Source organism: Pseudomonas sp. GL-B-26 (assembly GCF_019947405.1).
Lineage (GTDB): Bacteria > Pseudomonadota > Gammaproteobacteria > Pseudomonadales > Pseudomonadaceae > Aquipseudomonas.
Genome location: NZ_JAGYGJ010000037.1, coordinates 1 through 56,544 on the forward strand (window position 1 = coordinate 1; position 56,544 = coordinate 56,544).

At 61.2% G+C, this 56,544-nt stretch carries 54 protein-coding genes, 1 tRNA gene and 3 pseudogenes (1 of these 58 only partly in view); 16 read left to right on the forward strand and 42 right to left on the reverse strand.

The annotated features are described in order from the left end of the window. The 3 genes from KGB23_RS21575 to KGB23_RS21585 all read right to left on the reverse strand — a co-directional run. Positions 1-2,502, reverse strand: a 2,502-nt coding sequence (locus KGB23_RS21575; RefSeq protein WP_223432511.1) for an excinuclease ABC subunit UvrA, incomplete at its 3' end; no start/stop codon positions are given. A gap of 180 nt (positions 2,503-2,682) precedes the next feature. After that, positions 2,683-4,794: a PAS domain-containing sensor histidine kinase gene (locus KGB23_RS21580; RefSeq protein ID WP_223432512.1), complete on the reverse strand. Its 2,112-nt coding sequence runs from the start codon at positions 4,792-4,794 to the stop codon at positions 2,683-2,685. A gap of 333 nt (positions 4,795-5,127) precedes the next feature. Then, the gene (locus tag KGB23_RS21585) at positions 5,128-5,817 is read right to left on the reverse strand and encodes a GntR family transcriptional regulator (RefSeq protein ID WP_223432513.1); all 690 of its coding nucleotides are present in this window, start codon (positions 5,815-5,817) and stop codon (positions 5,128-5,130) included. A 140-nt stretch (positions 5,818-5,957) separates the two neighbouring features. Here KGB23_RS21585 and KGB23_RS21590 point away from each other — a divergent pair, with 140 nt between their 5' ends. The 7 genes from KGB23_RS21590 to KGB23_RS21620 all read left to right on the forward strand — a co-directional run bounded on the left by KGB23_RS21590 (position 5,958) and on the right by KGB23_RS21620 (position 13,325). Beyond that, positions 5,958-7,043 carry an ABC transporter ATP-binding protein gene (locus tag KGB23_RS21590; protein WP_223432514.1) on the forward strand — a complete coding sequence of 362 codons (1,086 nt, stop codon included), beginning with the start codon at positions 5,958-5,960 and terminating at the stop codon, positions 7,041-7,043. Position 7,044: 1 nt separating this feature from the next. Further along, positions 7,045-7,962, forward strand: coding sequence for an ABC transporter permease (locus KGB23_RS21595; protein WP_223432515.1), 918 nt, complete (start codon positions 7,045-7,047; stop codon positions 7,960-7,962). Then, positions 7,959-8,747 (forward strand): ABC transporter permease, encoded by a 789-nt coding sequence (locus KGB23_RS21600; protein ID WP_046048507.1) that lies wholly within the window; start codon positions 7,959-7,961, stop codon positions 8,745-8,747. The genes KGB23_RS21595 and KGB23_RS21600 overlap by 4 nt, the downstream gene beginning before the upstream one ends. Positions 8,748-8,784: 37 nt before the next feature. Beyond that, entirely contained in the window at positions 8,785-9,837 is a 1,053-nt protein-coding gene (locus KGB23_RS21605; protein ID WP_223432516.1) for an extracellular solute-binding protein, read from the forward strand. 132 nt (positions 9,838-9,969) lie between these two features. Further along, entirely contained in the window at positions 9,970-11,166 is a 1,197-nt protein-coding gene (locus KGB23_RS21610) for an amidohydrolase family protein (protein WP_223432517.1), read from the forward strand. Beyond that, positions 11,163-12,650 (forward strand): amidohydrolase family protein, encoded by a 1,488-nt coding sequence (locus KGB23_RS21615; RefSeq protein WP_223432518.1) that lies wholly within the window; start codon positions 11,163-11,165, stop codon positions 12,648-12,650. Before KGB23_RS21610 ends, KGB23_RS21615 begins: the two co-directional genes overlap by 4 nt. A 12-nt stretch (positions 12,651-12,662) precedes the next feature. Continuing rightward, the gene (locus tag KGB23_RS21620; protein ID WP_223432519.1) at positions 12,663-13,325 is read left to right on the forward strand and encodes a flavin reductase family protein; all 663 of its coding nucleotides are present in this window, start codon (positions 12,663-12,665) and stop codon (positions 13,323-13,325) included. A 217-nt stretch (positions 13,326-13,542) separates the two neighbouring features. Here the strand turns inward: KGB23_RS21620 and KGB23_RS21625 are convergent, their stop codons facing one another. The 14 genes from KGB23_RS21625 to KGB23_RS21690 all read right to left on the reverse strand — a co-directional run bounded on the left by KGB23_RS21625 (position 13,543) and on the right by KGB23_RS21690 (position 28,980). Then, positions 13,543-16,641, reverse strand: coding sequence for an error-prone DNA polymerase (locus tag KGB23_RS21625; RefSeq protein WP_223432520.1), 3,099 nt, complete (start codon positions 16,639-16,641; stop codon positions 13,543-13,545). Next, positions 16,617-18,032 (reverse strand): Y-family DNA polymerase, encoded by a 1,416-nt coding sequence (locus KGB23_RS21630; protein ID WP_223432521.1) that lies wholly within the window; start codon positions 18,030-18,032, stop codon positions 16,617-16,619. Before KGB23_RS21630 ends, KGB23_RS21625 begins: the two co-directional genes overlap by 25 nt. Positions 18,033-18,039: 7 nt before the next feature. Next, the gene (gene imuA, locus KGB23_RS21635) at positions 18,040-18,657 is read right to left on the reverse strand and encodes a translesion DNA synthesis-associated protein ImuA (RefSeq protein ID WP_033061610.1); all 618 of its coding nucleotides are present in this window, start codon (positions 18,655-18,657) and stop codon (positions 18,040-18,042) included. Beyond that, positions 18,657-19,274 (reverse strand): transcriptional repressor LexA, encoded by a 618-nt coding sequence (gene lexA / locus KGB23_RS21640; RefSeq protein ID WP_223432522.1) that lies wholly within the window; start codon positions 19,272-19,274, stop codon positions 18,657-18,659. The genes imuA and lexA overlap by 1 nt, the downstream gene beginning before the upstream one ends. A 188-nt stretch (positions 19,275-19,462) precedes the next feature. Further along, positions 19,463-19,756: a DUF971 domain-containing protein gene (locus KGB23_RS21645; RefSeq protein ID WP_223432523.1), complete on the reverse strand. Its 294-nt coding sequence runs from the start codon at positions 19,754-19,756 to the stop codon at positions 19,463-19,465. Then, the gene (locus KGB23_RS21650; RefSeq protein ID WP_223432524.1) at positions 19,753-20,715 is read right to left on the reverse strand and encodes a HEAT repeat domain-containing protein; all 963 of its coding nucleotides are present in this window, start codon (positions 20,713-20,715) and stop codon (positions 19,753-19,755) included. The genes KGB23_RS21645 and KGB23_RS21650 overlap by 4 nt, the downstream gene beginning before the upstream one ends. Then, the gene (locus tag KGB23_RS21655; RefSeq protein WP_223432525.1) at positions 20,712-21,560 is read right to left on the reverse strand and encodes an ABC transporter ATP-binding protein; all 849 of its coding nucleotides are present in this window, start codon (positions 21,558-21,560) and stop codon (positions 20,712-20,714) included. Before KGB23_RS21655 ends, KGB23_RS21650 begins: the two co-directional genes overlap by 4 nt. Next, positions 21,560-22,342 (reverse strand): ABC transporter permease, encoded by a 783-nt coding sequence (locus tag KGB23_RS21660; RefSeq protein WP_223432526.1) that lies wholly within the window; start codon positions 22,340-22,342, stop codon positions 21,560-21,562. The genes KGB23_RS21655 and KGB23_RS21660 overlap by 1 nt, the downstream gene beginning before the upstream one ends. Before the next feature lie 245 nt (positions 22,343-22,587). Continuing rightward, the gene (locus KGB23_RS21665; RefSeq protein WP_223432527.1) at positions 22,588-23,991 is read right to left on the reverse strand and encodes an ABC transporter substrate-binding protein; all 1,404 of its coding nucleotides are present in this window, start codon (positions 23,989-23,991) and stop codon (positions 22,588-22,590) included. 264 nt (positions 23,992-24,255) lie between these two features. Then, on the reverse strand, positions 24,256-24,501 hold the full coding sequence (locus tag KGB23_RS21670) for a ferredoxin family protein (RefSeq protein WP_007946457.1): 246 nt from the start codon (positions 24,499-24,501) through the stop codon (positions 24,256-24,258). A gap of 26 nt (positions 24,502-24,527) precedes the next feature. Further along, positions 24,528-26,258, reverse strand: coding sequence for a fumarate reductase/succinate dehydrogenase flavoprotein subunit (locus KGB23_RS21675; RefSeq protein ID WP_223432528.1), 1,731 nt, complete (start codon positions 26,256-26,258; stop codon positions 24,528-24,530). Between the two features lie 11 nt (positions 26,259-26,269). After that, on the reverse strand, positions 26,270-27,022 hold the full coding sequence (locus KGB23_RS21680; RefSeq protein WP_123368107.1) for a GntR family transcriptional regulator: 753 nt from the start codon (positions 27,020-27,022) through the stop codon (positions 26,270-26,272). Between the two features lie 82 nt (positions 27,023-27,104). Further along, on the reverse strand, positions 27,105-28,076 hold the full coding sequence (locus KGB23_RS21685; protein WP_223432529.1) for a Gfo/Idh/MocA family protein: 972 nt from the start codon (positions 28,074-28,076) through the stop codon (positions 27,105-27,107). 16 nt (positions 28,077-28,092) lie between these two features. Further along, positions 28,093-28,980: a Dyp-type peroxidase gene (locus KGB23_RS21690; protein WP_223432530.1), complete on the reverse strand. Its 888-nt coding sequence runs from the start codon at positions 28,978-28,980 to the stop codon at positions 28,093-28,095. A 334-nt stretch (positions 28,981-29,314) separates the two neighbouring features. On the opposite strand from KGB23_RS21690, the gene KGB23_RS21695 reads away from it, so the two are divergent. Both KGB23_RS21695 and KGB23_RS21700 read left to right on the forward strand, forming a co-directional pair. Then, on the forward strand, positions 29,315-30,940 hold the full coding sequence (locus KGB23_RS21695; RefSeq protein WP_223432531.1) for an NADP-dependent glyceraldehyde-3-phosphate dehydrogenase: 1,626 nt from the start codon (positions 29,315-29,317) through the stop codon (positions 30,938-30,940). A gap of 47 nt (positions 30,941-30,987) precedes the next feature. Continuing rightward, positions 30,988-32,028 (forward strand): FUSC family protein, encoded by a 1,041-nt coding sequence (locus KGB23_RS21700; RefSeq protein WP_223432532.1) that lies wholly within the window; start codon positions 30,988-30,990, stop codon positions 32,026-32,028. 14 nt (positions 32,029-32,042) lie between these two features. On the opposite strand, the gene KGB23_RS21705 is transcribed toward KGB23_RS21700, so the two are convergent. Next, positions 32,043-32,939 (reverse strand): DMT family transporter, encoded by an 897-nt coding sequence (locus KGB23_RS21705; protein WP_223432533.1) that lies wholly within the window; start codon positions 32,937-32,939, stop codon positions 32,043-32,045. A gap of 135 nt (positions 32,940-33,074) precedes the next feature. Here KGB23_RS21705 and KGB23_RS21710 point away from each other — a divergent pair, with 135 nt between their 5' ends. Then, a complete protein-coding gene (locus tag KGB23_RS21710; RefSeq protein WP_008155029.1) occupies positions 33,075-33,512 on the forward strand; it encodes an Lrp/AsnC family transcriptional regulator in 438 nt (145 codons plus the stop codon). A 64-nt stretch (positions 33,513-33,576) separates the two neighbouring features. Here the strand turns inward: KGB23_RS21710 and KGB23_RS21715 are convergent, their stop codons facing one another. Then, positions 33,577-34,248 carry a Bax inhibitor-1/YccA family protein gene (locus tag KGB23_RS21715; RefSeq protein WP_223432534.1) on the reverse strand — a complete coding sequence of 224 codons (672 nt, stop codon included), beginning with the start codon at positions 34,246-34,248 and terminating at the stop codon, positions 33,577-33,579. Between the two features lie 122 nt (positions 34,249-34,370). On the opposite strand from KGB23_RS21715, the gene KGB23_RS21720 reads away from it, so the two are divergent. The 6 genes from KGB23_RS21720 to KGB23_RS21745 all read left to right on the forward strand — a co-directional run bounded on the left by KGB23_RS21720 (position 34,371) and on the right by KGB23_RS21745 (position 37,558). Further along, positions 34,371-34,458, forward strand: a tRNA-Ser gene (locus KGB23_RS21720). A 205-nt stretch (positions 34,459-34,663) separates the two neighbouring features. Beyond that, positions 34,664-34,873: a hypothetical protein gene (locus KGB23_RS21725; protein ID WP_223432535.1), complete on the forward strand. Its 210-nt coding sequence runs from the start codon at positions 34,664-34,666 to the stop codon at positions 34,871-34,873. 345 nt (positions 34,874-35,218) lie between these two features. Continuing rightward, positions 35,219-35,890: a hypothetical protein gene (locus KGB23_RS21730; RefSeq protein WP_046048532.1), complete on the forward strand. Its 672-nt coding sequence runs from the start codon at positions 35,219-35,221 to the stop codon at positions 35,888-35,890. Positions 35,891-35,911: 21 nt separating this feature from the next. Further along, positions 35,912-36,409 carry a PAAR domain-containing protein gene (locus KGB23_RS21735; protein WP_223432536.1) on the forward strand — a complete coding sequence of 166 codons (498 nt, stop codon included), beginning with the start codon at positions 35,912-35,914 and terminating at the stop codon, positions 36,407-36,409. Positions 36,410-36,542: 133 nt separating this feature from the next. Then, entirely contained in the window at positions 36,543-37,148 is a 606-nt protein-coding gene (locus KGB23_RS21740; protein ID WP_218580710.1) for a hypothetical protein, read from the forward strand. Next, positions 37,145-37,558: a PepSY domain-containing protein gene (locus KGB23_RS21745; protein WP_223432537.1), complete on the forward strand. Its 414-nt coding sequence runs from the start codon at positions 37,145-37,147 to the stop codon at positions 37,556-37,558. The genes KGB23_RS21740 and KGB23_RS21745 overlap by 4 nt, the downstream gene beginning before the upstream one ends. Before the next feature lie 71 nt (positions 37,559-37,629). Here KGB23_RS21745 and KGB23_RS21750 read toward each other — a convergent pair. The 23 genes and pseudogenes from KGB23_RS21750 to KGB23_RS21860 all read right to left on the reverse strand — a co-directional run. After that, positions 37,630-38,091, reverse strand: a pseudogene (locus tag KGB23_RS21750) (lysis system i-spanin subunit Rz); the annotation flags it as partial. Between the two features lie 26 nt (positions 38,092-38,117). Then, positions 38,118-38,543, reverse strand: coding sequence for a cell wall hydrolase (locus tag KGB23_RS21755; RefSeq protein ID WP_223432538.1), 426 nt, complete (start codon positions 38,541-38,543; stop codon positions 38,118-38,120). A gap of 56 nt (positions 38,544-38,599) precedes the next feature. Then, positions 38,600-39,649 carry a phage late control D family protein gene (locus KGB23_RS21760; RefSeq protein WP_223432539.1) on the reverse strand — a complete coding sequence of 350 codons (1,050 nt, stop codon included), beginning with the start codon at positions 39,647-39,649 and terminating at the stop codon, positions 38,600-38,602. A 99-nt stretch (positions 39,650-39,748) separates the two neighbouring features. Beyond that, complete coding sequence (locus KGB23_RS21765) at positions 39,749-39,955, reverse strand: tail protein X (RefSeq protein ID WP_223432540.1); 207 nt, start codon at positions 39,953-39,955, stop codon at positions 39,749-39,751. Next, the gene (locus KGB23_RS21770) at positions 39,930-40,790 is read right to left on the reverse strand and encodes a phage tail protein (RefSeq protein ID WP_223432541.1); all 861 of its coding nucleotides are present in this window, start codon (positions 40,788-40,790) and stop codon (positions 39,930-39,932) included. The genes KGB23_RS21765 and KGB23_RS21770 overlap by 26 nt, the downstream gene beginning before the upstream one ends. Positions 40,791-40,802: 12 nt before the next feature. Further along, the gene (locus tag KGB23_RS21775; RefSeq protein WP_223432542.1) at positions 40,803-43,454 is read right to left on the reverse strand and encodes a phage tail tape measure protein; all 2,652 of its coding nucleotides are present in this window, start codon (positions 43,452-43,454) and stop codon (positions 40,803-40,805) included. A gap of 148 nt (positions 43,455-43,602) precedes the next feature. Next, on the reverse strand, positions 43,603-43,923 hold the full coding sequence (locus KGB23_RS21780) for a phage tail assembly protein (protein ID WP_223432543.1): 321 nt from the start codon (positions 43,921-43,923) through the stop codon (positions 43,603-43,605). Positions 43,924-43,936: 13 nt separating this feature from the next. Continuing rightward, positions 43,937-44,440, reverse strand: coding sequence for a phage major tail tube protein (locus tag KGB23_RS21785; protein WP_223432544.1), 504 nt, complete (start codon positions 44,438-44,440; stop codon positions 43,937-43,939). 12 nt (positions 44,441-44,452) lie between these two features. Further along, a complete protein-coding gene (locus KGB23_RS21790; protein WP_223432545.1) occupies positions 44,453-45,619 on the reverse strand; it encodes a phage tail sheath family protein in 1,167 nt (388 codons plus the stop codon). 103 nt (positions 45,620-45,722) lie between these two features. Beyond that, positions 45,723-46,280 carry a phage tail assembly chaperone gene (locus KGB23_RS21795; protein WP_223432546.1) on the reverse strand — a complete coding sequence of 186 codons (558 nt, stop codon included), beginning with the start codon at positions 46,278-46,280 and terminating at the stop codon, positions 45,723-45,725. 7 nt (positions 46,281-46,287) lie between these two features. Beyond that, entirely contained in the window at positions 46,288-48,087 is a 1,800-nt protein-coding gene (locus KGB23_RS21800; RefSeq protein ID WP_223432547.1) for a phage tail protein, read from the reverse strand. Beyond that, entirely contained in the window at positions 48,080-48,688 is a 609-nt protein-coding gene (locus tag KGB23_RS21805; RefSeq protein ID WP_223432548.1) for a phage tail protein I, read from the reverse strand. The genes KGB23_RS21800 and KGB23_RS21805 overlap by 8 nt, the downstream gene beginning before the upstream one ends. Continuing rightward, positions 48,685-49,368 (reverse strand): annotated as a pseudogene (locus KGB23_RS21810) (baseplate J/gp47 family protein); the annotation flags it as partial. The gene KGB23_RS21805 and the pseudogene KGB23_RS21810, both read right to left, overlap by 4 nt. A 2-nt stretch (positions 49,369-49,370) precedes the next feature. After that, positions 49,371-49,658, reverse strand: a pseudogene (locus KGB23_RS21815) (GPW/gp25 family protein); the annotation flags it as partial. A gap of 5 nt (positions 49,659-49,663) precedes the next feature. After that, entirely contained in the window at positions 49,664-49,888 is a 225-nt protein-coding gene (locus tag KGB23_RS21820) for a hypothetical protein (RefSeq protein ID WP_223432549.1), read from the reverse strand. Between the two features lie 55 nt (positions 49,889-49,943). Further along, on the reverse strand, positions 49,944-50,549 hold the full coding sequence (locus KGB23_RS21825; RefSeq protein ID WP_223432550.1) for a phage baseplate assembly protein V: 606 nt from the start codon (positions 50,547-50,549) through the stop codon (positions 49,944-49,946). After that, positions 50,546-51,049 carry a hypothetical protein gene (locus KGB23_RS21830; RefSeq protein WP_223432551.1) on the reverse strand — a complete coding sequence of 168 codons (504 nt, stop codon included), beginning with the start codon at positions 51,047-51,049 and terminating at the stop codon, positions 50,546-50,548. The genes KGB23_RS21825 and KGB23_RS21830 overlap by 4 nt, the downstream gene beginning before the upstream one ends. After that, positions 51,024-51,371 carry a hypothetical protein gene (locus KGB23_RS21835; protein WP_223432552.1) on the reverse strand — a complete coding sequence of 116 codons (348 nt, stop codon included), beginning with the start codon at positions 51,369-51,371 and terminating at the stop codon, positions 51,024-51,026. The genes KGB23_RS21830 and KGB23_RS21835 overlap by 26 nt, the downstream gene beginning before the upstream one ends. A 35-nt stretch (positions 51,372-51,406) precedes the next feature. Further along, positions 51,407-51,721: a hypothetical protein gene (locus KGB23_RS21840; RefSeq protein ID WP_223432553.1), complete on the reverse strand. Its 315-nt coding sequence runs from the start codon at positions 51,719-51,721 to the stop codon at positions 51,407-51,409. A 64-nt stretch (positions 51,722-51,785) separates the two neighbouring features. Beyond that, positions 51,786-53,840, reverse strand: a complete 2,055-nt coding sequence (locus KGB23_RS21845; protein ID WP_223432554.1) for a ClpP-like prohead protease/major capsid protein fusion protein — start codon at positions 53,838-53,840, stop codon at positions 51,786-51,788. Further along, positions 53,779-55,314 (reverse strand): phage portal protein, encoded by a 1,536-nt coding sequence (locus KGB23_RS21850; RefSeq protein ID WP_223432555.1) that lies wholly within the window; start codon positions 55,312-55,314, stop codon positions 53,779-53,781. Before KGB23_RS21850 ends, KGB23_RS21845 begins: the two co-directional genes overlap by 62 nt. Then, positions 55,311-55,520: a primosomal replication protein PriB/PriC domain protein gene (locus KGB23_RS21855; RefSeq protein WP_223432556.1), complete on the reverse strand. Its 210-nt coding sequence runs from the start codon at positions 55,518-55,520 to the stop codon at positions 55,311-55,313. The genes KGB23_RS21850 and KGB23_RS21855 overlap by 4 nt, the downstream gene beginning before the upstream one ends. After that, a protein-coding gene (locus KGB23_RS21860) for a phage terminase large subunit family protein (RefSeq protein ID WP_223432557.1) crosses the window boundary here: on the reverse strand, positions 55,508-56,544 show its 3' portion. 1,024 nt of this gene lie beyond the right edge of the window; the window shows 1,037 of its 2,061 coding nt (coding positions 1,025-2,061); its start codon lies beyond the right edge, outside the window — the gene reads right to left on this strand; it ends in the stop codon at positions 55,508-55,510. The genes KGB23_RS21855 and KGB23_RS21860 overlap by 13 nt, the downstream gene beginning before the upstream one ends.

Sequence of the window (56,544 nt, forward strand, 5' to 3'; positions counted from 1 at the left end):
GTCGATCACCCAGTCACTCTGCGCCACCACACGCATTTCATGTTCGACGACGATCACCGTATGCCCCGCCGTCACTAGCGTATTCAACTGTTCGAGCAAGCGATCGACATCCCTTGGGTGCAAACCGGTGGTGGGCTCGTCGAGCACATACAACGTTGCCCCACGCTGGCTGCGTTGCAGCTCGGTGGCCAGTTTGATCCGTTGGGCTTCACCGCCCGACAGCTCGGTCGCCGGCTGGCCGAGGCGCAGGTAACCCAGGCCGATATCGCGCAGCACCTCCAGCGAGCGGCGAATACCCGGTTGCTCGGCAAACACCGTGACCGCCTCGTCCACCGTCAGTTGCAACACCTGGGCGATGTTCAACCCTTGCCAGATGATTGCCAGCGTCTCGGGGTTGTAGCGCGCACCGTGACAGGTCGAGCACGGTGCATAGACGCTGGGCATGAACAGCAACTCGACGCTGACAAAGCCTTCGCCTTCGCAGGTCGAGCAACGGCCCTTGGCGACGTTGAAGGAAAACTGGCCCGCGTCGTAACCCTCGGCCTGCGCTTCAGGAGTGGCGGCGTACAGTTTGCGCACGTTGTCGAACAGCCCGGTGTAGGTCGCCAGGTTCGAGCGCGGTGTGCGGCCAATGGGTTTCTGATCGACTTGCACCAGGCGCTTGATCGATTCCAGTCCCGCCGAGACCTGACCGCCGCTGACTTGCGGTGCGTCGTCCTCAAGGCTCAACTCTTGCGGTTCGCTATCGCTTGCCGCGCGCCCGAGATGCGCGCCCACCAGTTCCAGCAGCGCCTGACTGACCAGGCTCGATTTACCGGAACCGGAGACGCCCGTCACCGCGGTAAAACAGCCCAGCGGAAACTCGACGCTGAGGTTGTTCAGGTTATTGCGAGTGATACCTTCCAGCCGTAGCCAATCGTTCGCCTTACGGCTGGCTTGGGGCTGAGCGACCTGCTCGGCGAACAGATAAGCGCGCGTCTGCGAGTTCGTCACCTGCGCCAACCCTGGCGGCGGTCCGCTGTACAGGACTTGGCCGCCATGCTCGCCGGCCGCCGGACCCACGTCGATCAGCCAGTCGGCGCGGCGCATGGTTTCCAGGTCATGTTCGACCACGAACAAGGTGTTGCCGGCAGCCTTCAGGCGTTGCAGCGCTTCGAACAATGCTTCGCCATCCGCCGGGTGCAATCCGGCCGACGGTTCATCCAGCACGTAGATAACGCCGAACAACTGCGAACCCAATTGCGTGGCCAGACGCAGACGCTGCAACTCACCGGACGACAGCGTCGGCGTGCTGCGTTCCAGTGCCAGGTAACCGAGCCCCAGATCGGTCAACGTGCTGACCCGTTCCAGCAAGTCCTGAGCGATCCGCTGTGCGGCCAGGCGTTTCTCCACCGACAGGTTCGGTGTGTGGCGCACATCCGGCGCGTTGGCGTGACCACTGGCACCGTGGGCCACTCGTTGCTCGCGGGCCTCGCGGGTCTGGTCGTGCGTCAATACCTCACCCGCCGCCTCGGTCTGTTCGAGGTAGCTGTGAGCGGCCACGGGTTTCAATACTTCGGCCACTTGCAGTAACGGCATCTGCGACAACTCGCCGATGTCGTAACCGGCAAAGGTCACCGACAACGCCTCGCGCTTGAGCCGTTTTCCATCGCACAACGGGCACTGGCTGCCGAGCATGAATTGCGAGACGCGCTTCTTCATCAGCGCGCTTTGGGAATGGCTGAAGGTGTGCAGGATGTAGCGCCGGGCGCCGGTGAACGTGCCCTGGTAGCTCGGTTCCATTTTTCGTTTGAGCGCGACTCTGGTTTCTTCGGGGGTGAGCCCGGCATACACCGGCACCGTGGGTGTTTCTTCGGTGAAGAGAATCCAGTCGCGCAGTTTTTTCGGCAGATCGCACCAGGGTTTGTCGACGTCGTAACCCATCGTCACCAGGATGTCGCGCAGGTTCTGTCCCTGCCAGGCGGTGGGCCAGGAGGCGACCGCGCGCTGGCGAATGGTCAGGCTCGGGTCCGGGACCATCAACGCTTCGGTGACTTCATACACCCGCCCCAACCCATGACATTCGGGGCACGCGCCTTGGGGCGTGTTGGGCGAAAAATCTTCGGCATACAGCATCGGCTGCCCCGGCGGATAACTGCCGGCCCGGGAGTACAGCATGCGGATCAGGCTCGACAACGTCGTCACGCTGCCCACCGAAGAGCGCGTGCTCGGCGTCCCTCGTTGTTGCTGGAGCGCCACCGCCGGCGGTAAGCCTTCGATGGAGTCGACGTCCGGCACCCCGACCTGATCGATCAGGCGCCGCGCATAAGGCGCCACGGATTCGAAATAGCGGCGTTGCGCTTCGGCGTAGAGGGTCGAGAACGCCAACGACGACTTCCCCGAACCGGACACGCCAGTGAACACCACCAGGGCATCCCGGGGGATGTCGACATCGACGTTTTTGAGATTGTGTTCCCGGGCGCCGCGCACCCTGACCATGCCGGAGGGAGGGTTGGAAGTCATGGACCAGCCTTGATTCGAGGGTTCTAAGGAATGATTGATAGCGTGGGTCCGTACTCGATCAAAATGTGGGAGCGGCGGTGCGGCGATCCGACTTGCTCGCGAAAGCGGTCTCTCAGTTGACATCTCTGTCGACTGACACGGCCCCTTCGCGAGCAAGCCCGCTCCCACATTTTAATTGCGTCAGCCGTTGAGGACGGTGCGGACCATCTGTGTGAGCGCCTCGGGACCATAGGGTTTGCTCAGCAAATAAGTATCCGGGCTGAGTTGGTGATTGCGCGAGATAATGTCACGGGTGTGGCCCGAGGTGAACAGCACGGCCACCGGCGGCGTCTGCACCTTGGCCCAAGCGGCCAGGTCCGAGCTTTTGATCAGGCCGGGCATGACCACATCGGTGAAAATCAGGTCGACCACGGCGCCATCCAGCAACATCTGCATCGCGACGTCACCGTTGGCCGCCGTCAGCACTTGATAACCCTCTTCGTTCAGCAACTCCACTGCTGAGCTGCGCACCGCCTCGTTGTCCTCGACCACCAGAATGGTTTCGTGTCCGCCTCGCTGTTGCGGATCATGACGTGTCGTTTCGTTGAGCATCGGGCGCAGGCTGCGAGGGAAGTACAGCTGCACCCGAGTGCCCTGCCCGACCACGCTGGAAATCTCGATATGCCCGCCACTTTGCTTGACGAAACCGAACACCATGCTCAGGCCCAGACCCGTGCCCTGGCCATCGGCCTTGGTGGTAAAAAACGGTTCGAATGCCTGTGCGAGTACCTGCGGCGACATGCCGATACCCTTGTCAGCCACCGCTACGCAGACATAGTCGCCGGCGACGATGCCCTTGCCAGCACAAAACTTGCCATCAAGGGCAATGTTCTCGGCGCTCAGGTCAATGGTCCCCTCGCCGTTGATGGCGTCACGGGCATTGATCGCCAGATTGAGAATCGCGTTTTCCAGTTGATTGCGGTCCACGTAGATGTGCCAAAGGGCTTCGGCCGCAGTGACATTGATCTGAATGGTTTCCCCCAGCGCCCGCTGCAACAACTCCCCGAGTCCATCGAAGACCTGGCGCAGGTCGCAGACCGCTGGCGACAAGGGCTGACGACGGGCGAACGCGAGCAGTTGCGACGACAGTTTGGCGCCGCGCTCGACCGCGGCAATCGAAGCGCTGACCCGGCGCTGCACGTTGGCGTTGTCCGGCTCATGCCGCGCCAGCAAGTGCAGGTTGCCGGCGATCACCTGCAACAGGTTGTTGAAGTCATGGGCCACGCCGCCGGTGAGGCCGCCGATGGCTTCAAGTTTCTGCGATTGACGCAATTGCTCTTCAGCGGCCAGCCGCGCTTCGACTTCGTCGGCAACGCGTTGCTCCAGATTACGGGTGAACTTGAGCAGGGATTCTTCGGCGGTCTTGCGTTCGTGGATATCGATCAACACCCCGGGAAAACGGAACGGCTCGCCCTGTTCATTGAACTCGCAGCCACCACTCGCCTGCACCCACAGATAACTGCCATCCGGGCGCAAGACCCGATACTCGGCGTTAAAGGGTTCACCGGTTTCCACTGATCGATTGACCTGCTCCTGCACCCAGCTGCGGTCATCGGGATGGATCCGTGCTTCGACGATGCCCATTGGCAGGTCGGCCAGGTTTTGCTCCGGCGGGTAGGAAAAGGTACGGGCGAAACGCTCATCACCGGAGAGCACATTGTCCTTGATGTCCCAGACAAACGAGCCGAGCAAAGCCCCGGCATTGAGTGCCAGGCGCACCCGTTCGTTGTCGGCGTGATAGGCGTCCTCGGCGGCCTGGCGGCGGCGCTCGGAAATCACATGTTCAGTGGTCTCGACCACCATCGCCATGACCCCGGCCGGTTTCCCGTCATCATCCGCCACCGGGCTGTAATAGAGGTCCAGCCAGACGTCTTCGGGAACCCCGTCGCGCAGCAGCTCCAGGACTTTGTTGCGATAGGACAAGGTGCCGCCGGCCAGGCAGGTATCGACCACATGCCGATTGAATTCGGCGACTTCCGGCCAGCCCAGCTCCACCGGGGAACCCAACAGGTAAGGATGGCGGCCACCGGCAAACTTCGAATACGCGTCGTTGTAGATCATGTAACCCGGTCGACCCCACAGCATCACCATCGGCAATGGGGACGCGAGCATCAACTGCACCGCGCTGCACAGGCTTCCGGGCCAGGTCTCCATGTTCCCAAGCTCAGTCAGGCTCCAGTCGAACGCGCGGATGCGCCCGGCCATTTCACCGTTCCAGCCTGCACACCCATGGCTATCGTCTAGAAACTGCATCGACTGACTCTGTATCCCTGTAGATGACTGGCTTAAGGGATCGCAACGGCATGAGGACGGTGCGTGCCCGTTTGTTTCGAGCATCGCCGTCGCCAATCGTTTCATAGAGGTTAGCTGATTCTTGATTTGCAGATTTTTATGGCAATGGAGTTTGCCATGGGGAGGAACCTTGTAGCAGCTGTCGAGCAGCGCGAGGCTGCGTTCGGCGGCGCAGCCGTCGTAAACCCTGCATCCGAGTTTGTCCTGACACACCGTGGTGTTTGATTTCACGACGGCTTCGCCGCCGAACGCAGCCTCGCGCTGCTCGGCAGCTGCTACACGGTTTCAGCGTGGCTATACCTCGATCAGGTGCTTGAGCGGGTGGTAGCCGGTTTTCAGCGTGGCGGCGACGTCGAGAATGGCCTTCTCGATGCCATTCAAATGCATGCAGGTCAGTTCGATCGCGGCGCTCTGGTTGCCGGCTTCGATGTACTCGATCAGCCGCAGGTGTTCGTCGTCGCGGCAAACCTCGTGGCTGTCGTCATCCAGCGCGGCGGCGTACAGCGAGGCGCGGGAAATCAGCTTGCGGAACCAGTCCAGCAACACCGGATTGTTCAGGCTTTGCGCGAGCTTGATATGGAACTCACCAAGCAGATGAATCAACCGTTCATGGTCGCCACTGCGGTGCGCTTCATCCTCCAGTAACAGGTGATCACGCAGGTCCTGGGTCACGGCAGTATCACGACGACGACAGAGCTCAGTGACGATGCCGATCTCGATCAGGCGCCTCGTCTCGAACAGCGAACGGATCTCTTCGTCACTGGGCAACGACACCGACGCCCCTTTGTTGGGCTCGGTGGTGACCAGGCCATCGGCCTCCAACTGTTTGAGCGCGGCACGAACCGACGTTCGGCTGACATTAAAAAGTTCGGCCAATGACGCTTCGCCGAGCTTCATCCCGGGACGCAATGAACGTTTGCTGATCGCCTCGTAAACCCCTTGGTAGACGCGGTCGACCGTGGTCTCGAGTTTTTTCTCGGTCATCTGAACACTCCTTTAGCGCTAAACAACCGGCCCCAGGCGATGAGCAGCCTTTGAAAAAGGGGGTTGCACGAGCAGATTAATCCGGTTATTTCTAGATTGCATCCAGATATTGCATACAATAATTAGAGGAATGCACCATTATGGGTCATCCAACAGCGATTGAAGTGCGTAACGTCTCCAAGCGGTATTCCGACGATCCGGGGCTGGCTCCAGCCCTCGACAACGTTTCAGTCGACATTGCCGACAATGAATTCTTCACCCTGCTCGGCCCTTCCGGCTGCGGCAAGACCACTTTGTTGCGGACCATCGCCGGCTTCGAACAGGTCAGCGAGGGCGAGATCCGTCTGGCGGGCGAACCGGTCAATGATTTGCCACCGTTCAAGCGCCGGGTCAACACAGTATTCCAGAGCTACGCGCTGTTTCCGCACATGAGTGTCGCGCAGAATATCGCCTTCGGCCTCGAGATGCAGGGTCTTGATCGCAAGCAAATTGCCCAGCGCGTCGATGAGATGCTGGCGCTGGTGCAAATGCAACACCTGGCCGAGCGCAAACCGGCCGAGTTGTCCGGCGGCCAGCAGCAGCGCGTGGCCCTGGCCCGGGCCCTGGCGCCGAAGCCCAAAGTGCTGTTGCTCGACGAACCGCTGTCGGCGCTGGACTTGAAGCTGCGCAAGGAAATGCAGGTCGAACTCAAGCGCGTACAGAAGGAAGCCGGGATCACCTTCATTTTCGTCACCCACGATCAGGAAGAAGCCCTGACCCTGTCCGACCGTATCGCCGTGATGTCCGCCGGCAAGATCCTGCAAATCGGCACACCGAACGATATCTACGAACGACCGCAACACCAATTCGTTGCGCAGTTTATCGGCGACATCAACTTCCTCCCCGGCCACCTCAAGCGCGGCCAGCAGAACGAAAAACTGTTCGTGCCGAGCGGCATGCCGGTGGAAATCCCTTGCCCGGCTCAAGGCTTCGATGGCGCCAGCGTGCAACTGGCGTTCCGCCCGGAACGCTCGCAATTGGTCGACCTGGCGCAACCGCATCACCTGCGCGGCGTGATTGAAGCGGTGTTGTATGTCGGCACCGCGACCCTTTACCAGTGCCGCTTGAACAACGACATCAAGGTCATGTTGCGCGAGAACAACGAAGGCCTGAACCACGGTCGGGTGGTCGGTGATCGCGTCGCGGTCAACCTGCCGCCCCACGCCTGCCTGTTGATGGAGGCCTGAGATGAGCGTCAGCAGTACTTCTCCCGCCCTCAACCGTGCGCTGTTGCTCAGCCCGGTGGTTCTGACTTTGCTGGCGCTGATCGCCATTCCGCTCGGCATCATGGGCTACATCAGCCTGTTGCCGCGCAACGTGTATGGCGGTGTCGACTGGCAGGCCGACTGGCAATTGCAAAGCTATGTGCAGCTGTTTTTCCAGGAAGGTTTCGACGGTGAACTGGAACTGAACTGGGTCTACGCCCAGGCGCTGTTGCGCTCGGTGTTCCAGGCCGGTGGCACCACGTTGCTGTGTTTTCTGTTCGGCTTCCCGGTGGCGTTGTGGATGTCGAGCCTGACACCGCAACGGCGCAACCTCATGGTGTTGCTGATCACCATTCCGTTCTGGACCAACCTGCTGATCCGCAACTACGCGTGGCTGATCATCCTGCGCGAGCATGGCTGGGTTGCTCAGAGCCTCAACGCGCTGTTCCCGCAGGCCGGTGGCATCACCCTGCTCTACAACGACTTCGCGGTCAGCGTCGGGCTGGTCTACAGCTTCCTGCCGTTCATGATTTTGCCGATCTACTCGACCCTCGAAAAACTCGACTGGCGTCTGGTGGAAGCGGCTTACGACCTCGGCGCCAATCGCTGGCATGCGTTGCGGCGGATCATCCTGCCGCTGTCGATGCCCGGCGTAATTGCCGGCGCGCTGTTGGTGTTCGTGCCGAGCCTCGGCGCCTTCATCACCCCGGCGATTCTCGGCGGCGGCAAGACGCTGATGATCGGCAACCTGATCCAGCAACAGTTCGGCACGGCGCGCAACTGGCCGCTGGGCAGTTCGCTGTCGTTCCTGTTGCTGGGGATTCTGCTGCTGTCCCTGGTGCTTTATACCCTCTACAGCCGCAGCGTCGCCAAAACTCTACGCCGTGGAGCCACCGCATGATCGCCCTGCACCTGAAAAAACTACCGCTGACCCGCGAAGTCAGCCTGCTCATCCTGGCGTATCTGTACGTGCCGATATTCGTGCTGATCGCCTACAGCTTCAACGCCAACCGTTCGGCCACGGTGTGGACCGAGTTCTCCTTTGCCTGGTACGGAAGGATTCTGGCCAACCCGTCGATCCAGACCGCCGCGCTGAACTCGATCATCGTCGCCGGCATCGCCACGGTCTGCGCCACGGCCATTGCCTTGCTCGCGGCGCTGGCGACGTACCGGCCGTTCTATGGACAGAAGATGGTCGAGGGCGGGATCAACCTGCCGCTGATCCTGCCGGAGATCGTCACCGCCGTGGCCACGCTGCTGCTGTTCATGGCGCTGGGGATCAAGCTCGGTTTGCTGACGGTGATCGTCGCGCACATCGGCTTCTGCATTCCTTTCGCCTATCTGCCGATCCGCGCGCGACTCAATGACCTGGACAAGAGCCTGCTGGAGGCGGCGAACGATTTGTACGCCAACCCGTGGCAGGTGTTTCGCCGGGTCACCTTGCCGCTGTTGTGGCCGGCGGTGTTGTCCGGTTCGGTGCTGGCGTTCGTGGTCAGCCTCGACGATTTCATCATGACCTTCTTCGTTGCCGGCCCAGGTTCGACGACGTTGCCGGTGTACATCTTCTCGGCGATCAAGTCCGGTGTCACGCCGGAGATCAACGCGATTTCGACCCTGATGCTGGTGATTTCCATCGTGCTGGTGGTGCTGGCCTTCTGGCTGGGACAGCGCGGCAAAAACCAATGAGCCTTTGTCCTTCGTGGTACTTCTGGAGCGTACATCTATGAGCATCAAAAGCATGCGTTTCGCTGTCGCCGGTCTGGCCCTGAGTTGCTTCACGGCGTTCACCGCGCAGGCCGCCGAACCCAAGGAATTGTTCTTCTACAACTGGACCGACTACTACCCGGTCGATCTGCTGGCCAAGTTCGAAAAGGAGACCGGGATCAAGGTCACCATGGACGGCTACGACAGCAACGAAACCCTGCTGGCCAAGTTGCAGGCCGGCGGCGCAGCGTATGACGTGATCGTGCCGTCGCAATCGATCATGCGCACGTTGATCAACCAGAACCTGCTACTGCAAATCGACGCGTCGGCCTTGCCCAACTTCCAGTACGTCAAACCGGCGTTCCGCAACCCGGGTTTCGACCCGGGCCGCAAGTTCTCCGCCCCGTACCTGTGGGGCACCACCGGGTTTTCCTATGACAGCGCGCGGGTGCCCGGCGGCAAACTGGATGACTCGTGGAAAGAGTTCTTCGAACCGCGCAAGGAACTTGAAGGCCAACTCGCCGCCCTCGACACCTCCAGCAGTGTGATCAACGCCGCCAGCCATTACCTGAACGTCGACGAATGCAGCGAAAACCCGCAGGACGCCAAGCGCATTCTGGAGCTGCTGAAAAAACAGAAACCGCACTTGAAGATGTACAGCTCGGACAACACCGTCGACCGCATGGCCTCCGGTGAAGTGATCATGATGCAGAACTGGAACGGCTCCACCGCCCGGGCCACGTTGCAAAAAAGCACCATCAAGTACGTGTACCCGCGCGAAGGCCTGGCGATGTTCCAGGACAACTTCGCCGTACCGAAAAGCGCCCCGCACCCTGGCAACGCGAAGATCTTCATCGACTGGATGATGAAGCCGGAAAACGCCGCCGCCGTGTCCAACGCCATCGCCTACGCCAACGGCATCCAGAGCGACAAACTGATCGACGCCAAATGGCGGGTGATGGACGCGATCAACATGCCCGACGAGTTCGCCTCGCGCCTGCGGCCGGAGAAAGAGTGCAGCAACAAGGCACGCGAGCTGCAGGACCGGATCTGGTCGAAGCTCAAGGGTTGATCCGAGACCGCGTCGCGGCCTTCGCGAGCAAGCCCGCTCCCACAGGGGATTTGTGATCACAACAAATCCAGTGTGGGAGCGGGCTTGCTCGCGAAGAGGCCCTCCCACACAACACAGAGTTTGAGGTATGCAATGAATCAACCCCGCTGGCTGCGCAACGTGCGGTCCTACGGTTCAACCGCCGAAGACCTATTGATCGAAAACGGCCTGTTCAAGCAACGCCGCCCAGCATCAAACGCTGCCCTGACCCCCACCGACATCGACGGCCAAAACCAGCTCCTAACCCCTGCCCTGGTTGAAAGCCACGTCCATCTCGACAAAACCCTCTGGGGTCAACCCTGGCGCCCGAACAGCGCCGGCCCGACGCTCAAGGACTACATCGCCAACGAGCGCCGCGTGCTGCGTGAAGTCCAGGCACCGATTGCCCAGCGCGCTGGCGCCCTGCTGGAAAACTGCATCGCCCGTGGCTCGCTGACGATGCGTTGTCACGTCGACATCGACCCGGAATTCGGCCTGCGCCATGTCGAGGCCATGCAACAGCTGCGCGAAGGCTACCGCGACCTGATCGACCTGCAACTGGTGGTGTTCCCGCAAACCGGCCTGATCAGCCGCCCCGGCACCGCCGAACTGATGCGCGAAGCGATGGCCCTGGGCGTGGAAAACGTCGGCGGCCTCGACCCGTGTGGCATCGACAACGACCCGATCGCGCAGCTCGACTTCGTGTTTAAGCTGGCCAGCGAATTCGAGCGTGGCGTCGACATTCATTTGCATGACAAGGGCGAACTGGGCCTGTGGCAGATCGCACTGATCGCCGACTACACCGAACGCTTCGGGCGTCAGGGTCGGGTGATGATCAGCCACGCGTACTGCCTGGGGATGTTGCCGTGGAGCCAGGTCAAACCGGTGGCCGAACGCCTGGCGGCGCTGGGCATTTCGCTGATGAGTTCGGCACCGGCCGATTGCGCGGTGCCGCCGTTCCTCGCCCTGCGCGAGGCCGGGGTGAATGTCTGCCTGGGTTCGGACGGCATTCGTGATGCCTGGTCGCCCATGGGCAACGGCGACATGCTGGAGCGGGCGATGCTGCTGGCCTTTCGTTTCGACTTGAACAAGGACGATGAACTGACGGCGGCGTTCGAAGCCGCGACGGTGAATGGCGCTCGGGCGTTGGGCTGTGAAGGTTATGGGCTGGAGATCGGCCTACCGGCGGACTTTTTGCTGATGCCGGTGCAGACGCTGAGTGAGGCGGTGGTGTCGCGTCCGGTGCGGCAGGTTTATCGCGGCGGTGAGTTGATCGCCTCCGGTGGCCGACTGCTGGAAAGCCGTTTGTGAAGCGCATTGGCCTCAAGAGCAGCTGCGTCGTTGGTTTCGACGGCGCCCGGCACGTGTTGTGGCGCGACGGCGAAGTGGTGTTCGAAGGTTCGCGTATCGTGTTTGTCGGGCGGGATTATCCGGGGCCGGTGGATCAGTGGATTGATTATGGCAACGCGTTGATCGGTCCGGGCTTCATCGATCTGGATGCACTCGGGGATCTTGATTCGACGGTGCTGACGCTGGACAACGGCGATGAACGCGACATGGGCCGGATGTGGTCCGAGGACTACCTGACGGCAGGTCCGCGAGAGAGTTACAGCCCGGATGAAGAAGTCTTCAAATACCGCTACGCCTTCACTCAGTTGATCCGCAATGGCATCACCACCGCCATGCCGATCACTTCGATGTATTACCGCGAGTGGGCCGAGACTTACGACGAGTTTTCTGCGGTGGCCGGCGTGGCGGCCGAGTTGGGGCTGCGGACTTACCTCGGCCCCTGCTACATGAGCAGTATGAGTTACTGGCGCGCCGATGGAAGCCTCGGGCATCACTGGGATGAAGCGCGAGGCATGGCCGGGCTCGACGCGGCTGTGCGGTTTTTCCATGATTTCGACGGCGCGCACGAGGGTTTGATTCGGGGCGCGCTGCTGCCGGACCGCATCCAGACCTGCACCCCGGCCCTGCTGCAACGCACTGCCGCGCTCAGCCTGGAACTGAACGCGCCGATGCGTTTGCATTGCTGCCAGGGGCTCGGTGAGGTGGCGATGGTCGAACATCTGCGCGGTACTTCGCCGCTGGGCTGGTTGCAGCAATTGAATCTGCTGACCCCGCGCAGTCTGCTGCCCCACGGCATCTACACCTCAGGCGATGACGATCTGCAACGCGTGGTGGATGGCGGCGCGAGTCTGGTGCATTGCCCGGTGGTGTTTGCCCGTGACGGCGAGGCGCTGAACTCCTTCGGTCGCTATCGGGCCAAGGGCATCAACTTCGCCTTGGGCACCGACACCTGGCCGGCGGATTTGCTGGAAAACATGCGCCAGGGTCTGAACATCGCGCGATTGATGGAAGGCAGTGGTTCTTTGACCCGCACGCTGGATTTTTACAACGCGGCCACTCTCGGCGGCGCCAAAGCCTTGGGCCGCGATGATCTGGGCCGCTTGGCACCGGGCGCCAAGGCCGACATCACGGTGTTCAGCCTTCGCGGCCTGCATTTGGGGCCGCTGTTCGACCCACTGAAAAACCTGGTTTTGGCCGGGCGCGGTGACGACTGCATCGCCAGCTACATCAACGGCCGCTGCGTGATGCAGGACGGTCAGGTGCAGTGCATCGACTACCCCGCACTGCAACGCCAGGCCCAACAACAATTCGAAAAACTGATGCGCAGCCACAGCGACCGGGCCTTCGGCCAACCGGACTGGAAAGGCCTGTTCAAACCGGCCATCCCGTTCGCTGACGACTACAGCGCACACGCGCCGCTGAGCGCGATTGATCCCCTTCTTTAGAGAGTCCTGCCCATGCAAAGCTTCGACTTCAGCCAACTGAGCCCACGAGACAAGTACAAGATTCTGATCGGCAGCGTGGTGCCACGGCCAATTGCCCTGGTCACCACCATCGACGGCGAAGGCCGGATCAACGCCGCGCCCTTCAGCTTCTTCAACGCCCTCTCGGCCGACCCGCCGATCCTCGCGTTGGGCGTGGAAAACTACGGCGACCAAAGCCCCAAGGACACCACGCGCAATATCCAGCTCAACCAGGAATTCACCGTAAACATTGTCAGCGATGCCCTGGTGGAAGCCATGAACGTCTGCGCCGTGCCGTTCGCCCCCGGTTTCGATGAACTCACGGCCGCCGGCCTCACCGCCATTCCCGGCTCCACGGTCAAATGCCCACGGATTGGGGAAGCACCGGTGGCACTGGAGTGTCGGCGGATGATGGCGCTGTCCATCGGACAGTCACGGGAGATTATCTTTGGCGAAGTGTTGATGGCGCATGTGCGTGATGAATTGATCGATCCGAAAACCCTGTATATCGATCAGCTCGGGCTCGATGCGATTGGCCGGATGGGTGGGCATGGGTATGCGCGCACGCGGGATTATTTCGATTTGCCGACACGCTCGTTGCAGGCGTGGACGGATGCGCCGGGGGGTGGGGAGCGGTTTTGGCCGTTGGGTAAATGAGGGCGTGGGTGTGTCAGGTAGATCCCCCCTCACCCTAACCCTCTCCCGGAGGGAGAGGGGACTAACCGAGGTGTGTGGCAATATACGTCGACCTGCTAAATCGAGTCGATTATGGATTCAATGCAAAACATTCATATCACAGTCAGTCATGAGATACCCACGGTCAGTCCCCTCTCCCTCCGGGAGAGGGTTAGGGTGAGGGAGCGATTTTGAATGCTCACCTAAAATCCCGGCTGCGCACGTTGATGCCATCCAGCAACGAACTCAAATCGCTCAACCGTCCGGCAATCAAATGCCGCACCTCGCCTTCCTTCTCCCAACGCCCATCGACCTTGAGCAATTGCGAGCCCACCAACACCTGGCGCTGCCGGTCGGCCAGGTCGCGCCAGACAATCACGTTGACGTTGCCGAACTCATCTTCAAGGGTGACAAAGGTCACACCACTGGCGGTGCCCGGGCGTTGTCGACCGGTCACCAGCCCGGCGACACTGACCGGTCGCCCATGCTCGACCTCCAGCAGTTCCTTCGAACTGCGGCAGCGCCGGGCTTTCAATTCTCCCCGCAACAACGCCAGCGGATGCGGGCCGAGCGTGGTGCCGACACTGTTGTAATCGGCTAGCAGGTCCTCGCCGACGGTGGGTCTGGGCAACGACACCGCGCCCTCCTCCTGACTCGGCAGACCGGCAAACAAGCCAAGCTGTTTCTGCACTCCCGCCACTTCCCAGCGCGCCCGATGACGGTCACCGGCCAGGCCACGCAGCGCACCGGCATCGGCCAGTTGCTCCTGGGCGCGGGCATCGAGCCGCGCCCGCTCGCCGAGGTCGGCAACGTCGATAAACGCCCCCTTCGACCGTGCGGCTTCGATGCGCCGGGCATCGTCCTCGCGAAAGCCCTTGATCATCCGCAACCCCATGCGAATCGCCGGCTGGGCTCCGGTGATCGGTTCGAGGCTGCAATCCCAGTCACTGGCGCGCACGTCCACCGGGCGAATCTGCAATTGATGCCGGCGCGCGTCCTGCAGAATCTGGTCCGGGCTGTAGAAACCCATGGGCCAGCTGTTGATCAGCGCACAGGCGAAGGCCGCCGGCTCGTGGCATTTCAACCAGCAACTGGCGTAGGTCAGCAAGGCGAAACTGGCGGCGTGGGACTCGGGAAAACCATAACTGCCAAAGCCTTTGATCTGCTCGAAGATCTGCGCGGCAAACTCCGCCGTGTAACCGTTTTTCTTCATCCCGGCGGCCAGGCGATCCTTGTGCGGCTCCAGCCCGCCGTGGCGTTTCCAGGCGGCCATGGAGCGGCGCAACTGATCGGCCTCGCCGGGGCTGTAGTCGGCGGCGACAATCGCAATCTGCATCACTTGTTCCTGGAACAGCGGCACGCCCAACGTGCGCTTGAGCACGGTTTCCAGTGCCGGGGACGGATAGACCTCCGGTTCTTCCTTGTTTCGGCGTCGCAGGTATGGATGCACCATCCCACCCTGAATCGGCCCCGGACGGACGATCGCCACTTCAATCACCAGATCGTAGAAATTCACCGGTTTGAGCCTCGGCAGCATCGACATCTGCGCCCGGGACTCGATCTGGAACACACCGATGGTGTCGGCACGGCCAATCATTTCGTAGGTGGGCGCGTCTTCGGACGGGATCGTCGCCAGGCTCAGGTCCCGATGGCGATGACGGCGCAACAGATCGAAACAGCGACGGATCGCACTGAGCATACCCAATGCCAGGATATCCACCTTGAGCAGCCCGACGGCATCGAGGTCGTCCTTGTCCCACTGGATGATGGTGCGCTCGGCCATGGCGGCGTTTTCCACCGGAACCAGGCTGTCCAGAGGCTGTTCGGAAATCACGAAGCCGCCGGGGTGCTGGGACAGGTGTCGAGGAAAACCGATCAACTGCCCCGTCAGGCTCAACACCCGGCGCAGCACCGGGCTCTCGGGATCGAACCCGCCTTCAAGCAGGCGTTCCACGGGCGGTGTTTCATCACTCCAGTGGCCACAGCAATCGGCCAGGGCGTTGATCTGATCCGGCGGCAAACCCAGGGCCTTGGCCACATCACGCACCGCGCCGGCCGCGTGATACGTGCTGACCACCGCCGTCAACGCCGCGCGGGTCCGGCCATAACGCTGGAACACGTACTGCAGGACTTCTTCGCGACGTTCGTGTTCGAAATCGACGTCGATGTCCGGCGGTTCGTTGCGCTCTTTGGAGAGAAAGCGCTCGAACAACAGCGTGGTGCGATCCGGATCGATTTCCGTGATGCCCAAGGCAAAGCACACTGCGGAGTTGGCCGCCGAACCACGGCCCTGACACAGGATTTTTTGCTCACGGGCGAATCGCACAATGTCGTGAACCGTCAGGAAATAGCTTTCGTAACCCAGTTCGGCGATCAGCTCCAGTTCCTTGTCGATCTGCGTCAGCACCTCGGCCTGCGGGCCTTTTGGCCAGCGCCACGCGATGCCCTCTTCGGTCAGATGCCGCAGCCAGGACGTGGCTGTCTGGCCTTCAGGGACCAACTCCCGGGGATATTGATAACGCAACTGACCGAGGTCGAAGGTGCAACGCCGGGCGATGTTCAGCGTTTCATCGAGCAGTGTTTGCGGGTAGATCGATTGCAGAGCCTCGAGACTGCGCACATGCCGCTCGCCATTGGGATGAAGACGCAGCCCGGCCTCCGCCACCGGCAGGTGATGACGGATCGCGGTCATGGTGTCCTGCAAGGCGCGCCGCCCACGAGCGTGCATGTGCACATCGCCGCTGGCCACTGCCGGGATTCGCAGTTCGCCCGCCAGGGTCAGCAGCGCAGCCAGCCGTCGGGTATCGTCCTGGCCGCGATGCAACTGGACGGCCAACCACAGGCAATCGACGAAGGCCTGTTTCAGCCAGTGGCCCTGCTCGACGTCATCGACCGCGTCCGGCACCCACAACGCCAACAGCCCCGGCAAGGGTTCACTGAAGTCCTCGCGCAGCACTTGATACTGGCCTTTCTGCGTGCGGCGCCGCGCTCGGGTAATCAGTCGGCACAGGGTCTGGTAACCCTCGAGGTTTTCCACCAGCAACACCAGTTTCGGACCGTTCTCGATGCGCACTTCGCTGCCGATAATCAGCGGCAGCTCCACGGATTTGGCCGCTTGCCAGGCGCGGACGATACCGGCCAGGGTGCATTCGTCGGTGATCGCCAAGGCCTGATAGCCCTGTTTTTTCGCCCGCTGAAAGAGTTCGAGGGCACTGGAAGCACCGCGCTGAAAACTGAAGTTCGACAGGCAGTGCAGCTCGGCATAGTCGACGCTCATGCGAACCAGCCCTGCAGCCACAACGGGCCGTCCTCACCGACCGCACGATAGGCCCAGCCCTGCTGGCCGGAACGGGTTTCGATCAGGAAGTAATCGCGGCGCACATCGTCGCCGTCCCACCAACCGGACTCAATGCGTTCCGGGCCCATCAGGATGCGCGTCGAACCTTCGTGTACCGCCAACGGTTCAGTCAGCAGCCAGCCCGGACGTTGCACCGCAGGCAGCCCTGCACAGCGCTGACTGTCGACACTGGCCTGCCACGCGCATTCCGGCCGGTAATCGGCCTGGAACCGCAAGCCCTGCACCGCGTCATCCCCCAACCGCGCGCGCAAGCGTTCGCGCAGTTGCTCCCAGGGCAAGGACTGCTGCGGGCGGTCGTCGAACAGCTCCTGACGCTGGGGAACGAAGGCCGGCAAGTCTTCGGCGCGCAGGCGAAAACCGCGCACCGGGGCCTCGACCTGAACGTGTTCCAACCGGCCCCGGGCCAGTTCAAAGAGCATCGCCGGATCACGTTCGGCGCTGAGCAGGCCGACCTTGATGACGGTGTCCGGCAACCCGGCGTGTTCCAGGTGCAGGTCGAAACGCTGCACGCCGCTGTCCCGACCGCAAAGAAACGCCGACAGGTCGCCGGTCAGCCGGCGTAACGGAAACAGCAGCGCCTGATGGGACTGCACGTCGAAGTTGAGCTCGATGCGCACATCGAAGCGGTCCGGCGGCAAGTAGAACGCCAGCGCCAGCCGCCGTAACCCGAGCAAGGCGTCCAGATGCTTGAGCACCTGAGCCTCGAAACGCCGGGCCAGACTATGGCGAGGCAACGCCTGAACCTGGCTCAAGGTGCGCAACCCCATGCGCGACAACGCGGTGGCAACGCTGGTTTCCAGCCCGATCCGGTCGATGGGCAACTGTCCAAGATGATGTTGTAAGGCTTGATCGTCAGGCACCACCAGACCGTCATAAGCGTTGGCCAGCACCCGTGCGGCCACCGGGTTGGGCGCGGCAACAATCCGATGGCGAAACCCCAGCTCGCCGAGCTCGGTCCGCAACCGCGCCTCGAATTGCGGCCAGGCGCCGAACAATCCCAGGCTGGATTCGATTTCAAACACCACCGCACGCGGGTAATGCACGCTGACTTGTGAACTGAATCGATAAGCCCAGGCGGCCAGAAACTGCTGCCAGTGCTCGATCTCGGCAGCGTCGTACTCAGCCGTGACAAACCCTTTGCTCAAGGCCTGGGCGGCGGTCATCGACTGGCCCGGACGCAAGCCCAGCGCCCGGGCCGAAGCGTTGACCGCTTGCAACACCCGACGCTGGGCCGGGCCGGTCAGCAGCGCCAGCGGCTCATCGGGATCGGCGCGCTGACGCAGTACCGCGTCCAGCGCCAATTGCGGGAAGAGAATGCAGACCCAGCGCATGGCAACCTCAATGTCCCACAGGGAAGGCAATCGGCGCCGAACGCGCCAGCCCACCCCGGCACTTGAGCACGCGCAATTGCGCAGGCCTGGCATCGATGGCGATGCGCAGGGCGGCGGGCGAAGGGTTGATCGCCTCATTGATCGAGCGGTAGGCGAACGCCAGGGTCGAGCCGGTTTCCGCCGCCACCTGCAAGCGCCGCAACGCCCGGTCATCGGCCTTGTGCGGCCAGCACAGCACTGCGCCGCAACTGCCCGAACGCAGGCATTGTTCCGCAGCCCACAAGGCATCGCGCTCGCTGGCCTGGATGATCGACAACTGACGCAGATCGACCCCGGCGTTCTGCCAGGCCTGGGGGTATGGCACGTAAGGCGGCGCCACCAGCACGATTCGTTCGCCCGCAGCGGACAACCGTGCCAGCGCCGGCCACACCAGTTGCAACTCGCCAACACCCTGCCCGGCCAAAAGGATTTCGGTCAGCGCCGCTTCCGGCCAACCACCCGTCGGCAACGCCGCATCCAGCGCGGCATGCCCGGTGGGTTGCGGGCTGACGGCCGGTGGCGCAGGCCGGCCCTTCCAGACCTGGCCGCCATTGAACAGCGTATCCAGCGCAACGACGGCGCCCATCACCCTTGCCTCACCAGACCGCAGAACACCCCTTCGATGGCCAGGTCCTGACTGGCTTCGACGATGATCGGCTGATAGGCCGGATTGCGTGGCAGCAATCGGACGACCTCGCCGACCCGCTCGAAACGTTTGATGGTGACTTCGCCGTCGAGTCGCGCGACGACGATCTGGCCGTTGACCGCCTCGGGATTGCGGTGCACGCCCACCAGGTCGCCGTCGAGAATGCCGTCTTCGATCATCGAGTCACCCTGGACCCGCAGCATGTAATCCGGCACCCGCGAGAAGATCGACGGGTCAAGCAGCAAGCGGCTGTGAACCTCGGCATCGGCACCGATCGGCGCACCCGCTGCCACCCGGCCGAGTACCGGGATGTCCAGCAATTCGGGCCGCGCCGGCTGCCCGAGCAAACGAATGCCCCGGGCCTGATGCGCATTGACCTCGATGAAACCGGCCTCAGTCAGCGCCAGCACATGCTTGCGCGCCACGCTACGGGAGGCGAAACCGAACGCCTCGCTGATTTCAGCGAGGCTCGGGGACTGGCCATGCTCGGCGATTCGATCGCGGATAAAGGTCAGGATGGCGGTACGGCGGGGAGTTAAAGTCGTCATGGAGTACATTTGTACTCTTTTGGCTTTTTTCTGGCAAGGACCGCCAGTCAGCTGGCGGTCGACCACACAACCTGAGGTAAACACCGATTAAATGTGGGAGCGGGCTTGCTCGCGAATGCGGTTCAACATTCAACATTGATGTCGACTGACCCACCGCCTTCGCGAGCAAGTCGAATCGTCGCACCGCCGCTCCCACATTAGATTTCAGTAGGTTCGGGGGTGAGTTGTGCCAGGTAGGGCCAGGGGTAAATGCCGCGTTCGTGGCCATCGCTGAATACCAGTTGCAGACCGTAGCCCTGGGAATTGAGTTCGACCACACGGATGCGCTCATCGACTTTCACCCTCAACCCCTGCAACCGAAACGCCCGGCATTGCGAGCACGGGCATTGGCGGCGCAATTCAGCGTGATCCAACAACTGCTCGCGACCATCCGGCCAGTTCAACCGCAGCTGCTGTTTACCTTGGGAATTGCCAATCGCCACCGGGTTCATTGCAGCTGACTCAAGGCGATGCGCACGGCTTTGCGCACTTCCGGGTCGCCGTCGTCCTGCGCGGCCTGCAAGGGTGCGATGGCGCCCCGATCGTTCAATTCTCCGAGGGCCAGGGCGGCTTCCTTGCGCAGGTTGCTGATGCGATGGCCGAGGGTTTCGATCAACGCTTCAAGGGCCGGGACGTAACGCAAACGGCCGAGGCTACGAGTGGCGCGCAGGCGGACTTGCCAGTAATCGTCACTCAAGGCTTCGACCAAGGCCGGGCCGGCGTCGACGTGCCCGATCTTACCCAGCGTGGTGGCAGCCTCTTCGCGGACTTGCCAGGCTGCGTCCTGCAAGGCGTGGCGCAACGCCGGCAGCACCTGGGCGTCGGACGCCAGGCCAAGGGCACCGGTGGCGGCGCGGCGGACTTCGGTGTCCGGGTCGTCACTGGCTAATCGAGCAAGCGCCGGCAAGGCATCGATCTGCTTAAGCCAGCCGAGTACGCCGACAGCTTCGCGGCGAACACTGGCGTCTTCATCGGTCAATGCCCCTAAAGCGGCAGCGGCGGCATCGGGAAAGCGCAACTCACGCAAGGCCCGGAAAGCAGCGATGCGCACGTTGATGTCGGCATGCCCGGTCCACGGCAGAATCACCCTGCCCGCCGCCTCGGTCTTGAGCAGGCTAAGGCTTTGCGCGGCGGCCGCTCGCACGGCTTGGGAAGGATCGGTCAGCGCCTGACACAGCGCTTCCACCACCGGTTCGTCCTCCCAGGCTTCGAGCAATCGTGCGGCTTCGGCGCGGACTTCTTCGGTCGGGTCTTGCGCAAGGCGATTGACCAGCCACAGCAAACCGTCCGGCTCTTCAAGGTCGGCCAGTTCGATCAGGGCAATTCTGCGCACGCCGGGATCTTCATCCGTCAGGCGTGGTTGCAGGGCGAGAATGTCGTCGTTATCGGTTACATCGAATAGAGAGGTCATAGGGCAAATCGCGGCAGTTTGTTTTCAAGGGGAAGTCCGAGAGGGTTCAGGCGCGGTAACTGCCGACCGTCTTCGTGACGCAGCAACTCGAGGCAATGACGCTTCAAGCGGGAGAACTCGTGGCTGGTGACCCGTTCGGTGGTGCGTGGCCGTGGAAAATCGAGGCGCAGGTCTTCAATGATCCGGCCCGGGCGCGAACTCATGACCAGCAGCCGATCGGCGAGGAACAGCGCTTCATCGATGTCATGGGTGACGAACACCACGGTGGTGCGAATTCGCGTCCAGATGTCCAGCAGCAGCTCCTGCATGTTCAACCGGGTCAGCGCGTCGAGGGCGCCAAAGGGTTCATCCATCAGCAACAGGCGTGGGCGGTTGATCAGCACCCGGGCGATTTCTACCCGTTGCTGCATGCCACCGGAAAGCTGATCGGGCCAGCGCTCGGCAAACCCTTCGAGGCCCACCAGGGCAAGGATTTCATCGGCAGCTTTATGCCTTTCGGCTTTTCCGATGCCGCGCATTTTCAGGCCGAAAGCGACGTTGTCGCGCACGGTGCGCCAAGGGAACAGCGTGTGGTGCTGGAACACCATGCCGCGCTGCGGGGACGGGCCCGAGACCGGCGCACCGTCGACTTTCAGGGTGCCGGTTCGCGGTTGCAGGTGTCCGGCCAGCGCACCGAGCAAGGTCGATTTGCCGCAACCGGACGGCCCGAGAATGCACACGAATTGCCCCGGCTCGATCTGGCAATCCAGACCTTGCACGGCTTCGAAGGCTTGCTTGTGTTCGCCGAGGACAATGGACAATTGTCGGATGTCGATCCGCCCTTCAGGGGTTTGCATCACGCTCATCAGGCTTTTCCTCGTGGTCGGTGCCAAGGCGTGAACAGCCCGCCCAGACGTTTGATCAGCAGGCTGCTGCCCATCCCCAGTACGCCAATCAGCAACATGCCGACCACGATGTCGGCGTAGTTCTGGATGGTGTAGGACTCCCAGGTGTAATAACCAATGCCGTATTGGCCGGAGATCATTTCGGCGGTCACCAGGCAGAACCATGAGGTGCCCATGCCGATAGCCAGGCCGGTGATGATGCTCGGCGCGGCGCCCGGCAGGATCACCTCCAGCAGAATCGCCCGGCGCCCTGCCCCGAGGCTTTTCGCCGAGGCGATCAGCCGAGGGTCGACGCCTTCGACGCCATGCACGGTGTTGAGCAGAATCGGAAACAGCGCGCCGGTGAAGGTGATGAAGACCATCGACAGCTCTGAGGATGGGAACATCAGGATCGCCAGCGGAATCCAGGCCACGGCGGGGATCGGACGCAGGACTTCCAGCGGTGGTAGCAGCAGGTCTTCAGCCCATTTCGAGCGACCGATGGCCAAGCCCAACGCGATGCCGATGATCAGCGCCGCGAGGTAACCGGCGAAGACTCGGCTGAGGCTGCTGCCGAGGTGTTGCGCGAGCTTGCCGGAGTCGCCGAGGCCGAGGGCGGCTTCGATCACCGCCAGTGGCGTCGGGACGTTGGCGAAGGTGACCAGGCCGAGGTTCCAGTGGTGACTGGCGGCGAGTTGCCAGAACAGGAGGCAGAGCAGTAAGGAGGCTGCTCGGGGAATCCAGCGGGCGAATGATCTGTGCATGGATGGAATACCAGCTTGATTCGGTTGAATTGAAGATCTTCGGTGTGGGTTGAAATCCCCCCCTCACCCCAGCCCTCTCCCCAGTGGGGAGAGGGGGAAAGGGAGCCGATCTCCATACTTTTCAAAGCCTGAGTTCGACTCGAGGTCGCAGGTCGCAGTACATCGCCCAAACACCTCGGTCAGTCCCCTCTCCCCTCTGGGGAGAGGGTTAGGGTGAGGGGTGGTTCTTGAGTCCACCCCACAACTCAGCGGGTAGCGACTGCCTGGGTGGTGGCGTCGGTGAAGTCGAAGACTTTTCCGCCCTGGGCCGTGGCAAATTGTTGGGCCTGGCCTTTGAGCAGAAACGCACTCAGCCGCCCTTTCGCATCACTGGCAAACCACGCCTGATCCGCCAGCAACTTGATCCCGCTGTCACTCGCCTGGGCATACACCGCGCGGATGTTTTTGCCTTCCTGCTTCAGGCTGGCCAACGCGGTGAACGCCGACTCCGCCGAGGCGTACTGCCGAACCTTCGGCTCGCCACGCACCCAGATCTCCGACACATGACTGAAATCGGTGATGGCTTTGCCACTCGACGCATCCACCGCCTTGAGCGGCGTCTGCCCGTAGTTGGCCAGTTGCGCGGTGTAGTCCAGATTCGACGCCTTGAACGCGGCGCGGATGTATTGGTCATCGATGAAGGTATTCAGATCGAGACCACGATCAGCCTTCTTCAGCAGCTTGAGGGTATCGATGGCAGTCCCAACGGCCTGACGGTATTCCGGCTTCCAGCTGAGGTCGCGAGTCTGCACGCCGAGTGGACCGTGGAACAGGTAATTGACCTCGGCATCGACGCCGGTGACCTTGGCGATCAACTCGCTGTATTTCTCCGGCTCAGCCGCGAGCAACTGGTTGGCTTCGATGCTCGCCCGCAGGTAAGCCACGACGATTTCCGGGTACTTCTTCGCGTAGGCCTGATCCACCAGCGCGCCGTGGAAGGTCGGCGCATTGGCCTGGGCGCCGTCATAAATCTTGCGCGCGAAACCACGGCTGGGGAACAGTTCGGCGAACGGCACGAAATCGGCGTGGGCATCAATCTTCCCGGCCTGCAATGCCGAGCCGGCGACTTCCGGCGGCTGGGCGATGATGTTCACGTCTTTCAGCGGATCCCAGCCTTGGGCAGCCACGGCCCGCAGCAACATGCCGTGCGCCGTCGAGGCGAACGGCACGGAAATGGTTTTGCCTTTGAGCTCCGCCAGCGACTGCACGCTCGAGGCGCTCGGCACCACAATGCCGTTGCCACTGCCCTTGATGCTGCCCGACAGCACGCTGATAAACAGGCTGTGCTTGCCCGCGGTTTCGAACGCCACACCGTTGAACGAACCGGGGAAATCGGCCATCGCACCGAAGTCGAGTTTGCCGGCGACCATCTCGTTGGTCAGGGGCGCGCCGCTGGTGAAGTTCTTCCACTCCACCTCGTACTTGGCGTCTTTGTAGGGGCCGTCGTGGGGCAGGTATTTGTCCAGCAGGCCCAGTTCGCGAATCAACAAACCGCCGGCGGCGCAGTTGATCGTGGTGTCCTGGGTGCCGATGGCAATGCGGATGGTTTCGGCCGATGCCGACAAGGTGAATGAAGCCAGTACCAGACCGGCTAATGCTGCACGCAACATAGATGTGTCCCCTCGAATCATTTATAGGATGTTCGTCTCCGCCACGATCAGGGCGCGGTGGGAAACGAGGGGTGTTTTGGATCAGGCGTCCGGTGGTTGCCGGATAGCGTTAGGTTGTTTGGACTGGCCTCTTCGCGAGCAAGCCCGCTCCCACAGGGTTCTTTGGAGTTTTCAAAATCTGAGGCACAGCACAAATCATTGTGGGAGCGGGCTTGCTCGCGAAGGCGTCCGATCAATCAATGGAGATGCCATCTGTGTCCACACTCAGCGCAACAAATAAGGAATCTCGACTTTCACCGCCCCGGTCGGGCAGTCCTTTTCACACGGCATGCAGTACCAGCATTCGTCGAACGCCATGTAGGCCTTTTGCGTGGCCGGGTTGATCGCCAACAGATCCATCGGGCAGACGTCGACGCACACGGTGCAGCCTTTGTGGGCAATGCAAAGGTCCTCATCGACCGTGACGGGCGCATTGGAGCGGAAGAAGATTTCCTGGGGTTGATAGGCCATTTCGCGGTCTCTCTTTTTTGTGATGCTCAAGCAGCAAAGGCACCGACTCTCAGCCGGTCGTAGGCCTGCATTTCATCGGCGTCCAGCGGGATGATGTAAGGCTCGACGGCTTTCTTGAAACTGCTCATCACGCCGTTTTCATCCTTCTTCAGGTGGCAATGGCAGAACCAGTCGCTGTCGTTGCGTTGCGGGTGGTCGACCCGATAGTGGTAAAGCCCCCAGCGACTTTCGGCGCGGAACAGCGAAGCGCGGGCGGCCATTTCGGCGCAGTCGCGGATCATGCTGACTTCCATTGCGCGCATCAGTTCGTGGGCGTTGTGGGCCTTGATCTGATCGAGATCGCGCTGGATATCGCTGAAGCGTTGCAGGCCGATTTGCATCTTCTTGGTCACTTTCGGCGGTTGCAGGTAGTCGTTGACGAAGCGCCGCAGCTTGTACTCGACCTGAGCCGGCGGCAGGCCATGTTCGCGGTCCAGCGGTGCGTAGACCCGAGCCTTTTCCGTTTCAATCTGCTGGGCATCGACCGCTGAAAACTCGCGTCCGGCGACAAAGTCCGCCGCATTGGTGCCGGCAAACCAGCCGTAGGTGAACGCGCCGAGCATGTAATTGTGTGGCACCGCAGCCATGTCACCCGCCGAGTACAAGCCCTTGACCGAGGTCTCGGCCTTCTCGTTGACCCACACACCTGATGCCGAGTGACCGCTGCAAAAACCGATTTCCGAGATGTGCATTTCGACCATTTGCGTGCGGTAGTCAGTGCCGCGATTGGCGTGAAACTGGCCGCGACTCGGGCGTTCGTTGCTGTGCAGGATCTCTTCGATGTTCTGGATGGTTTCCTCGGCCAGGTGATCGAGTTTGAGGAACACCGGACCGTTGCCGCTTTCGAGTTCCTGGTGGAACTCCCACATCATCTGGCCGCTCCAGTAATCGCATTCAATAAAGCGTTCGCCCTTATTGTTCGCGGTGTAGCCGCCCAACGGACCGGTGACGTAGGCGCAGGCCGGGCCGTTGTAATCCTTGATCAGCGGGTTGATCTGGAAGCATTCCAGGTTCGCCAGTTCTGCCCCGGCGTGATAAGCCATGGCGTAACCGTCGCCAGCATTGGTTGGGTTTTCGTAGGTGCCCATCAGGTAACCCGACGACGGCAAACCCAGGCGCCCGGCGGCGCCGCAGCAGAGGATCACGGCTTTGGCCTTGATCACGTGGAAGTCGGCGGTGCGGCAATCGAAGCCCATCACGCCATTGACCGCGCCCTCTTCGTCCGTCAGCAATCGCGTGCAGACCAGCCGATTGGTGATGCTTACCCGCGCCCGTTTCAACTGGCGATACAGGACTTTTTTGATGTCGTGCCCTTCCGGCATCGGCAGCACGTAGGCGCCCATGTGGTGGACCTTTTTCACCGCGTAGTCGCCGGTTTCATCCTTCTCGAACTTCACGCCCCAACGATCCAGCTGCTCGATGGTTTCGAAGCTGTGGGTCGCGTAGGCATACACCGCTGCCTGATTGACGATGCCGTCATTGGCGATGGTGATTTCCTTGGTGTACTGCTCGGGCGTCGAGTGACCGGGAATGATCGCGTTGTTCAGGCCGTCCATGCCCATGCTGATCGCGCCACTGCGTTTGACATTGGCCTTGTCGATCAGCAGCACGCGCAAATCGCGGTTGCGTTCCTTGGCCTTGATCGCCGCCATCGGTCCTGCGGTGCCGCCGCCGATCACGACGATGTCGTATTCCTGTTCGAGCGTCTTTCTAGTCATTGAGCCGTGAGTCATGCCTGCGCCCCTTTTTGCCGGTCGATCCGCAGGCGGTACTGGAAGGCATCGCCGCGGTAGTAAAGGTGTTCGAAGTCCACGGGTTGGCCGCTGGCGTCGTGGGTCAGGCGCTCGATGCGCATGATCGGCGAGCCGGGCTCGACGTTCAGCGCCTGGGTCAGGTCGCTGTCGGCCAGCACCGCGTCGATGGCCAGATCCGCGTGACCGAGGGCCAGGCCGCAGTCGTTTTCCAGGATCAGAAAAATGTCGCGAGTGACAAGGTCGGCCTTCTCCAGGCGCTCACCGATGGCTTTGGGCAGGTAGGTGATCTCCAGGGAAATCGGCTCGCGGTTGATCAGCCGTACGCGTTTGATCTGCGCCACCGTCTCGCCTTCGGCGACGTGCAAGCGCTCGGCAACGAGTTTGTCGGCGGCAATGAATTTGAAGCTGCGCAGGCGGTTGATCACCTCGTAGCCGCGACCGGTCATGGACTCGGCGAGGCCTTGCAGGGTGCTGACGTTCTGGAAGGTTTTTGGCTTGGCGACGAAGGTGCCTTTGCCGTGGATCTTGAAGATCAGCCCTTCTTTCTGCAGATCCCCCAGGGCTTGGCGCACGGTGATGCGGCTGACTTTGAACAGCGCGCCGAGTTCGCTTTCGGAAGGCATCTGGCTGTCTTGTGGGTATTCGCCGTCAAGGATGCGGGCGCGCAGCACATCCCGCAGTTGAGTGTGCAGCGGAACGCTACTGAGGGAGAGAACGTTATCGGTCATGGAAGATCACTTGTTATAACGAGTTATGACGTGATCTTAAAGTTCTAATGGGAGGCTTGAGAAATACTGTTTGAGCATAAGGTTAGAAGCCGCGCTTGAGGATCTGGTCCATCACCCAATCGGTTTTCAATGCCTGCTCGGCCACAGCCGGATGCTGCGCCTCACCCCGAATGTGCGCGTTCATGCCCAGTACGTGATGCCACTGGATGTGCTCATGATTCTCGATGTGCAGGCTGAGGGTTTCATCGGCTTCAAGCTGAACCGGATGTTCATCGAATACGGAAAAGCTGATCCGGCCTTTGCTGCCGATCAGCTCGACCCGATCTCCGCGGCGGTCCGCAACAAAATTCCAGCAGCCCATACCCAGGACGCCCGAAGCAAACCGCCAACTGGCGCTGACGGCGTCTTCAGCGGCATACAAACCGGCCTGGTGCGCGGTAAACCCGGCGACTTCGACGATGTCACCGAGCAGGTACTGGAACAGGTCGAAGCCATGGCTGGCCAGGTCGGCGAAATAACCACCGCCAGCAATGGCCGGGTCGGTACGCCAGTTATCTGTACCACCAAGATCGATCGGAGATGGCGCTTTGGTCAGGGTCCAGGTCAGGTGCCGTACCTCGCCGATCCGCCCTTCCTCCAGCCATTGCCGCACCTGCTGGAAGCGCGGCAGCGAGCGTCGGTAGTAGGAAACAAACAGGTGCAGCCCGGCATCGGCAAAGACCTTCTGCATCTCACGGCTTTGCCCGGCATTCAACGACATCGGTTTTTCGACGCAGCAATGTTTGCCGGCGGCGGCCACCCTCAAGGCGTAAGCGTGATGACTGTCAGGCGGCGTGGCGATGTACACCGCGTCGACCTCGGGATCATTGATCAACGCGTCGACGTCGGTGTAGACCCGAGCGATGCCGTGGCGCGCGGCGTAATCGGTCACCGCGTCCAGACGCCGACCCATCACCGCCACCAACGCCGAGCCGGGCGCCTTGTAGAAGGCCGGCCCGCTCTTGCGTTCAGCGACGCTGCCACAACCGATCATGCCCCAGCGCACCACGTTCATACTCACTCCCTGATGTTTAGCCGATGCGCAGAGCGCGCAGGTCCAGATGACCGTCCTTGAGCGGCGGGCACCAGTAGTAGCCGCCGGTGATCGGCCGGCTGATGCGGTACAAACCGTCGGTGATGCCGTCTTCCAGACCGCTCATGCGGCGCAATTGGGCTTCGAAGGCATCGAGGGAGAAACCGAAGGCCAGGAACATCAGGCCGGCGCGATCGCCTTCGATCCAGGGCATGGAACGGCGCACCACGAAGGCCTCGGGGGCGAAGCTTTCCTGGGCGGTGCGTTTGACGTGAGCGGAAATCGGCGCGTCGTCGATCTCTTCGTTGTCGCTCAAACGACGGCCCATGATGTTGTCCTTCTCATGGGGCGGCATCGCGTGGAAGCCTTTCAGATCATGCTGCCACTGCTGGATCGCGGCGAAGCTGCCGCCGACCATTCCGTCAGCGCCGTCACTCACCAGCGCAGCGGCAACGGCGGCTTCGTCGTGAGGGTTTTCGGTGCCGTCTTCGTAACCGGTCAGGTCATGGCCGGTGAGGTGGCGGAAGGTTTCGTTCATCTGCACCAGGCGCAGGGCCGGGGCCAGCGCGGCTTCGATGGCGTTGCTGCGATTGAGCAATTCGCCACGGTCGACACCGTGCAACCAGCACCAGAGCGCGTGCTGGGTCGACGGGTTGTCGACGCCGACACCGGTCAACGCTGGAAAGGCGCGCAGGCCTTCGATTTGCCCCTTGAGGGCCTTGACCAGGGATTCACCGAACCCGACCACTGCCGACTTCCCGTCCACCAGCCCCTTAAGATTCTCCAGCGCAGCCGGCAATGCAGCGGCGGATTCGAGTGCGAAGAACATATGACGGGCTTGAGGCGGAACTGGGGTGGCGAGAATGCCCGGCTGGTAGTAACTCATATGAACTCCTTTGAGAAAGAGCGTGAAGTTTAACCGCAGCATCGGTCGTTGTGTGTTTTCAGGTCAAAAGATCGCCCTGTAGCAGCTGCCGAGCCTGCGAGGCTGCGTTCGGCGGCGAAGCCGTCGTGAAATCGAATATCGCGGTGTGTCAGGAAAACCTTGCGTACCGGGTTTGCGACGGCTTCGCCGCCGAACGCAGCCTCGCAGGCTCGGCAGCTGCTACGACGACCCGCAACGTCGAGCCAAAAAATCATAAGATGAGCCATGACAAGCGAGTCCCAGGTCTGCTAAAACGATTCATCAGTGCATCACCCAATCCAGACGGGGTAGCGACATGACCACAGCACACATCCTTGGCAACCTGTTTCCCGACGCCACCGACATCCCGGAAAAATACCGTCTCGACGGCCAGACCGAGCAGCGTGAATACCTGGTCGACGGCGAGCTGAAAACCTGGTCCGGGCCCCTCGCCCAGGTCCGCAGCCCGGTGTACCTGACGGGTGAAAATGGCGATGAACAAGTGATCCTCGGCAGCACGCCGCTGCTCGACGCCGACACCGCATTGACCGCCCTCGATGCCGCCGTCCGCGCCTATGACCGTGGCCAGGGCCTGTGGCCGACGATGCGCGTGGCCGAGCGCATCCAGCACGTCGAAGCCTTCCTCGGACGCATGCGTGAACAGCGCGAAGCCGTGGTCAAGTTGCTGATGTGGGAAATCGGCAAGAACCTCAAGGACTCGGAGAAAGAGTTCGACCGCACCTGCGATTACATCGTCGACACCATCAACGCGCTCAAGGAACTCGACCGCCGCTCCAGCCGCTTCGAACTGGAACAGGACACCCTCGGCCAGATCCGCCGCGTACCGCTGGGTGTGGCGTTGTGCATGGGACCTTACAACTACCCGTTGAACGAAACCTTCACCACGCTGATTCCGGCGCTGATCATGGGCAACACCGTGGTGTTCAAACCGGCCAAGCTGGGTGTGCTGCTGATTCGTCCGTTGCTGGAAGCGTTCCGCGACAGCTTCCCGGCCGGGGTGATCAACGTGATCTACGGCAGCGGCCGCGAGACCGTCAGCGCGCTGATGGCCAGCGGCAAGATCGACATCTTCGCGTTTATCGGCACCAACAAGGCCGCCAGCGACCTGAAAAAACTCCATCCAAAACCGCACCGCTTGCGTGCGGCGTTGGGCCTGGACGCGAAAAACCCCGGCATCGTGCTGCCCGAGGTGGATCTGGACAACGCGGTCAGCGAAGCGCTTACCGGCTCGCTGTCGTTCAATGGTCAGCGCTGCACCGCGTTGAAAATCCTCTTCGTCCATGAAGACGTGGTCGAGGCGTTCATCGAGAAATTCAACGCCAGACTCGCCAGCCTCAAACCGGGCATGCCGTGGGACAGCGGCGTGGCGCTGACGCCGTTGCCCGAAGCGAGCAAAGTCGATTACCTGCACTCGCTGGTGGCGGATGCCGTCGGCAAAGGCGCCACCGTGGTCAACCCCAACGGCGGTGAAGCCCGCGCTTCGTTCTTCTACCCCGCCGTGCTGTACCCGGTGACGCCGCAGATGCGCGTCTATCAGGAAGAACAGTTCGGCCCGGTCGTGCCGATCGTGCCTTACCGGCATCTGGACACGGTGATCGATTACGTCCTGGAATCGGACTTCGGCCAGCAGCTGAGTATTTTCGGCACCAATCCGGTGGCGGTCGGCCGACTGGTGGATACCTTCGCCAACCAGGTCGGCCGGATCAACCTCAATGCCCAGTGCCAGCGCGGCCCGGACACTTTCCCGTTCAACGGCCGCAAGAACTCCGCCGAAGGTACGCTGTCGGTGCATGATGCGCTGCGGGTGTTTTCGATCCGGACACTGGTGGCGACCAAGTTCCAGGAAACCAACAAAGAACTCATCAGCGAGATCATCAGCGGACGCAGTTCGAGTTTCCTGACCACCGATTACATCTTCTGAGGAGACCGAGCCTGAGCACATTCAGAGCCAATCGACTGCCACCGCTTATGCGCCGAGTGCTGCGTCCGTTGCTGGACCCGTATCGGCGCTATCGCCACGCCCGGGTGATCCACGCGGTGCGCGTGTCGCTGGGATTGCTGGCAACGATCCTGCTGACCACCGGCATCAATCTGCCCCACGGTGAGTGGGCGTCGGTGACGATGCTGGTGGTGATCGGCGGTTTGCAGCACCACGGCAACATCGGAAAAAAAGCCGCCGAACGCGCCATCGGTACCTTGATCGGTGCCGGCGTCGGTTTGCTGCTGGTGGCGCAACAGGCGTGGCTCGGGATGCCGTGGCTGACCTATTTCGCGATGGCCGTGGTGTGCGGGTTCTTCTCGTACCACGCCATCGGCAAGGGCGGTTACACCGCGTTGCTCTCGGCGATTACCGTGTTTATCGTCGCAGGGCATGGCGACAACCCGATCACCGACGGGTTGTGGCGTGGGGTGGATATCCTGATCGGCATCGCCCTGGCCCTGGCGTTTTCTTTCGCCCTGCCGCTCTACGCGGTTTATTCCTGGCGCTACAACCTGGCCGACGCCTTGCGCGACTGCGCGACGATCTACGGGCGCATCATCAATGGCCAATCGGTCACCGATGACGAACACCATAAACTGGTGGGCCGCCTGAACACGGTGATGGTGCAACTGCGCTCGTTGATGCCGTCGGTGTCCAAGGAAGTGCGGATCTCCATGACCGAACTCGACGCCATTCAGCGTCATCTGCGGATGTGTGTCAGCACTTTGGAAATCCTCGGCAACACCCGGCCGGACGCCAGTGACCCCGATGCCATGGCCCATCTGCAATCGGCATTGAAAGCCGAGCATCGGCTGATTCGGGTGCAACTGATCGGTATGGCCCGGGCGCTGAAATCCGGGGCGTCCCAGCGGCTCAGTCGGCCCGTCGAACTGCCGTCGGATTCAAGCCTGACCGAGCCGGTTTACAATCCGCTGGACGGTTACCGGTTATTGGTCCGGCAATTAGCCGCCAACATCGGCGAGATGCGCCAGCGCCTGGCCAAGACGGCACCGCGCTGGAACATCTGACGTTTCTTTACGGCTTACTGCGTCGTCACCGTCCGACGAAACTTAAGGTTCCAACCCTGTTGCATGCCAGCAGCGGCCAACAGAATTGCGGCGACACCGATCCATTGCAGCGGCTCCAGGCGATGGCCGAAAGCGAACCAGTCGACAAAAATCGCTGCAATCGGGTAGATAAAGGACAGCGCACCTGTCAGTGCCGTCGGCAGTTTTTGAATGGCGCCGTAGAGCAGCACATACATCACGCCGGTGTGGACAATGCCCAGGGTTACCAGACTGGCCCACGCGCTCGGCGCTTGCGGCAGTGCCGAAAAGTGCGCGAATGGCGCGAGTAACAGCACGCCGGTGGTGACCTGGACCAACGCGATCAGATGCGGCGGTGTACCGGTCAGGCGCTTGATGATCAACGCGGCAATCGCGTAAAGAAATGCCGCCCCCAGCGCCAGCGCGATGCCCATCAGGTAATCATTGCCGCTCTCGCCCTGCCCGCCATGTGCGCTGACAATCGCCAGCATCCCGAGAAACGAGAGGCCCAGCCAGAACAGTTTCTGCAGGGTGATTTTTTCGTTGAGGAACAACGCGGCCAACCCCACCAACATGAACGGCTGAACGTTGTAAACCGCGGTGCCGATGGCAATCGAGGCGCGGGAGTAAGAAGCAAACAACAGCACCCAGTTGCCGACAATCGCCACGCCGCTGAGCACGGCCAGCAAGAACGTGGTGCGGGTCAGAATGCCGGGGCGCAGAAAGCCGAATGCCGCGCAAATCAGCAACAACGTGCCGGCGCCGAACACGCAACGCCAGAACACTACGTCCAGCACCGGCTGCCCGGACACCAGCACGAACCAGCCGATAGTCCCGGAAATCAGCATGGCGGCGGTCATTTCGAATGACCCGTGACGTATTGTTTTGTCCATCATCAGACTCCTGTGTTTGAGCCCAAAGTATGCCCATCCGCTGGGGGGCTTCTCCAGAGCAAAAAGCAGGCTAAACTCGGTTTCTGCCTTTTTTATCAAGGCGGTTTGAATTAATTGCCTAATAGGGGTTTCGCCATGACCGACGATATCGACCAAGTGCTGATCACGGCATTGATGGAAGACTCACGCCGCTCGCTCAAGGCCCTGGCGCAGATCAGCGGCCTGTCTTCGCCCAGCGTCGCCGAGCGTTTGCGCCGCCTCGAAGAGCGTGGCGTGCTCAAGGGTTACACCGTCGAGATCGACCCCAAATGCTTTGGCTATCAACTCCAGGCCATCGTCCGTATTCGTCCGCTGCCAGGCCAGTTGCAGGAAGTGGAACGGCAGATTCAGGCCATTCCCGAATTTACCGAGTGCGACAAAGTCACTGGTGACGACTGTTTCATCGCCCGCCTGCATGTGCGTTCGATGGAGCAACTGGACACCCTGCTCGACCGTCTAAACACCCACGCAGAAACCAACACGGCGATCGTCAAGAAAACCCCGGTCAAGCGCCGGCTGCCACCGATGGCGTGAGTTTTACCCAAATCGCAGGCAAGAAAAAACCCGCCGAAGCGGGTTTTTTCCTCAAGGCTGACAATTAGTCATCGCGGCTCATGATGCCGAACAGCTGCAACAAGCTGATGAACAGGTTGTAGATCGATACATACAGGCTAATGGTCGCCATGATGTAGTTGCGCTCGCCGCCGTGAATGATGGCGCTGGTCTGGAACAGAATGCAGACCGAGGAGAACAGCACGAAACCTGCGCTGATCGCCAGTTGCAGACCACTGATCTGGAAGAACAGGCTCGCCAGCGTCGCACCCAGCAGCACGAAGAAGCCTGCGGTGATGAAACCACCCAGGAAGCTCATGTCCTTGCGGGTAATCAGCACATAAGCCGACAGACCGCCGAACACCAGTGCCGTCATCGCAAACGCGGAACTGACCACTTCAGCGCCGCCCTGCATGCCCAGGTAACGGTTGAGGATCGGGCCGAGCAGAAAACCCATGAAACCGGTCAGGGCAAATGCCGACACCAGCCCCCAGGCCGAATCACGGAGTTTGTTGGTGAGGAAGAAAAGGCCGTAGAAACCGATCAGCACCACGAAAATGTTCGGGTAGCCGACACGCATCTGCTGAGCGACAAACGCCATCACGCCGCTGAATGCGAGGGTGAGAGCGAGTAAGCCGTAAGTGTTGCGCAGGACGCGGCTAACCTCTAGCTGCTCAGCCTGCACGCTGTTATTAACTGCGTAATCCTGTTCGCGCATGGCGACACTCCTGTTGGTTTGAAACGTTCAGTCGCAAAGATCATAACAGACGCTCTGTAACAAGCTATGCAGAGAGTTTGACAGTGTGTTTCATTCAGGTATTATGGCGCCCGCAACGCAACGGAGGTGTGGCCGAGTGGTTTAAGGCAACGGTCTTGAAAACCGTCGACTGTAACAGGTCCATGAGTTCGAATCCCATCGCCTCCGCCATATTTGTACCGACAAAGCCCTGATTAGTCAGGGCTTTGTCGTTTCTGGGGTTTGAAGAAACCAGCGCCGCTCGGCATGTGTTCCATAACTATTATGGAAGCGTTCCAGAACTAACCCGCTTTTACCCTCCTCCGGGGTCCTGCCAATCGTTAAACATCCTTCATGTAACGCGATGCTACGCTGTCCTCAAAACAGAGGATTTGCGATGCCACATTCAGACCTGCTCCCCTCCCTGTTGTACAAGATCAACGAAAACCAACTCGCCCTCGAAGCCGCCATCATGGAGCTGTCCAATTGGGTCGAGGCCCGCGGCTCGGCTGACGTCGCCGACAACGTGCGCGGCGCCTTGGACACCATCGACAAGAACGAAGAGTTCATCAAGCTGACGCTCGCGGTGCTGATGACTCCCGAGTGACAGCAATCGATCGCCACGCTAAGCCCCTAGCACCCCATGCTGGGGACATAAAAAAACCTAATATATTGTTTTTAAAGGGATAAATGCCTTAATCAGTCGGGCAAAATATCCGTACTTTTGTGCTTATGCAAACGAGAAACCGTGGCCTCCAGCGGTGGTTTTGCGCGCCCCCCCTCCCCCGGCGTCCTGCCGACCGAACACAATCACACCTCCCCCACGCGACCGGCGATCATTGACTGGTTGTCAACCTAAACATTGTAAATATTGTTGAACGCGACTTCTGCCTGGGGCATTCTTCGCGACGCACATTTACATGGACGGTAATATTTGATGCGCCCTGCACCTATGGATGTGCCCATCCCCTGCGCCTGCACACTCGATACCTCGCTTCATCCCAGCGGCCTAAAAACCTCATTACGCCTTTATGGGCTAGTTCGCATCGTCGGTTTCGGCGACATACCTGCGAGCACGCCGGTTGAAATTCTTTGCGCAGCGTCCGGCGAAGGCAAGGCGATTCGAGCCTTCGTTTCAAGGCTGGACGCTGAGTTGGTTGCCAGGTCAATGCCTGACTCAGGCTATCGTGTCGTGCCGCTGGCACAATTCGACCCCACTGGATTTATCCAGCAACACCAGGGTTGGCTGACCGTCCACATCACCTGTGGTTTTTCCTCGCAGCGCGACACGTTACGACTTGCAGATGGTGACTTGCCAAGCTTGGGCTGGTTTATTTATGCCCAGACAGGTCCCTGGAGTCCGGGGCGCTTTATCCATTGGGGCGAAGAAGTCGCCGAGATATTGCTCAGTGCTTACCGCAGCGTTGGTATGCCCAATTACAACGCCTGGCTCAACCAGCTTGATGACTATTCCACGCAGGCCATGGACAACTGCGTCGAAATCGCCTGGCAGACGTTGCTGGCCTGCCGTCCCATGCGCGAAAACCACCGAGCACTGTTCAACCCTATGGATGAGTGCTGGCGCTTTTCCGACTCGCCCATCGACCCCTATTACCCCATTTGAAACCTTGAAAAGGAACTTCCCATGAGTGGCAAACCTGCTGCCCGAGTGACAGACCCCACCAATTGCCCGCTTCCGGGGCATGGCACGAATCCGATTGCCAGCGGCTCCCCTAATGTGAACTTCGATGGCCTTGCCGCCGCTCGTATGACCGATAAATCCGCATGCGGGAGCCCGATCACCGGTGCCGTCAGTGCTACGGTGCTCGTCAATGGGCTGAATGCCGCTACTCAAGGCAGTACCGGTGGCCACGGCAACGTGGTTATCGCTGGATCCGGCACGGTCATTATTGGCGACACCTTCGTACCAGCCCCCTTCAGCGGCCTGCTGCCGATGCCAGTGCACTTCAGCGACAAGTTCAGACTAGTTGACCAAGACTCGGGCGAGCCTCTACCCAATCTTGATTACGCCATCCAGCGCGCTGACGGCAGCATGGAACACGGTGTAAGTGATTCGATGGGGTATACGCATCTAGTGAGTTCGCACCTGCCCGAAACAATCAAACTGTTTCTGGAGGACTAAGGCATGGCAGCAGATGCTCTTCATACAACCGACTGCACACAATCCTCCCCAGACCAAAGAACAAGTTTCATTATTTCTGTTTTCCCAAAGGGGCAGACAGAGAGCGTCAAAATCTATATTGGTGACTTTCATCATGGCTGAAGTGGTTAGCAAGAATGGCAGAAAAATGTCTCCCGTAGCCACCAGAGCGGTGACGCCCGTCAAAGACGCCACTCCAAAAACTGTATCACTGGACGCCAGGAAACAGATAAGGCGGGCCGAGAATGAGGAGTATTTGAAGGATAAGAACGTGAAGGCATTTTTGGTTGCCATTGCCGAATCCGAAGGCGGTAGCTACCACGCGAAATATGGTTATGGCTGGGCACCGGGTTTTCAATCCGGGAAATGGACTTTCACTGATGAGTCCACCCATCCGGGGGCCGGTTACGGCGGAAAAACTACAGCATCGGGCATGTATCAAATTACCATTGCCACTTGGAGCGAGTATGCCGGAAAGATGGGACTCACCGACTTTACGCCTAATACGCAAGACCTTATCGCGGTCGACATTCTGCGCACCCTCGGTGTGATCGACAAGATCAAGGCCGGCGACATCCCGGGAGCAATGCCGAAGGCGGCAACGAGGTGGGCGGCACTTCCCGAAGGGCCTGGTAAGAAAAATCATTATCCGCCGCAACCGTATGCCGAATATCCAAAGTTTTTGGAGAGCTACAAATCGGCTGGAGGGACTGTCAAATGAAGTTTTCAATCCTCGCGCTCGTCGCACTTTATTGCATTGGCACCAGCGCAGCGTTTGCGGATGGCTCACAGGCGACAAGCGACAGGCGCGGACCGGCAGGCATCGCCGTCGGTGAGCCCCTGGTCACGGCCAGGGCCAAGCTCGTCAAACAAGGATGGAAGCCGACGCGGATGCATACCACCGATGGTTATGAATATAGTGGCGTGGAGCGGGAGCTGGCTGCACGCAAGTTCTTCGAGGTCGATGTCTGCTCTTTTGATAGCTCGCGTTGCATCTTGTTCTACTCAAAGAACGGCGCTTGCCTGCGCGTCGACACCATTGGGGAACAATTCAATGACATGACGGTTACGCGATGGGCCGATGAGTGTCCTGACGCGCCTCCAAAACCAAGTAAGCGCGGTGCGGGATAGCAACCAACCATTTTGAATGGGGCAACATTTGCCAGTACCTGGCCCCGCGCCGAACTCAGTGTGATACCCCCCACATACGCTTGGCACGCAGCCAGGGCAATCATTCCCCGGTCGCCTTCATCGGTGATGGCGACAATTCGTTGAGCATGCGCTGGGTCAAGTCGGGCTCGCGCTCCTCCATGAACCACGCTGCTGGCGCCGGTAGTGGCTGGCACTGCGCAACCACCGGCTGAATCCGCTGCGTCGAGGATGACTGACAGCCGTAGATTGGAAGTAGCAAGGCGATCGCGCAGGCGAGCTTGGTCTTTTTGAGCATTGGTCAAAGCCTCGTAGTGGGTTTGGTCGCTGGCCGCCAGGCGCTGCGCGAGCGCAAGGCGTTTGTCTTGTTCGGCGCGCTGCTGAGTGGTCGCGGCCAGGGTCAGCTCATTCAGCGTCTCGCCGTGGAGCCGGGCTTGTTCTGCCAGTTGCTGGCCGTAGCGCCAAGCGTCCACTTTCCATGTGGAAAAAACGGAACACCCCACCAAAACGACCATGCCGATCAGGCGCCCCGACACGGTAATCACGGCACATCCTTGAAGAAGATGTGGTGGCCGAGCTTCAGCATCTGCTTGGCACGCGCGGCCCAAGCCGGAGCCTTCGGCATGGTGGTGGCGTAATAGTGCGTGGCCCCACCGGTGGGATCTGGCACGGTACCAGCGATCACCTGGTCAGCGGCCTTCTGCGCCTGGGCGAGCTGCCCCGCCGGGATCGGCTTCGCGCCGCTGAGGTAGGCGAAGTTCGGGTCGTTCTTGTTCCAGCAGCTGAACTGGCAGGGCTTCAGGCACACACCGGCATAGCCCTCACTCCACCAGGAGTTGGTCTTTCCATCATTCACACGGTTGCGGATCGTCCAGGCGACGGCGATCTGGCCGGCCAAGCCTTCGCCGCGAGCTTCGCCCCATAGGGTGCGGGCGAGGATGTCGCGGTCTTTATCGGTAACTGTCATCACTTTTCTCCAAGCATAAAAAACCCGCACTCGGCGGGTATGGATGCGCTGTAGCGCTATTTCAGGGATACGATTTTTACCGGCGTCTCCGCCTTCTTCTTTTTCTTGCCTTGGGCTTTGGCCTTGCCCTTCTTGCCGCCGTTGCACTCGGCCGTGGTCGACCAGCCGCCTTGGGTGTAAACCTGCTCAACCGAGTCCACCAGGTACTCGCCATCAAGGCCGACCTTGAAGCCCTGGGCATTAATCGAGCGCTCGGCAAACAGATCCGTGCGCCCGGGCATTTCCAGGCGCACCCCAGCCGTCGAGCGGTTGAACGCCGCCAAGCGCGCCTTGGCCGCCGCCTCGGCGGCGGTCTTGTTGTGGTAGATATGGCGATCGGTATGCACCGAAGGCAGGCCGTCCGGCAGGTTGTCATTCTCCAGGGACACGACCACCAGCTTTCCGGTTTTAGGGTCTTGGTGCTTGGCCCCCACCGACTTGTGCGTGTTGCGATCTTCAAGGTTGAATTGCCAGCGGCTCACGTCGCGGCGCGTAAGGGTGATCGCACCGAAGGCCTTGCCGCTGGCGGTCTGCCCACCCTGACGCGGCATCACCAACAATTTGCCATCGGCGACCTTGGCGGTGCAGTCGTATTGCTTGGCCAGGCGCGTGATGAAATTAAAATCCGACTCGTTGAGCTGGTCCGCCCGGGCGACCTTGGTCGACACCGGGCACCCCGCCTGCCAGCCGTTGCGCGCGGCGATATCACCCACGATTTTCGACAGCGGCACGTCCTCCCAACTCCCACTGCGCACGGTCTTGCCACTGCCGCGCATGTCGCTGGCCTTGCCCTTGATCACGATCGTGTCCGGCGGACCGGACACCGTGACCGCATCGACCACGTATCGGCCCAGGCGCGCCAGTCCCGTCTCGACATAGCCCAAATAGATCTCGATGCCGATCCCGCGCCGGGGCAGCGTCACCAGCCCATCACGGTCATCAATGCGCAATTCGAACGTGTCCGAATCCATGCCCGGCTTGTCGGTGGTGCTGAGCTGGATCAGCCGATCGTTGATCAGGCCGGTGATATCGGCGCCATCGGCCACGATACGAAACATAGGGGTCATGGATTGCTTCCAAAAGAAAACCGGCAAAAGGCGGGCTCAAGGTAGTCACGGAGCGTTACGCGTAACGCGAACATTCGCCGGCGAGTACTCCGGACGGCATCAGTCCCACAGGGTCACCTGCTCCTGAGCCGGCGACGGCAGATCCGGCAGCACGATCACCACGCCGTCGCGATAAGGCTGCACCTCTTCGGCCAGCCCCTGATTGGCATCCAGCACCGCCTCCACGCTGCCGCTGAGGTGGCCATAGAAGTTATGACAGATGGTGTCCAGCAGATCCCCGTCAGACGTTCTGCATGTCGTCGCCATAGCGCACAAACTCCAGAGTGAACCCTTGTTTGCGCGGGATGCCGCCTTGCATCAGCGCGCTTTGCTCTTCATCGACACTTTTCAGGCACCAGGTGCCGAGCGCATCGCCATAGCCCGTGGTCAGCGTCAACGGCTTGAGCTGGGCGCCGAGCGCGCGCAGCGTGTCGAGCTGCTTCAGGCCGCCCTTGAAACCGGGGAAAATCGCGCCCTTGAGCGTGATCTTTTCGTCACCCATGCCGACGCCCTGCTGCGCCGGCCGGCGCGACAGGCGCTCCTGAGAGGCCCAACGGAATTCGGTCGAGCGACGCAGCTCATCAAACGCGGCCGTGTCGAGGTTGAAGAAATACGGCGGCGCCTTGGGGTCTTGCGGCTGGATGATCAGCAGGTGCGGGAACGGCTTCACCGCCTCCGGCGCCGGCGTCTGATCCGTGGCAAACGCACCGGTGGGCACGATGTTGGCCAACGACGGACTGACCTTGCCGGCGATCTTGTTGATTGCCGTCGCCGCGTTGCTGGCCTGCGCCTTCAACGTGCCCAGGCGCTCGTCCATCCCCGACAGCGCGCGACTGGCCTTGTTGTAGGTGGCCACCACCTGGCCGACTTTGGCCTGAGCCGCATTCACCCCGCGCATCACGCGCTGAAGCTTGGCGCCCATCGCCGGCCCGACGAAGGGCAAGCCCTCCAGTTCGGACGCCGCCCCGGTGATTTCGCCGATCGCGCCATTCACCGGCCCCAGCATGCCGTCCAGGCTGCGCCGGCCGGTTTCCCCGGCCGTGGCCAGGTACTTCAAGCCCGACTGTAACTGCTGCAATGCAGTCTTGTTCTGATCAGACATATGCCCCCCTGATTAAACGTGCGGAGCGTCGAAAAGTTGGGCGCTCCCCACCTGCTTGGCCATATCGCGATAGTACTGATCGAGCTGCGGCTTGATCTGCGCAAAAAGCTGATTGCCATCCTTCACGTCGCCGTTGACCGTCAGCGAAAACGGCGCCTGAATCGCCACGTTGGACTCGACTTTTGGCGCCTCCGCTTTCGCCGCCACCGGCCTCACCAACGCCCCCGCCGCCGCGTCCGCGCTGGCCGGGGGCAACATCATGGCTTTCGCCGCTTCACCCGGTTGCGGCGCGGGACCTTCCAAGCCCGAGCGAATCACCTTAGGGCGACGCAGCTCGGAGCCCGGAAAACGCACCTTGTTGGCAAAGTGCGGCAGCAGCATGGCGTCTTTCGACTCCAGGTCGCGCGGGTCATACGACACCGGCGGCGCCGACATGACGGGCGCCGCCGCTGCCGCCGTGGCCGCGACACTCGCCCCGGGGCCAGCGCCTTGGCCGGGATGGGTCAGCATCAACGGCCCGGTGGTCGCCGGCGCGAATGATTGGGCAATTCCGCCCAGCACCGGCGGGATGTCCTTGCCGGCACTGGTCATCATCAGCGGCTCGGCCGCCGGCATCCGTTTCAGCGCGTCAGGCGTACCAAACGCCGACTTGCCGAGGTAACCGCCCAAGACGTCACCGCCCATGTTGCCGAGAACACCGCCGACCAGCCCGCCAATAGCGGTGCCAATGACCGGCAAAAGCATCGTACCGAGAGCGGCCCCAGCCGCAGCCCCGGACAACGTTCCAGCCAAACCACCGGCGGCCGCGCCATAACCTTCGGCCTTCTCGTCCCGCGTTTCGGCGTTCTGATAGGTGTCGTAGGCCTTAACCCCTGCATCCACTACCGCGACCACCATCGCGCCTTTCACCACGGCGCCGACGCCTCCGCCGCCTCCGCGACCACCACCCTTACCGCCTTTTTTGCCCTTACCATCGGTATCGAGGCCGCCGGCGTCCAGGCCGCCGCCGCCCATCGATCCCATGTTGGTCACGATCACCTTTTGCGGGATGTTCGGATTACCCATCAGCGAACCACGACCGATGTTCAGCAAGCCCTTGGCAATCTTGAAGGTACTCATGGCGCTCTGAAAGGCGATCACCGCCGCCACGGTCGCGCCGATGCCGGTCACCACCTTCGGCGATTCGTCCGACAGCTTGCTCAGTCCTTGGGTGACGTAGGTCAGCCCGTCCGCCACCGCATCCGTGACCGGGCGGAACGCGTCGCCGATCGCGCGCATGGCGTCGTCCGTGCCTTGCGCCATTTCCGACCACTTCTGCGCCGACGACTGTCGGCGTTCCTCCAGGTTCTTATCCAAGATCCCGGTGGCACTCGCCGAGTCCTTTTTCAGATTGGCGTACAGTTCTTTGTTCTGCATGAACGCGGTCAGTGCGCCCTTGACCTGCATGTCGGCGAACAGATCGCCGGTGCGCAAGGCTTGCTCCAGGGACGCCATCATGGCCTTAGCCTTTTCCGGGTCCGCCTCCTTGCTGATCTTGGCCGTGGCTTCGGCCATCGCGGCGGCCTTCTTCGGGTCGGTCGCTGCGATGTATTTTTGCGCCAGCTCAAAGCTGGATTCCAGCGTGGACTTGCCATTCTGCAGGCCGGTATTCATCGACGCCTGATAGTCGATCCCGGCCTTTTTGTAGGCCGTGACCGTGTCACCGGAGCCGATTTTTTCCATCCAGTTTTTGAGGTTGTTGGCCGCCTCATCCGAGCCGCCGGCGGTCTTCATTTGCACCTGAAGCATTGAGCCCAGTTGCGTGACCGAATCCATCCCGGTGATGCCCAGTTTGCCCATGCCGGCCAGCAACTCAGGAAACCAACGCGCCATGTCGGCCGCTTCAAAACTGCCCGCCTGCCCTTGGTAGGCGATCGCCTCCAGGGCCTTTTGCATCATGGCCGGGTCGGTGATCTTGGCGTTTTGCCCCAAGGCATTGATCATGCGCGCCGTTTCGCCACCGTCCGAGCCTTGCCCCACGGCGAACTTGGCGGCGGTCGGGGCGTATTGCAGGGCCTTGTCCAGCTCCATGCCCGCCCCTACCAGGGCGTTGACCACCTCGGCCACCTGATTGCGCGCCATGCCCGTGTCGCGCGAGGTGTCGACAATCTTCTTCGACAGCTGCGCCTCTTCGGGCTTATTGGCAATGTTCGACTTGATCGCAATGTCACGAATGATCGCGCCATAGTCCGCGCTGACCTTGGTTGGAATCGCCATCGCTGCCGTGGCGGCCACCGCTTGGCCAACGCTGCTTTTGAGTTTCTGCTTGCCTTCGTCAAGTTGCTGGTGACCTTTGGCCTTCAGCTCGGCCTTGTTCGCCGCCTGCCCCATGGCCGTGTAAGCCTTGGTCAGATTGTGAACTTCCACGCCTTGCTTTTTCAGGCTGCTGATATTGCCCTCAAGCTGTTTCAGTAGGGCGCTGGCCCCCTTCTCGCCCGCCATGTGCGCCTTGCGCCACTCATCGCGCAACCGCATGGTGTCGCCAATGGTCTTTTCCAGCACCCGGGCTTTTTTGCCTTCTGCCTCCAGCCGCTTGATGCGACTGGTGACATCCTTGAACGCCGAGCCCACCGTGGAGCTGACCGCCCCGCCAATGACCAGGCCGAGCGCGAGTTTATTCGCCATGTGCGTGCCCTATACGTCGGGGAGTTCAAAGGCGGCTCAATCCGTGAGCCACCACAGCATCTGATCAAAGGGCAAGGCATCGATCTCAGCAGCAGAGAAACCCGTCTCTTTTGCCAAGCGCTGGGCCGTGTCCCTGAGCGTGACGGCGTTAAACGTCGTCTTCGTCGACCAAGCGAAAATAGCCCGCCGAAAGACGGTTGTAGTCCTTGTATTTCAAGGTCAACAGGTCCGCTTCGGTTAGTCCGGTCATGCTGCCAAACAACGACAGCTCCTGTTTTTCATAGTCGCCATTGCCGGCGACCTTGGAGGCGCGCCAGTCCTTTACGCTGGGTGCGCGCATGGTCAGCGCATCGGTCAACACGCCGCTGATCAGGGTTGGATATCGAAGCGTTACGATCACGCCCTCATCGCTCAGCTTCAGCCACTTCGGCAAGGTCGGCGCGGTGGTGTCTTGGGTTACTTGAGTCATGTTCTTTTAGTCCTTAGAGGCCGATGGCCGAGCGTTCTGCGGCCAGTTGATCGACACCGTCGACCACCTGAATCATGTTGAGCGGGTCGATCTCGTACATCACGCGGCCGTCAATTTCGAGCTTGTAGTAAACGGCCTTGATCGCGTGCTTGATTTCCGCCTTGTCGCCCGGCTTCCAGTCGCCCATGTCGACCTCTTTGATACCGCCGCGCAGGGTCACCACAACCGGCGTCACCTCACCCTTCAGACCCCGAAAGGCGCCACGGAAGACGATGGTGCAAGCGGTCTGATCAGCCAGCCCGAAGTATTTCAGCGACTCACGGCGCACGCCGTTGGTGGTAAATGCCGCCTCCAGCTTTTCCAGGCCGATGGCCATTTCGATCGGGGCGGACATGCCGCCGCCCTGATAGTCGTCGGTCTTTTGCGTCAGCTTCGGCAGCGACAGGGTGGGCACGTCGCCGGCAAAACTCACACCGTCGACAAACGCGTTCATGTTGGAGAGAACTTGAGGAATCATTGCGCGGCCCCCTTAGGCGGTTTCAAGAACTTCGGTCAACCATTCGTTGGTGACTTCAATGAGGAAATTCGGGTTTTCTGCCGGCGGCACGTCAGTGAAGCGGATGCGCCAGTAAATTTTGCCCTGCTCGATTTGGCTGGCCGTGTTCTTTTCCTTGTCCGCATAGACTTCGAAGTTGATCACCGCACCGGCGTTTTTCTGGTCGCGCATGAACGCCTGAAGGCCCTCGGTCACGTCCTGCACGTAGGTCTTGGTAATCGAGCGATCGACCGCCCACTTGTGCCCCGCCTGGATCGCATCCATGAGGATGTCGCAGGTCCGCACCCGGGTAACGAACGCCCATTTCGGATCAGTGGACAGCGTGCGGTTGCCCCACAGGCGATAACCGCCATCGCGCAGAATCGTCGCGATGTTCGCGTTATTCAGCAGGTTGGCCCGGCAGGTTTCGTCGCCGTCCAAGTACTCGATCGGACGCGTGGTGCCGGTGATGCCGACAAACTCTTTGTTCGACGGCGACGCCCAATAGCCGTAAGTGGCATCGGTCCAGGCGAACAGCCCGGCGACCCAGGCCGAGCCCGGCGCATCGACCGTTGCACTGGCGACGGTGTCCCAATACTTCACACCAGGGTCGACCAGATACAGGCGCTTGCTGCCGAACTCCAGGGCGTAGGCCATGGCCGCCTCATCGGTGGTGTTCGGGCCGTCGATGATGCCGATCGCGCGCAACTTGCCGGCCAGGGCATCCATGGCCGTGGCCACCGCTTGAGTGGCGGAGTGTTTCGGCGCGATCAGCAGTTTCGGCTGGGCGTTGTGCTTGCTCTTGCCGTCCAGCAGCGCTTGCAGGCCGGTACGCTGGCCACCGGCCAGAACGCCACCGATGATGGCGGACGTTTGCAGCGCAGCGTCTTCCAGCTTAGGCACGCCGACAGCGACGATCACCGCTTTGGCGCGCACGTAAATCGCCTTGGCGGCTTTGGTAATCGCCGAATCGGCGCCGAACGCGGCAATGGCTTCGCGCTCGGACGTGAGCAACACCAGCTCGCCGGCCAGCGCCGTGCCGCCGCCGAGCATGCCCGGGGTGAAGGTGTCGCACAGGCCGATGATCGAGGACGACGGCAGCGAAATAGTCCGCGCGCCGGTGTCAATCAGCGTGGTGGTGACGCCGTGAAAGAAACTCATAAGGCTCAATCTCCAGAAACGAAAAAGCCCCGCATGAGCGAGGCTGTCAGGGATGTTCGTGTTACGCGAAACGGAAAAGAAAACGCCCCGTCAGTGCGGGGCGTTATTGGGCCAAGCTGGCAATCCAAGCCGGGGGCTGGGGGCGGCCTGACTGATCAGGGAACAGCGTCACATCCGGCCAATCGCGCAACGCCTGGCGGTAGGCATACAGCTCGGATCGCTGCTCAGCGGTGATCGGATAATCCGGCATTGCCAGATAGTCAGTCGCGGCGACTTGTGCATTGCGCCACGCTCGCTCGCCCGCTAGCGCCGCTGCAATCTGCGCCGCCTCATCCAGAACCCAGTCCCCACCAGCCCACACGTAGAACTGACCCGGCCAGCGTTTGGCGGTCAGTCCTTCAGGCAGATCGCCAAGCTTGGAATACTCCTCCGCGACGCCTGGTACTTCCGTGCGGAAAACAACACCGCGAAAGTCGGCCAATAGTTGCGGCTTCCCCTCGACCAGCGCCCATACGTGGCCAGCCTCGGGCTGGGCCAAAGGCTTTTCCAGCTGGATGGCATTGCCCGGCAGATACTGGCCAAATCCCGGGACCTCTGGAAACGCTGACAACTCAAACGGCCCGGCCAGGATGCCGAGCGGGTCGAACAAATAGATATTCATTAGAACCTCAGATCACTTTAATTCGGCCCGGATAGGCGATGTGTTTCGGGACCGTCTCAGCGCCGCCAGCGGCGCCAGTGCTGCCACCAGTCGGGGTAGCATAGGTGATGCTCCCGCCGCCCATCGCCTGCGTGCCGTAGCCTGTGGAAGCTGAATAGTGGGCGTGACTCTTGAAATCATCGAGCCGATAGCTGCCCGCCACACGGCCCGGATCGATCCCGGCAGACTCGTCAAGGTTTCGGAAGAATTTACCGCGCGCATCTGGACAGCGGAACGTGGTCGCGCCATCGCCCGAGGTCCAACCGCCCTCCATACCCCCACGAGCGGCTTCCGTAGTCAGCATTCCCGACTGCTGAGCGTGGTCCCACAACCATGGCCAGTCGGCACGAACCAAGACGTTATTGCCCAACGGAGCGTGACCACCCGGATTCAATACGGTGATCGTTTCAAACACGGGCCGCCCGAGTGCCGTACCGTCTAAGCGCGCAATCGGTATCCAGTTGCCCTTGCCATCACTGCGCAAATGCCAGTAATCCCCGGACCCCATCAGCACCAGGAACGAATAGCCGGCCGCATTCAGATGGGTATGGAACTTGATTTTGTTGCTAACGGCCGCCTTGATCACCAATCGGTTGGTAGTGTTATCGACCCGCCGCACCACCACACCACGAACACCCAGCGCTGAGTTGGCGTCTGGCAGCTCAACCGTCAACGCCCCTGCGCCGGCATCAATCAGGACAAGCCCCAACTCGGCCGCCACCAAGGACTTTGATGTGTTGACCTCCACTAAAGGGATTTGGCCCGTGCCGTTAATCAAGTCGATTGTTTCGGTTTTGGTGAAGGCGTCCGTGACCCCATAACCGGCCAGCGTGGTCGGGTTGGTCCCGCCCACCACACGACCGTATTTGTCCACGGTCACACTGCGGTACGTTCCGGCATTGACACCGGTGCGCCCGGCCGCCATTTCAAACAGCAGATCCGTCACGCCCAGGACAATCGGCGCATCCGTCACCAGTTGCCAAATGCTGTCGCCGTTGGTGGGGCCGCGCTCGACATGCACAAACAACCCGGGCGTAACTTCCAGACTGCTATCGGCATCCGCGCTACGCGTCCACACACCCGCCGCCGACACGCTGTACAGGCCGTTGTCCTTGGCTGCGGCCTGATTCTTCACCAACACCCGCGCCTCAGCGCTCAAGGCCACACCATCAATGGTCTGAAGGCCGCTTAGCACTACAGGGGCGGTGGTCGCCACCCGCACCGAGTGCTTAAAGTCCTGCTTGCCCAGCTCCTCCAACACCTTTTGATCGACGTACTCCCGCCCCCCCAACGTCTTTTGATCGACGTAGTCACGCGTCGCCAACACCACGCTCGGATCGATCTTAAGCGTGATGTTGCCGGTACTGGTGACAATGAAGTTCATCCGCACAATCTGCGTGCGGCCTGAACCTTGCGACAGGAGCGGCTTGAAACTCGGCGCGCAGTTGGCCACCGCAACCAGATCGCCGTCGATGTCGTACAGACCAATTTCGCGAATCCACTTACCGCCCTCATCGGCCGGAATAATCTGCTCGGCGATCAGTACCGCCGGGTTAGCCGGATCAGTCTTGAGCTGATTCAACGGCCGGCGGCGCCATTCGCTGATCAGTTGGGTTTGCGTTGCACTGGGGATCGGGTCGGTGCCGTTGGCATCCCCCACGCCCATTTCAGTGATCTTCCAGGGAATGCCGAGCGCGTCGGCGTTCGCCTGCTTGGCCATCCCCACGTTTGTGAGGATCGCGAAAAACGGCGAATTCGCATCAATCATAATAAACGTCCAGGGTGTCTATGGAGTGTTCGCGGCCGACCACACCGAAGCGGCCCGTGACTTCAATGTCACGCATCACTGGCGGGTACACGTCGATTTCGTCGCCTTCGGAGAGGGAAACGGCAATGTTTAAAGCGCCTTGGGTTTCCAGGCTGATCGCCAGACCGGTTAGCTTGCGGCTGACGGGCTTGGCGTCATCGATCAGGCGATCCAGCTCCTGATACATTTCCTCGGTGATCCCGGTATCCAGCACCCCGACCCTGAGCGCGAAGGTGCCCGGCTCCCCATTAGGCACCGTGTTGAACCACTCGATGACTTCGACCAGGTAGCCCAGCGGCTCGACCACGCGGCGCAGAGCGCCGATCGTGCCCTTGCGGGCATGGATGTAATACGACGCCTTAATAGCCGCACGCTTGGTCGCCTCCGACCACCGATAATCCCAGCGATCGACCGACCACGCCCACGCCAGGTGCGGCAGCAAGTGCACCGGGCAGGTGTCGGCGTTGTACAGGGTGCGCAGCGGAACAAGGGTTTTCTCATAGAACGCCGCCTCCAGGGCGCGCTCCAGTTGCGTGCTATTGCTCGGCAGTAGGCTGGTCATGTTGCCCCCGCCAGCACCACGTTCCACTCGGTGCAGTACGCCGCCTGCGCCTTGGTTGGGGCCAGATCAACCCACCCCGACAGTTCGACTCGGGACACGCCAGCGACATGCACCTGCGCGTCAATCGCCGAGCGCGCCACCTCCACCCCCAGACGCTTGCGCGGATTGACCCACTTCCCCAAGCGCGTACGGGCTTCCGCCAGACCGGCATCCGCCTCGGGGCCTGCGCTTTTCATGTGCAGAATGGCGTTGATTTGATAGCGAATAATCTCGGCGCTTTGCGCCGTCACGCGATCACCGAGCGGCCGCACGTCCTCATCATTGAGCCCCGCCGCCACCGTGGCCAACAACTCCGGCCCGGCCACGCCCTCACCCTCGGAACTCAGCACCGTTACCGTAACGCAAGCGGGCGACGGGCTTTCCGCCGAAGCATCGGCCACCAGCCCCGAGGCACTTCGCGCGTGCAGGATGTAGCTGTTACGCGGCCCTGCCGTGGTCAAGCCCTCAAAGGCCAACTGGATGCGCTCGCGGTAAGGGTCGTCCTGTTCCATGACCTTCGCCACCGGCGGCACCGCCAGCAGATCCTCGGCCTGAACCACCAGGCGCGGCAGATTGAAGTTAGTCCCCAGGTGATCAAGGTCCGGGCCGATCGCATGGGCCAACAGCAGGGCCTTGGCGGCAATTCGCCGGCAATGCCCAGATTGATTTGCCCGCCCAGCACCGAGATAGCACGGACGCGCTCCAGCTTGACGCGCGGCTCCCAGCGACTGATCGCCCGGACCGCCTCGGCTTGCACCGAGCTTTTCCAGCCCTCATTAACGGGCATGTCGACGTATAAGGGGATGTTGCTGCCGTAGTCCGGTCGATGCCGGCGACTGCCCACCCGCGTGCCCAGGATGTCCGCGATGGACTGACGCAGATGCCCGATGCCGGAAATGGGTTGGCCGGTGTGGCGATCCATTCCGATCATCTACATCACTCCTTCAGCGGCGCGAATTCTTCGTGGTCCAGCAGGAACGCCAGGGCCTCAGCATCATCCGATTGGACTTCCACCAGGCCTTTGGCCACCGGCAACGTGCGGGTGGATTTTGGAATAATCAGGGTGCGCGACGTGTAAACCAGATCGCGGAACTTCAGCAGCTCCGACACCGCACTAGGGGTCGCCAGCTCAGCGCTAACAGGCTTTTCGGTCTTGGCCATCGGGTTTCTCCAGGCATGAAAAAGCCCGCACTCGGCGGGCTGTCGTGGATTGAAATTAATGCGTGTGGTGATTGCTGTTACCACCGGCGTCGAGGATCTGGCCGGCACTGGTGATGTCCTTCGTTGCGTGTAACGTGCCGTCGATCAACACCGCGCCGGTCAGCTTGATAGCCGTCGACTTGAGCGTGACTGAATCGGGTGTCAACGCCGCCTCGGTGCCGCCGACTTTGGCCGTCACGGCGTTATCCGTAACGGTGACCACGGTGCTACCGACCTTGATGGTTACCGTGCCGGTGGGCAGGGTGATGGTGTAGGACTTGGCCTGCCAGTCGTAGACCAGCGAGCCACCATCGTCGAAGCGCCAGACCTCCACATGATCGCGGTTATCCGGCGGGCCGCCGGCATCCCCGTACAACCCCGGGATAAAGGTGCCGATGCCGGCTTGGCCGCTGGGATTGAACAACACTCCCTGCTCGCCCAAGCTCGGCGATCGCCAGTGCCTGGCCTTACCGGCCGCCAAGCTGTGCCAGCGCACCCAGGCGCTGGTCCATTCGCCATTGCTCACCCGCACCTTGCCCGCCACCAGATCCACACCGACCACCGCACACGGCATCAGCATGGCCGCAATCATGCGGTCATGCTCGGCACTGGCGTAACTCACAGATCCTCCGGATTCACCGGCCCATCGCCGGGCTCGATGTCAAACACCAAGGAACCCGGCGGCTCGTCTGGCCATAGCCATACCAGCTCGCCCAGCTCAAAGTTTTGCACCCACTGCACCGACCACATGACGAACTGCTCCAGCTCTTTGGTCGGGGCTTCCGGCTGCGCATGGATGTGTTCCGGTGGACCGGTGACAAACTCCAAGCCCCACATCTGGTCTTTCAAGGCGACCGTCATCTGCGCCGCCAAAATAGCCGCCTGCAACGACGCCTTGGGCCGGTCCGCATCAATCAAAATGCAGGACTGAAAGCGACCCACTAACGCCGTTTTGCCCTCGCCGCGATCGGTGCCCGGCGACATGTCGGTCAGGCCATACAACAGCGCCGGCGTCCTGACTTTCGAATCCAACTCAGGGAACGCCTCGACGTGCAGCACCTTGGGCATCGCCGCGCTGAGCGTGGCGGTGATTGCGTCATGTAATGTCGTCAGGTCGCTCATCGTTCGCACTCAGCACCAAGTCAACCATGCCGGCGCCGTCAGGCTTCAACCGGCTGACTTTGTAGGGGCCGCCACCCAGTTCGGGCGGCAGCTCAATGGTCAGAAAATCACCCCTTTTGACGCCGATCACGTCGACCACACGCACGGTAAAGGTCGGTTCCAACACCTCATCGGCATTGATCGCCGCCCCCAAGCGCACCGCCCCACCTTTGCCGCCGCCGATTTCAGCACCGACAAAGGGGGAGGCAAACGCACCCGAGACGGGCCGCCCATCGGCGAGGGTCGCCGGATCGCCCAGGTGGCTCACCAGCAAGGCGTCCATGCGATCGGCCAGGGCTCGAAAACGAGCGCCCGGCATTACTGAACGATCAGCACTTCGGCATAGCCACCGACCGAATCGGTCAACAGCTTGCCGTAGGGTGCCGAATCAGCAGTGCCGGTCGGCACCAGGGCGCCCGCCTTGACGCTGGCTTTCATGCCGGCCTTTAGTGCGGCATCCGCCGGAACGCTCCAGTTGCCCCCGGTGCGGTACACGATCAGCGTGCCCTTAGGGCCGCCCTGCAAGGGCATTACGGCCAGATCATTGATCACTTGCGGGATGCCAGCGGCGGAGCCGCCAGTGGGGGCTGGCCAAGTAACGGTTTCGCCAGTGCTTACATAGTTGGTGGACATAGACTTTTTCCTATCCAGAAACAACAAACCCCGCACTTGGCGGGGTCATGGGATGGTCGGCGTATTACGCGCCGGCGGACTTGTTCAGGCCGCGCGCATCGAGCGCGGACACGCCGGCGTCGATGCGAACCTTGGTGGCGATACCGTCGCTGGTAAAGCCTTCCATCTGATCGATGTACGGCACGTCAACGCCATCCAGATAGGCCACTTCGATAGTGTCGCTGCCTTGCTTCGCGGCCAGATACCAGGCCGACGACGAATTGTCGTCCAGACGCGGCTCGCCGATCACCTGGGCGAAGTTCTGGATCGGGTTGACCACGCCGGCGTTGACCTGGGCGGTCGGCACCGACGTCGAGCGGATCAACTGGTTGGCCTGATCTTCCAGCGCGACCGGGCACAACAGGTACGCGGGGCGCACATTCAGCGTGCGGGTCTTTTCGCCTTCTTTGGCGGGCTTGCCTTTCTGCAACGCCATGGCGGTTTTGGCCGCGCTCATCGCCGCGATCGACAGCGCCGAACCGGCACCGGTGAACAGGTTTTTGCGCGAGGCGTCGAACAGCGGCTTGCCGTCCTTCATCTTGCCGTTATTGATCAGGGTGTCATACACCAGATCACCGATGGTTGCGCGAGCAGCGGCGCCCATCAGACGCGGGATCGCGCTCAGCGCGTCGAGGTCGTCGTTGATGATCGCCTGACGATTGATGCTGAAAATTTCACCGTAGGTGGCCAGACGGATCGTCTCGCCGGTGTCGCCGAGGGTGATGTACTTGTATTCAGCACCCGGGCGAACTTCACGCAGGGTCGACATCGAACCCAGGCCGACGCGGTTGGCCACCTTGAAGTCGCTCAAACGGCCTTGACGAGTCCACAGGTGATAGGTTTCCTCGGCATCCTCCCAGCCAGCCAACAACGAACGGTGCGAGGCATCGAGCAGGATGTTGCCAAAGTCGCTGGCATCGTGGGTAAACGCCAGACCGACCATGTCCATTGGGCGCAGGGTCGCCACACCAATACCGCGATCAGCCAGAGAAGCCCGGGCCAATTCACGCATGGTCATGTGGTTATAGGCGTTGTCTGCTTGGTTTTCTTCCATGCCGAGGCGGCCAAACAGCGAAGCCCGCACCGAATCGCCGACCAGATTGCCGTTGTTGATATGCCCCTGATGCCGTGGACTCGCGACTGGGGTGGTCTGTGCGCCCATCGCCGCCAGCAGTTGCTCGCGTGCCTGGGCAACGGTGCAATTGACATCATCCTGGCAGGTGCGCAGCAACGACGCATGGGCTTCACCGAAGGTGCCGAAGGCCGCTTGAATACCGCCGCGACGAGTGACATCGTCCGCCAGCACCTGGGCGCGAATCTGGTCAGCCGTCAGATTGGACGGGGCCGGCGCTGGAGCTGGAGCTGGAGCTGGAGCGGCCACCGGCAGAGTGACCGAGCCGCGCGGGCTCAACAGTTGTTTAAAAGCTTCTGGCATGTTGGTGAACTCCTGCATGCGTTGCGATTTGATGTGAGCGAAGGCCTTGAGCGGCTCAAGGATTTTGTCTGCGAAGCCGGCCTCTACCGCCTCGCTGCCGAACATCCACGTTTCTGCGTCAAGCAAGGCGTGGATTTCCTCGGCGGTCTTGCCGGTCTTGGCGACATACGCCTGGACCAGCGAGCCCTCTACCTGATCGAGTAATGCGGCGTAACGCCGCATATCCTCGGCGTCACCACCCTGAATCCCCCAGGGCTTGTGGATCATGATCGCGGCGTTTTCGGGAACATTGACCGTGTCGCAAGCCATCAGGATCACGCTGCCCATCGACGCCGCCAGTGATCCCACAGTCCCGTCAACCCGGGCCGGGTGATGCTTAAGCATGTTGTAAATGGCGATCCCCTCGAACACTTCACCGCCCGGGGAATTGATGTACAAATTGATTTGTGACACGTCACCGAGCGCTTTTAGGTCTTTGGCGAACTGTTTGGCCGTGATGCCCCACGCGCCAATCTCGCCCTCTATGCGCAGCTCTACGATGCTTGCCGACAGCGCGCGCATTGAGTACCAGCTTTCGCCGCCCTCAGTCGCTGCCGTGATCGCGCCCCGTGGCCGCATCAGCGGTTCGTTGTTTTTCGTCATCATTGAGCTGATTCTTCCCGTAGATTTGGTGGTAGTAGTCCGAGCTGAATACCAGCCCGGCCTCGCGGTTCGCGTCGACTTCCGCCAAGCGCGACGCCTTGAGTTCTGTAGGGTTGCGCTGCCGCGATCTGACCACCTCGGCTTCATCGGCAAAGCCGGCCTCAACCAGAAGCTTCCACGCCGTCGCCTCATGCACCGGGTTGATCCAGGGCATCACCGGACCTTGATAGAACGCGCCGTAGATCGTTCGCGGATCGACGTCAGGGGGAACGACCAATTGGCCGCTCACGATCGCCATGCGCAGCCATTCGCGATAAACGGGACGGCACCAGTAGTCGATAAACTCGTGCTGAAGCAGGTCATAACCCAACTGCCCCTCGACCAGCTCCTGACGCTGGGCCGAATAGGTGCCGTCGTAACTGCGCGCCACACTGGAATAGGTGCTGCGCGTACCGGCCGCCACCGCCTTGAGCTGGCCATTGCGGAACCCCTCAAGAAACGGGTTCGGCCGGTTGCTTTCAATCATCCCAATGTCTTCACCGGGTAGCAGCGTGTCGATCACGATGCCCGGCGCGATCGGGAACGTTCGTTCGGCCCGAGTCTCTCCAGCGGGCGGCGGCACAAAGTCCTCACCGATGCCCTTCTTGATGTACATGGCCAACGCCGCACTGATGCGCGCCGCGACCCGCTCGCTCTCTTCGTAATCCTTGATGTCCGCCAAGCGGATCAGCACCGCATGCAGCAACGGCTGGCCACGGTTCTGCCCAATGCGTTTACGGTGCGCGATATGAATCATCTGCTCGACCGGCACGCGCTTGGTTTTCTGCGCCAGATTCCCGCCCAAATCCCCGGGATGGGTCTTCAGCAGGTGATACGCCCGAACACGGCGCCAAGAGTTGCGTTCGACGCCTTGGACGATGCCCTTTGAAAAGTCCGTGTATTCAATCGGGAGGTAGTCCGGCTCCAGCAACTCCAGGGCAAACGGCACGCCGTGCAGATGGTCATAGCCTGGCACCTTGCCCATCAGCTTCTGCGCCAAGGCCTCGCCATCGCGTAGCCAGGTGCGACACACCAGGCGCTCCATTTGCGGCCGGCTCAGCTCCCCGGACGACTCAGGTTTGAGCGACCAGTCACTCCATAGCGCCTTGAGCGCGGCCGCGAAAACGACGTGAATACTGCCGTCATAGCCCAACGGAATGGGCTCCACCGCAATACCTGGGCCGCCCACCACTCGTTCCTCCAAGCGGTCAAACAGGCCGGTGACAAGGTCGTGATCTTCATCCAGCTTGCGGCACTGCTCACGCAATGATTTGAGCGTGCGATTCAGCGAACCGTCGGCACTGCGTGCTTGTTTCTTGGCCTTGTGCGTGCGGGTCACCGTGGCCGCTTCAAAAGCCATGATCACGTTCCGCGCCCGCAGACGCTCGGCGACCATTCCGGGAAAGAGTGGCGCCAGGGCTTTATCGAGCAGGTTCAATCGAACGTCGCCAGGGAATGCCCCGGACGCCCCCCGCGCTGCTCTTGAGCCAAACGCCGCTCCCACTTCTCACGATTGGCGGTGATATCCCGCAATTCGGACATCACCGTTTTGCGGTCTTTGAATCCCATTTCCTTGGCAAGCAAAACGGCTTTCTCGGCCTCAATGTAGAGGTCGACCATTTCCTGGGCGCTTACACCAGCCATGCGCTCGCTCCTGTTTCAATCCAGCCGCCGGCGGCAGGCTGGTGGTCTGGTTGAGATTGGATCGGCACCGGGGCCGGTTCTGGCTCCGGCTCAACGGCCGGGGTTTCTGGTTCGTTGTTGCCTTCCGACTCGTCTGAATCGTCTGGCTCGTCTGGCACTTCCCATACGCCCGTTGCCGGGTTCTGGCTGGCCAGTAGGTCAAGATCGAGGCCGAATTTCTCTTGGCAGATCCGCAGTGCCGCCAAGGCGTACACAAAGCAGTCGAGCGCCTCGTTGCGCTTCTTGCTGGCATCCCAGCGCAGCACGCGCCGCCCTCGCGCCATGACCCATTTCTTTGTTTCACTGGTTAGCTGCTTCAGCTCGTCGCCGTCGCAGATCTCGTCATTGGCCGGGAAATGCACCAGCCCCGGCACCGGCCGATCACCATCCGGCTGCAACTTGAGCCGGTTGTAGATCACCTCTTTGGCGTTGTCGGTACCGATCTCGGTCAGGTAGGTTTTTGACTTCTTTTCTTTCCGGCGCGGGAAACTCGCAATTGGCTTGCCGTAGGTGCTGGCCCCGAAAATCGGGATCACCCAATGCACGCCATGCTTGCGGCTTTCAGCCCGAACAGCGTCCGAGTGGTGTCCGCCCGAGTCCCAGCACCATCGCTCGACCCGCATAACAGCACCGTCCGAACGGGTGAACAGGCGGTGCAACTCAAGCCCGACTTTGCGTTTGAGCACGGCGCTAGACGGATCGCCGTACAGAATCCGGCGATAGATCAACCACGCTTCTTCACCAGCACCCCAACCCCACACGCGCAGCTCGTAACGGTCGTCCTGGGTGTCAATCGAACCTGTCAGCACAACCACGCGCGGCGGCACCTGGGCGGCGTAGACCTCACGTCGTCCGTGCAACAGCTCCCAATCGACTTTTTCGGTCTGGTCTTCCTCCCACGTCTCGCCCAACGTGGTGTTGGTAAAGGTCTTGAGCTTGCCCCGATCCTTGCCGGCCTTGACGCGCTCGTCGGCGATCTTCACCC

Excerpts from the sequence above, each read along its gene's own strand:
- KGB23_RS21580 (WP_223432512.1), bottom strand. The coding sequence starts at position 4,794 with ATGCAGTTTCTAGACGATAGCCATGGGTGTGCAGGCTGGAACGGTGAA.
- KGB23_RS21585 (WP_223432513.1), bottom strand. The coding sequence starts at position 5,817 with ATGACCGAGAAAAAACTCGAGACCACGGTCGACCGCGTCTACCAAGGG.
- KGB23_RS21590 (WP_223432514.1), top strand. The coding sequence starts at position 5,958 with ATGGGTCATCCAACAGCGATTGAAGTGCGTAACGTCTCCAAGCGGTAT.
- KGB23_RS21595 (WP_223432515.1), top strand. The coding sequence starts at position 7,045 with ATGAGCGTCAGCAGTACTTCTCCCGCCCTCAACCGTGCGCTGTTGCTC.
- KGB23_RS21600 (WP_046048507.1), top strand. The coding sequence starts at position 7,959 with ATGATCGCCCTGCACCTGAAAAAACTACCGCTGACCCGCGAAGTCAGC.
- KGB23_RS21605 (WP_223432516.1), top strand. The coding sequence starts at position 8,785 with ATGAGCATCAAAAGCATGCGTTTCGCTGTCGCCGGTCTGGCCCTGAGT.
- KGB23_RS21610 (WP_223432517.1), top strand. The coding sequence starts at position 9,970 with ATGAATCAACCCCGCTGGCTGCGCAACGTGCGGTCCTACGGTTCAACC.
- KGB23_RS21620 (WP_223432519.1), top strand. The coding sequence starts at position 12,663 with ATGCAAAGCTTCGACTTCAGCCAACTGAGCCCACGAGACAAGTACAAG.
- KGB23_RS21630 (WP_223432521.1), bottom strand. The coding sequence starts at position 18,032 with ATGCGCTGGGTCTGCATTCTCTTCCCGCAATTGGCGCTGGACGCGGTA.
- imuA (WP_033061610.1), bottom strand. The coding sequence starts at position 18,657 with ATGGGCGCCGTCGTTGCGCTGGATACGCTGTTCAATGGCGGCCAGGTC.
- lexA (WP_223432522.1), bottom strand. The coding sequence starts at position 19,274 with ATGTACTCCATGACGACTTTAACTCCCCGCCGTACCGCCATCCTGACC.
- KGB23_RS21645 (WP_223432523.1), bottom strand. The coding sequence starts at position 19,756 with ATGAACCCGGTGGCGATTGGCAATTCCCAAGGTAAACAGCAGCTGCGG.
- KGB23_RS21650 (WP_223432524.1), bottom strand. The coding sequence starts at position 20,715 with ATGACCTCTCTATTCGATGTAACCGATAACGACGACATTCTCGCCCTG.
- KGB23_RS21655 (WP_223432525.1), bottom strand. The coding sequence starts at position 21,560 with ATGAGCGTGATGCAAACCCCTGAAGGGCGGATCGACATCCGACAATTG.
- KGB23_RS21660 (WP_223432526.1), bottom strand. The coding sequence starts at position 22,342 with ATGCACAGATCATTCGCCCGCTGGATTCCCCGAGCAGCCTCCTTACTG.
- KGB23_RS21665 (WP_223432527.1), bottom strand. The coding sequence starts at position 23,991 with ATGTTGCGTGCAGCATTAGCCGGTCTGGTACTGGCTTCATTCACCTTG.
- KGB23_RS21670 (WP_007946457.1), bottom strand. The coding sequence starts at position 24,501 with ATGGCCTATCAACCCCAGGAAATCTTCTTCCGCTCCAATGCGCCCGTC.
- KGB23_RS21675 (WP_223432528.1), bottom strand. The coding sequence starts at position 26,258 with ATGACTAGAAAGACGCTCGAACAGGAATACGACATCGTCGTGATCGGC.
- KGB23_RS21680 (WP_123368107.1), bottom strand. The coding sequence starts at position 27,022 with ATGACCGATAACGTTCTCTCCCTCAGTAGCGTTCCGCTGCACACTCAA.
- KGB23_RS21685 (WP_223432529.1), bottom strand. The coding sequence starts at position 28,076 with ATGAACGTGGTGCGCTGGGGCATGATCGGTTGTGGCAGCGTCGCTGAA.
- KGB23_RS21690 (WP_223432530.1), bottom strand. The coding sequence starts at position 28,980 with ATGAGTTACTACCAGCCGGGCATTCTCGCCACCCCAGTTCCGCCTCAA.
- KGB23_RS21695 (WP_223432531.1), top strand. The coding sequence starts at position 29,315 with ATGACCACAGCACACATCCTTGGCAACCTGTTTCCCGACGCCACCGAC.
- KGB23_RS21700 (WP_223432532.1), top strand. The coding sequence starts at position 30,988 with ATGCGCCGAGTGCTGCGTCCGTTGCTGGACCCGTATCGGCGCTATCGC.
- KGB23_RS21705 (WP_223432533.1), bottom strand. The coding sequence starts at position 32,939 with ATGGACAAAACAATACGTCACGGGTCATTCGAAATGACCGCCGCCATG.
- KGB23_RS21710 (WP_008155029.1), top strand. The coding sequence starts at position 33,075 with ATGACCGACGATATCGACCAAGTGCTGATCACGGCATTGATGGAAGAC.
- KGB23_RS21715 (WP_223432534.1), bottom strand. The coding sequence starts at position 34,248 with ATGCGCGAACAGGATTACGCAGTTAATAACAGCGTGCAGGCTGAGCAG.
- KGB23_RS21725 (WP_223432535.1), top strand. The coding sequence starts at position 34,664 with ATGCCACATTCAGACCTGCTCCCCTCCCTGTTGTACAAGATCAACGAA.
- KGB23_RS21730 (WP_046048532.1), top strand. The coding sequence starts at position 35,219 with ATGGATGTGCCCATCCCCTGCGCCTGCACACTCGATACCTCGCTTCAT.
- KGB23_RS21735 (WP_223432536.1), top strand. The coding sequence starts at position 35,912 with ATGAGTGGCAAACCTGCTGCCCGAGTGACAGACCCCACCAATTGCCCG.
- KGB23_RS21740 (WP_218580710.1), top strand. The coding sequence starts at position 36,543 with ATGGCTGAAGTGGTTAGCAAGAATGGCAGAAAAATGTCTCCCGTAGCC.
- KGB23_RS21745 (WP_223432537.1), top strand. The coding sequence starts at position 37,145 with ATGAAGTTTTCAATCCTCGCGCTCGTCGCACTTTATTGCATTGGCACC.
- KGB23_RS21755 (WP_223432538.1), bottom strand. The coding sequence starts at position 38,543 with ATGACAGTTACCGATAAAGACCGCGACATCCTCGCCCGCACCCTATGG.
- KGB23_RS21760 (WP_223432539.1), bottom strand. The coding sequence starts at position 39,649 with ATGACCCCTATGTTTCGTATCGTGGCCGATGGCGCCGATATCACCGGC.
- KGB23_RS21765 (WP_223432540.1), bottom strand. The coding sequence starts at position 39,955 with ATGGCGACGACATGCAGAACGTCTGACGGGGATCTGCTGGACACCATC.
- KGB23_RS21770 (WP_223432541.1), bottom strand. The coding sequence starts at position 40,790 with ATGTCTGATCAGAACAAGACTGCATTGCAGCAGTTACAGTCGGGCTTG.
- KGB23_RS21775 (WP_223432542.1), bottom strand. The coding sequence starts at position 43,454 with ATGGCGAATAAACTCGCGCTCGGCCTGGTCATTGGCGGGGCGGTCAGC.
- KGB23_RS21780 (WP_223432543.1), bottom strand. The coding sequence starts at position 43,923 with ATGACTCAAGTAACCCAAGACACCACCGCGCCGACCTTGCCGAAGTGG.
- KGB23_RS21785 (WP_223432544.1), bottom strand. The coding sequence starts at position 44,440 with ATGATTCCTCAAGTTCTCTCCAACATGAACGCGTTTGTCGACGGTGTG.
- KGB23_RS21790 (WP_223432545.1), bottom strand. The coding sequence starts at position 45,619 with ATGAGTTTCTTTCACGGCGTCACCACCACGCTGATTGACACCGGCGCG.
- KGB23_RS21795 (WP_223432546.1), bottom strand. The coding sequence starts at position 46,280 with ATGAATATCTATTTGTTCGACCCGCTCGGCATCCTGGCCGGGCCGTTT.
- KGB23_RS21800 (WP_223432547.1), bottom strand. The coding sequence starts at position 48,087 with ATGATTGATGCGAATTCGCCGTTTTTCGCGATCCTCACAAACGTGGGG.
- KGB23_RS21805 (WP_223432548.1), bottom strand. The coding sequence starts at position 48,688 with ATGACCAGCCTACTGCCGAGCAATAGCACGCAACTGGAGCGCGCCCTG.
- KGB23_RS21820 (WP_223432549.1), bottom strand. The coding sequence starts at position 49,888 with ATGGCCAAGACCGAAAAGCCTGTTAGCGCTGAGCTGGCGACCCCTAGT.
- KGB23_RS21830 (WP_223432551.1), bottom strand. The coding sequence starts at position 51,049 with ATGAGCGACCTGACGACATTACATGACGCAATCACCGCCACGCTCAGC.
- KGB23_RS21835 (WP_223432552.1), bottom strand. The coding sequence starts at position 51,371 with ATGGACGCCTTGCTGGTGAGCCACCTGGGCGATCCGGCGACCCTCGCC.
- KGB23_RS21840 (WP_223432553.1), bottom strand. The coding sequence starts at position 51,721 with ATGTCCACCAACTATGTAAGCACTGGCGAAACCGTTACTTGGCCAGCC.
- KGB23_RS21845 (WP_223432554.1), bottom strand. The coding sequence starts at position 53,840 with ATGATGACGAAAAACAACGAACCGCTGATGCGGCCACGGGGCGCGATC.
- KGB23_RS21855 (WP_223432556.1), bottom strand. The coding sequence starts at position 55,520 with ATGGCTGGTGTAAGCGCCCAGGAAATGGTCGACCTCTACATTGAGGCC.